General features: G+C 66.0%; 55 protein-coding genes and 1 tRNA gene (2 of these 56 cut by a window edge). 28 read left to right on the top strand and 28 right to left on the bottom strand.

Features of this window, described 5'->3' with window-relative positions; all coding sequences use genetic code 11:
- A protein-coding gene (locus tag DES45_RS10520; RefSeq protein WP_114769924.1) for a S10 family peptidase crosses the window boundary here: on the top strand, positions 1-832 show its 3' portion. It extends 710 nt beyond the left edge of the window; only the last 832 of its 1,542 coding nucleotides appear in the window; the start codon falls outside the window, past its left edge; it ends in the stop codon at positions 830-832.
- Between the two features lie 5 nt (positions 833-837).
- Positions 838-1,215 carry a hypothetical protein gene (locus tag DES45_RS10515; RefSeq protein WP_114769923.1) on the top strand — a complete coding sequence of 126 codons (378 nt, stop codon included), beginning with the start codon at positions 838-840 and terminating at the stop codon, positions 1,213-1,215.
- Between the two features lie 4 nt (positions 1,216-1,219).
- Here the strand turns inward: DES45_RS10515 and DES45_RS10510 are convergent, their stop codons facing one another.
- Positions 1,220-3,097, bottom strand: coding sequence for an ABC-F family ATP-binding cassette domain-containing protein (locus tag DES45_RS10510; protein WP_114769922.1), 1,878 nt, complete (start codon positions 3,095-3,097; stop codon positions 1,220-1,222).
- 216 nt (positions 3,098-3,313) lie between these two features.
- Here DES45_RS10510 and DES45_RS10505 point away from each other — a divergent pair, with 216 nt between their 5' ends.
- Both DES45_RS10505 and DES45_RS10500 read left to right on the top strand, forming a co-directional pair.
- Positions 3,314-4,666, top strand: a complete 1,353-nt coding sequence (locus DES45_RS10505; RefSeq protein ID WP_114770000.1) for a nucleotide sugar dehydrogenase — start codon at positions 3,314-3,316, stop codon at positions 4,664-4,666.
- A 142-nt stretch (positions 4,667-4,808) separates the two neighbouring features.
- Complete coding sequence (locus DES45_RS10500; protein WP_114769921.1) at positions 4,809-5,495, top strand: Crp/Fnr family transcriptional regulator; 687 nt, start codon at positions 4,809-4,811, stop codon at positions 5,493-5,495.
- Here DES45_RS10500 and DES45_RS10495 read toward each other — a convergent pair.
- Positions 5,492-6,160, bottom strand: coding sequence for a TetR/AcrR family transcriptional regulator (locus DES45_RS10495; RefSeq protein ID WP_114769920.1), 669 nt, complete (start codon positions 6,158-6,160; stop codon positions 5,492-5,494). The genes DES45_RS10500 and DES45_RS10495 overlap by 4 nt on opposite strands.
- 142 nt (positions 6,161-6,302) lie before the next feature.
- Between DES45_RS10495 and DES45_RS10490 the strand changes: the two genes are divergently transcribed.
- A complete protein-coding gene (locus DES45_RS10490; RefSeq protein WP_170151452.1) occupies positions 6,303-7,517 on the top strand; it encodes an HlyD family secretion protein in 1,215 nt (404 codons plus the stop codon).
- Positions 7,518-7,541: 24 nt separating this feature from the next.
- Positions 7,542-9,134 (top strand): DHA2 family efflux MFS transporter permease subunit, encoded by a 1,593-nt coding sequence (locus tag DES45_RS10485; protein ID WP_114769919.1) that lies wholly within the window; start codon positions 7,542-7,544, stop codon positions 9,132-9,134.
- A 6-nt stretch (positions 9,135-9,140) separates the two neighbouring features.
- Here DES45_RS10485 and ampC read toward each other — a convergent pair whose 3' ends face one another.
- From ampC to DES45_RS10460, 5 genes are all read right to left on the bottom strand, one after another.
- Complete coding sequence (gene ampC / locus DES45_RS10480) at positions 9,141-10,298, bottom strand: class C beta-lactamase (protein WP_114769918.1); 1,158 nt, start codon at positions 10,296-10,298, stop codon at positions 9,141-9,143.
- 81 nt (positions 10,299-10,379) lie between these two features.
- Positions 10,380-10,727, bottom strand: a complete 348-nt coding sequence (locus DES45_RS10475; protein WP_245571662.1) for an ArsR/SmtB family transcription factor — start codon at positions 10,725-10,727, stop codon at positions 10,380-10,382.
- The gene (locus tag DES45_RS10470; protein ID WP_114769916.1) at positions 10,714-11,172 is read right to left on the bottom strand and encodes an SRPBCC family protein; all 459 of its coding nucleotides are present in this window, start codon (positions 11,170-11,172) and stop codon (positions 10,714-10,716) included. The genes DES45_RS10475 and DES45_RS10470 overlap by 14 nt, the downstream gene beginning before the upstream one ends.
- Before the next feature lie 64 nt (positions 11,173-11,236).
- Positions 11,237-12,262 carry a Gfo/Idh/MocA family protein gene (locus tag DES45_RS10465; RefSeq protein ID WP_114769915.1) on the bottom strand — a complete coding sequence of 342 codons (1,026 nt, stop codon included), beginning with the start codon at positions 12,260-12,262 and terminating at the stop codon, positions 11,237-11,239.
- A gap of 1 nt (position 12,263) precedes the next feature.
- Positions 12,264-13,217, bottom strand: a complete 954-nt coding sequence (locus DES45_RS10460) for an MDR/zinc-dependent alcohol dehydrogenase-like family protein (RefSeq protein WP_114769998.1) — start codon at positions 13,215-13,217, stop codon at positions 12,264-12,266.
- A 284-nt stretch (positions 13,218-13,501) separates the two neighbouring features.
- Between DES45_RS10460 and DES45_RS10455 the strand changes: the two genes are divergently transcribed.
- From DES45_RS10455 to DES45_RS10445, 3 genes are read left to right on the top strand one after another with little or no spacing between them, the layout of a single operon-like run.
- Positions 13,502-14,668: an ABC transporter ATP-binding protein gene (locus tag DES45_RS10455; RefSeq protein WP_210272308.1), complete on the top strand. Its 1,167-nt coding sequence runs from the start codon at positions 13,502-13,504 to the stop codon at positions 14,666-14,668.
- Positions 14,669-14,670: 2 nt separating this feature from the next.
- The gene (locus tag DES45_RS10450; RefSeq protein ID WP_114769914.1) at positions 14,671-15,579 is read left to right on the top strand and encodes an ABC transporter permease; all 909 of its coding nucleotides are present in this window, start codon (positions 14,671-14,673) and stop codon (positions 15,577-15,579) included.
- Positions 15,576-16,379 carry an ABC transporter permease gene (locus DES45_RS10445; protein ID WP_114769913.1) on the top strand — a complete coding sequence of 268 codons (804 nt, stop codon included), beginning with the start codon at positions 15,576-15,578 and terminating at the stop codon, positions 16,377-16,379. The genes DES45_RS10450 and DES45_RS10445 overlap by 4 nt, the downstream gene beginning before the upstream one ends.
- Here the strand turns inward: DES45_RS10445 and DES45_RS10440 are convergent.
- Positions 16,373-18,175, bottom strand: coding sequence for an AsmA family protein (locus DES45_RS10440; protein ID WP_114769912.1), 1,803 nt, complete (start codon positions 18,173-18,175; stop codon positions 16,373-16,375). The two genes, DES45_RS10445 and DES45_RS10440, sit on opposite strands and share 7 nt — an antisense overlap.
- Positions 18,176-18,367: 192 nt before the next feature.
- On the opposite strand from DES45_RS10440, the gene DES45_RS10435 reads away from it, so the two are divergent.
- Positions 18,368-19,102 (top strand): CoA transferase subunit A, encoded by a 735-nt coding sequence (locus tag DES45_RS10435; RefSeq protein ID WP_114769911.1) that lies wholly within the window; start codon positions 18,368-18,370, stop codon positions 19,100-19,102.
- Positions 19,102-19,782, top strand: a complete 681-nt coding sequence (locus tag DES45_RS10430; protein WP_114769910.1) for a 3-oxoacid CoA-transferase subunit B — start codon at positions 19,102-19,104, stop codon at positions 19,780-19,782. The genes DES45_RS10435 and DES45_RS10430 overlap by 1 nt, the downstream gene beginning before the upstream one ends.
- Positions 19,783-19,811: 29 nt before the next feature.
- On the opposite strand, the gene DES45_RS10425 is transcribed toward DES45_RS10430, so the two are convergent.
- The 3 genes from DES45_RS10425 to DES45_RS10415 form a co-directional block, all read right to left on the bottom strand.
- Positions 19,812-21,524, bottom strand: coding sequence for an ABC transporter permease (locus DES45_RS10425; protein WP_114769909.1), 1,713 nt, complete (start codon positions 21,522-21,524; stop codon positions 19,812-19,814).
- Between the two features lie 62 nt (positions 21,525-21,586).
- The gene (locus tag DES45_RS10420; protein WP_114769908.1) at positions 21,587-22,624 is read right to left on the bottom strand and encodes a Fe(3+) ABC transporter substrate-binding protein; all 1,038 of its coding nucleotides are present in this window, start codon (positions 22,622-22,624) and stop codon (positions 21,587-21,589) included.
- A 147-nt stretch (positions 22,625-22,771) separates the two neighbouring features.
- Complete coding sequence (locus DES45_RS10415) at positions 22,772-23,431, bottom strand: Crp/Fnr family transcriptional regulator (protein ID WP_114769907.1); 660 nt, start codon at positions 23,429-23,431, stop codon at positions 22,772-22,774.
- 380 nt (positions 23,432-23,811) lie between these two features.
- On the opposite strand from DES45_RS10415, the gene DES45_RS10410 reads away from it, so the two are divergent.
- The 8 genes from DES45_RS10410 to DES45_RS10375 all read left to right on the top strand — a co-directional run bounded on the left by DES45_RS10410 (position 23,812) and on the right by DES45_RS10375 (position 30,926).
- Positions 23,812-24,723: a LysR family transcriptional regulator gene (locus DES45_RS10410; RefSeq protein WP_114769906.1), complete on the top strand. Its 912-nt coding sequence runs from the start codon at positions 23,812-23,814 to the stop codon at positions 24,721-24,723.
- Positions 24,724-24,863: 140 nt separating this feature from the next.
- On the top strand, positions 24,864-25,670 hold the full coding sequence (locus tag DES45_RS10405; protein WP_114769905.1) for a carbon-nitrogen hydrolase family protein: 807 nt from the start codon (positions 24,864-24,866) through the stop codon (positions 25,668-25,670).
- A gap of 11 nt (positions 25,671-25,681) precedes the next feature.
- Positions 25,682-26,353: an RraA family protein gene (locus DES45_RS10400; RefSeq protein ID WP_114769904.1), complete on the top strand. Its 672-nt coding sequence runs from the start codon at positions 25,682-25,684 to the stop codon at positions 26,351-26,353.
- 52 nt (positions 26,354-26,405) lie between these two features.
- Entirely contained in the window at positions 26,406-27,455 is a 1,050-nt protein-coding gene (locus tag DES45_RS10395; RefSeq protein WP_170151460.1) for an extracellular solute-binding protein, read from the top strand.
- A gap of 38 nt (positions 27,456-27,493) precedes the next feature.
- A complete protein-coding gene (locus DES45_RS10390) occupies positions 27,494-28,612 on the top strand; it encodes an ABC transporter ATP-binding protein (protein ID WP_114769902.1) in 1,119 nt (372 codons plus the stop codon).
- A gap of 29 nt (positions 28,613-28,641) precedes the next feature.
- Positions 28,642-29,490, top strand: coding sequence for an ABC transporter permease subunit (locus tag DES45_RS10385; RefSeq protein WP_170151459.1), 849 nt, complete (start codon positions 28,642-28,644; stop codon positions 29,488-29,490).
- Positions 29,491-29,499: 9 nt separating this feature from the next.
- Complete coding sequence (locus DES45_RS10380) at positions 29,500-30,294, top strand: ABC transporter permease (protein ID WP_114769900.1); 795 nt, start codon at positions 29,500-29,502, stop codon at positions 30,292-30,294.
- Positions 30,295-30,410: 116 nt separating this feature from the next.
- The gene (locus DES45_RS10375; RefSeq protein ID WP_114769899.1) at positions 30,411-30,926 is read left to right on the top strand and encodes a hypothetical protein; all 516 of its coding nucleotides are present in this window, start codon (positions 30,411-30,413) and stop codon (positions 30,924-30,926) included.
- A gap of 59 nt (positions 30,927-30,985) precedes the next feature.
- Here the strand turns inward: DES45_RS10375 and DES45_RS26045 are convergent, their stop codons facing one another.
- The gene (locus tag DES45_RS26045) at positions 30,986-31,117 is read right to left on the bottom strand and encodes a hypothetical protein (protein WP_281024080.1); all 132 of its coding nucleotides are present in this window, start codon (positions 31,115-31,117) and stop codon (positions 30,986-30,988) included.
- Positions 31,118-31,132: 15 nt separating this feature from the next.
- Positions 31,133-31,426, bottom strand: a complete 294-nt coding sequence (locus DES45_RS10370; RefSeq protein ID WP_147282383.1) for a hypothetical protein — start codon at positions 31,424-31,426, stop codon at positions 31,133-31,135.
- A gap of 228 nt (positions 31,427-31,654) precedes the next feature.
- Between DES45_RS10370 and DES45_RS10365 the strand changes: the two genes are divergently transcribed.
- Positions 31,655-32,440, top strand: a complete 786-nt coding sequence (locus DES45_RS10365) for a pentapeptide repeat-containing protein (protein ID WP_170151451.1) — start codon at positions 31,655-31,657, stop codon at positions 32,438-32,440.
- Between the two features lie 96 nt (positions 32,441-32,536).
- Here the strand turns inward: DES45_RS10365 and DES45_RS10360 are convergent, their stop codons facing one another.
- Together DES45_RS10360 and DES45_RS10355 are read right to left on the bottom strand one after the other, a co-directional pair.
- On the bottom strand, positions 32,537-33,301 hold the full coding sequence (locus DES45_RS10360) for a calcium-binding protein (protein WP_114769896.1): 765 nt from the start codon (positions 33,299-33,301) through the stop codon (positions 32,537-32,539).
- A gap of 148 nt (positions 33,302-33,449) precedes the next feature.
- Complete coding sequence (locus tag DES45_RS10355; RefSeq protein WP_114769895.1) at positions 33,450-33,764, bottom strand: hypothetical protein; 315 nt, start codon at positions 33,762-33,764, stop codon at positions 33,450-33,452.
- Positions 33,765-34,213: 449 nt separating this feature from the next.
- On the opposite strand from DES45_RS10355, the gene DES45_RS10350 reads away from it, so the two are divergent.
- Positions 34,214-35,392 carry a heparin lyase I family protein gene (locus DES45_RS10350; protein ID WP_114769894.1) on the top strand — a complete coding sequence of 393 codons (1,179 nt, stop codon included), beginning with the start codon at positions 34,214-34,216 and terminating at the stop codon, positions 35,390-35,392.
- 59 nt (positions 35,393-35,451) lie between these two features.
- On the opposite strand, the gene DES45_RS10345 is transcribed toward DES45_RS10350, so the two are convergent.
- The 7 genes from DES45_RS10345 to DES45_RS10315 form a co-directional block, all read right to left on the bottom strand.
- Positions 35,452-37,320, bottom strand: coding sequence for a PHA/PHB synthase family protein (locus tag DES45_RS10345; protein ID WP_114769893.1), 1,869 nt, complete (start codon positions 37,318-37,320; stop codon positions 35,452-35,454).
- Between the two features lie 153 nt (positions 37,321-37,473).
- Positions 37,474-38,457 carry a zinc-dependent alcohol dehydrogenase family protein gene (locus DES45_RS10340; protein ID WP_114769892.1) on the bottom strand — a complete coding sequence of 328 codons (984 nt, stop codon included), beginning with the start codon at positions 38,455-38,457 and terminating at the stop codon, positions 37,474-37,476.
- Positions 38,458-38,468: 11 nt separating this feature from the next.
- Complete coding sequence (locus tag DES45_RS10335) at positions 38,469-39,683, bottom strand: efflux RND transporter periplasmic adaptor subunit (RefSeq protein ID WP_114769891.1); 1,215 nt, start codon at positions 39,681-39,683, stop codon at positions 38,469-38,471.
- An 8-nt stretch (positions 39,684-39,691) separates the two neighbouring features.
- Positions 39,692-42,031 (bottom strand): ABC transporter permease, encoded by a 2,340-nt coding sequence (locus tag DES45_RS10330; RefSeq protein ID WP_245571660.1) that lies wholly within the window; start codon positions 42,029-42,031, stop codon positions 39,692-39,694.
- Positions 42,032-42,059: 28 nt separating this feature from the next.
- Positions 42,060-42,767: an ABC transporter ATP-binding protein gene (locus tag DES45_RS10325; RefSeq protein ID WP_114769889.1), complete on the bottom strand. Its 708-nt coding sequence runs from the start codon at positions 42,765-42,767 to the stop codon at positions 42,060-42,062.
- 4 nt (positions 42,768-42,771) lie between these two features.
- A complete protein-coding gene (locus DES45_RS10320; RefSeq protein WP_425374276.1) occupies positions 42,772-45,534 on the bottom strand; it encodes a cation-transporting P-type ATPase in 2,763 nt (920 codons plus the stop codon).
- Between the two features lie 102 nt (positions 45,535-45,636).
- The gene (locus DES45_RS10315; RefSeq protein ID WP_114769887.1) at positions 45,637-46,713 is read right to left on the bottom strand and encodes an NAD(P)-dependent alcohol dehydrogenase; all 1,077 of its coding nucleotides are present in this window, start codon (positions 46,711-46,713) and stop codon (positions 45,637-45,639) included.
- A gap of 247 nt (positions 46,714-46,960) precedes the next feature.
- Between DES45_RS10315 and DES45_RS10310 the strand changes: the two genes are divergently transcribed.
- Positions 46,961-47,767 carry an MBL fold metallo-hydrolase gene (locus DES45_RS10310; protein ID WP_114769886.1) on the top strand — a complete coding sequence of 269 codons (807 nt, stop codon included), beginning with the start codon at positions 46,961-46,963 and terminating at the stop codon, positions 47,765-47,767.
- Between the two features lie 336 nt (positions 47,768-48,103).
- Positions 48,104-49,165, top strand: coding sequence for a calcium-binding protein (locus tag DES45_RS10305; RefSeq protein WP_114769885.1), 1,062 nt, complete (start codon positions 48,104-48,106; stop codon positions 49,163-49,165).
- 91 nt (positions 49,166-49,256) lie between these two features.
- On the opposite strand, the gene DES45_RS10300 is transcribed toward DES45_RS10305, so the two are convergent.
- Positions 49,257-49,451, bottom strand: a complete 195-nt coding sequence (locus DES45_RS10300) for a hypothetical protein (RefSeq protein WP_114769884.1) — start codon at positions 49,449-49,451, stop codon at positions 49,257-49,259.
- 257 nt (positions 49,452-49,708) lie between these two features.
- Here DES45_RS10300 and DES45_RS10295 point away from each other — a divergent pair, with 257 nt between their 5' ends.
- The 5 genes from DES45_RS10295 (at position 49,709) to DES45_RS10275 (ending at position 52,387) form a co-directional block, all read left to right on the top strand.
- Positions 49,709-49,969 (top strand): PilZ domain-containing protein, encoded by a 261-nt coding sequence (locus tag DES45_RS10295; RefSeq protein ID WP_170151450.1) that lies wholly within the window; start codon positions 49,709-49,711, stop codon positions 49,967-49,969.
- A 129-nt stretch (positions 49,970-50,098) separates the two neighbouring features.
- Entirely contained in the window at positions 50,099-50,335 is a 237-nt protein-coding gene (locus DES45_RS10290) for a helix-hairpin-helix domain-containing protein (RefSeq protein WP_114769882.1), read from the top strand.
- Between the two features lie 238 nt (positions 50,336-50,573).
- Positions 50,574-50,647 (top strand) — tRNA-Gln (locus DES45_RS10285).
- A 234-nt stretch (positions 50,648-50,881) separates the two neighbouring features.
- Positions 50,882-51,814: a GGDEF domain-containing protein gene (locus tag DES45_RS10280; RefSeq protein ID WP_114769881.1), complete on the top strand. Its 933-nt coding sequence runs from the start codon at positions 50,882-50,884 to the stop codon at positions 51,812-51,814.
- A gap of 129 nt (positions 51,815-51,943) precedes the next feature.
- Positions 51,944-52,387: a hypothetical protein gene (locus DES45_RS10275; RefSeq protein WP_114769880.1), complete on the top strand. Its 444-nt coding sequence runs from the start codon at positions 51,944-51,946 to the stop codon at positions 52,385-52,387.
- Between the two features lie 3 nt (positions 52,388-52,390).
- Here DES45_RS10275 and ruvX read toward each other — a convergent pair whose 3' ends face one another.
- From ruvX to DES45_RS10250, 5 genes are all read right to left on the bottom strand, one after another.
- Positions 52,391-52,933, bottom strand: a complete 543-nt coding sequence (ruvX, locus tag DES45_RS10270) for a Holliday junction resolvase RuvX (RefSeq protein ID WP_114769879.1) — start codon at positions 52,931-52,933, stop codon at positions 52,391-52,393.
- A gap of 89 nt (positions 52,934-53,022) precedes the next feature.
- Positions 53,023-54,147, bottom strand: a complete 1,125-nt coding sequence (locus DES45_RS10265; protein ID WP_114769878.1) for an ABC transporter ATP-binding protein — start codon at positions 54,145-54,147, stop codon at positions 53,023-53,025.
- A gap of 14 nt (positions 54,148-54,161) precedes the next feature.
- Positions 54,162-54,986, bottom strand: coding sequence for a carbohydrate ABC transporter permease (locus DES45_RS10260; RefSeq protein ID WP_114769877.1), 825 nt, complete (start codon positions 54,984-54,986; stop codon positions 54,162-54,164).
- A complete protein-coding gene (locus DES45_RS10255; RefSeq protein ID WP_114769876.1) occupies positions 54,983-55,954 on the bottom strand; it encodes a carbohydrate ABC transporter permease in 972 nt (323 codons plus the stop codon). The genes DES45_RS10260 and DES45_RS10255 overlap by 4 nt, the downstream gene beginning before the upstream one ends.
- A gap of 4 nt (positions 55,955-55,958) precedes the next feature.
- Positions 55,959-55,987, bottom strand: partial view of an ABC transporter substrate-binding protein gene (locus DES45_RS10250; protein WP_114769875.1) — the end only. It continues 1,234 nt past the right edge of the window; the window shows 29 of its 1,263 coding nt (coding positions 1,235-1,263); the start codon falls outside the window, past its right edge; its stop codon occupies positions 55,959-55,961.

Here is a 55,987-nt window from a genome sequence, read left to right as displayed (position 1 = left end):
GCTCGTCTCGCCGGTCCTCGACTTCGCGTGGATCGACCAGGATGCGGACGATCCGCTGCCGAACGCCGCCCGGCTGCCGTCCCTCGCTGCGGCGGCCCAGAGTGGAAAGGGCCCGGTCACACGCCAGTCCCTCGAGTCGGTCGAGCGCTACGCCTCCGGCGAGTACCTCGTCGACCTCATCAGGGGCCAGCAGGACCGCGAGGCGGTCGAGCGGATCGGCCGCCGGGTGGCGGAGCTGACCGGTCTCGACCCGGCGCTCACCCGGCGCCTCGCGGGGCGGATCGACGTGGGCACGATCCAGAGGGAGCTGCGCCGCAGCAATGCGTCGGTCGTCAGCGCCTACGACACGAACGTGCGCAGCGCCGATCCCAATCCGTCGGCCAACTACAGCCGCTTCGAGGATCCGGTTCTCGACGCCATGACGGCGCCGCTCACGAGCGCCGTCATCGACCACCTGACCCGCACCCTGAACTACAAGGCGGACGGGCGCTACAACCTGCTCAACGGCTCCGTGAACCAGGCATGGCGCTGGGGCGGCGGGCGCAGCGCGCCGGACAACATGGACGAGATGCGCCAGGCTCTCGCGCTCGACGGGAAGCTGCGGGTTCTGGTGACCCACGGCTTCACCGACCTCGTGACGCCGTACTACGCCTCGCAGATGCTCTTGAACCAGGTGCCGGACCTCGGATCCGAGAAGCGCCTCACGCTCAAGGTTTACGAAGGCGGCCACATGTTCTATTCGCGCCAGGACTCGCGTCAGGCCTTCCGGGACGACGTGCAGCGGCTCTACGAGGAGGCGCTGCAGGCCAGGGCCGGCGACAACAGGGATTGAACGGAATGCGCGTAAGAGTCGTGTCGTGTCTCGCCCTCCTGACGCTTGGGCTCGCCGCCTGCAACAGCAGCCGGACGGAAGCGCCTGTCGTGGCGGCAGCGTCTCCCATGGCGGCACCGATGTCGGCGCCGGGCCCGTCGATCGTCGGGCCAGTGCTCGGGTCGGACGGGCGCTGCACCGGCACCGCTGCTGGTGCGGCGACATCCATTGAGCCCGGCATCACCGAATGCGACCTCGTACGCCTGAAGGGCAAGCCCGCGACCGACGTGCTCGTCGGCGAGAGCGGCAAGGGTCAGCGGGAGGTGCAGGTGCTCTATTCCGAGCCTGGCGGACGCGAGCTCTACTTCTTCGTCAACAACCGGCTCGACCGGGTGGTGAAGTAGGCGGTCACGCGCCTGCAGTCTCGATCTCCTCGCTCAGCGCCAGCCATTCCTCCTCGACGGAGGCCAGGGTCTGGGCCGCCTCGGCGCGCATCTTCGCCAGCTCGCTTGCCTTGGCTGGGTCCTTCTGGAACGCGGTGCCGTCGGCCAATGCCGCATCGACCTTGCCGATCACGTCGGTGAGCTTCGCCATCCGGGCCTCGAGCGCCTCCAGCTTCTTGCGCAAGGGGGCGAGCGCCACCCGGCGCTCGGCGGCCGCACGGCGCTCGTCGGTGCGCGATGTCGAGGGCGCCTGCGGCTTGTCGTTGCGGGTCTGCGGCGCGAGATCCCCCGACAGCACGAGCTGGCGGTAATCGTCCATGTCGCCGTCGAAGGGCTTCACGGTGCCGTTGCCGACGATCCAGAGCCGGTCGGCGCAGGCCTCGATCAGGAAGCGGTCGTGGCTCACCAGGATCACGGCGCCCGTATAGTCGTTGATCGCCTCCATCAAGGCCGTGCGGCTGTCGATGTCCAGGTGGTTCGTCGGCTCGTCGAGGATGAGCAGGTTGGGGCCGTGGAAGGCCGCGAGGCCCATGAGGAGGCGTGCCTTCTCGCCGCCCGAGAGCGACGAGACCGGCGTATCCGCTTTCGCTCCCGCGAAGCCGAAGCGGGCCGCCCGCGCCCGGATCTTCGCCACCGGCGTGTCGGGCATGAGCGCCGCCACATGGTCGTAGGCGGTGGCGCCGGGGTTCAGCTCGTCGACCTGGTGCTGGGCGAAATAGGCGACCTCCATGCGCGAGGGCCGGCGCACCTCGCCCTTCTGCGGGTCGAGCCGGCCGCCGATGAGCTTGCAGAACGTGGATTTGCCGTTGCCGTTGGCGCCGAGCAGCGCGATGCGGTCGTCGGGTTGGATCGTCAGGTTCAGGCGTTCGAGGATCGTCCGCTCGCCGTAGCCCGCGGCCGCGCCCTCGATGGCGATCAGGGGCGGGGCGATCGCGCGCTCGGGACCCGGCAGGTCGAAGGGCAGGACCTCGTCCTCCACGATCATGGCGATGGGCTCGAGCTTCGCCAGCCGCTTCACGCGGGACTGCGCCTGCCGCGCCTTCGAGGCCTTGGCCTTGAACCGGTCCACGAAGGCCTGGAGGTGCTTGCGCTCCGCCTCCTGCTTCGCCCGCATCTTCGCGGTCAGCTCGCGCTTCTCGGCGAGCTGGCGGGCAAACGACGTGTAGCCGCCGCGATAGATCGCGAGCTTGCCCTGGTCGAGGTGCAGGATGTGGTTGACGCAGGTGTCGAGCAGCTCCCGGTCGTGGCTGATGATCAGCACGGTGTGCGGGTAGCGGCTCAGGTAGTCGTAGAGCCAGAGCGTGCCTTCGAGGTCGAGGTAGTTGGTCGGCTCGTCGAGGAGCAGCAGGTCGGGCTCGGCGAAGAGCACGGCGGCGAGCGCCACGCGCATGCGCCAGCCGCCCGAGAAGGACGAGCAGGGGCGGTTCTGCGCCTCGGCGTCGAAGCCGAGGCCGTGCAGGATCGCGGCGGCCCGCGCCGGTGCCGAATGGGCGCCGATGTCGGTCAGCCGCGTCTCGATCTCGGCCCGGCGGAAGCCGTCGGCGGTCTCGGCTTCCGCCAGGAGGGCAGTGCGCTCCTTGTCGGCGGCGAGCACCACCTCGATCAGGGTCTCCGGCCCGGCCGGCGCTTCCTGCGCGACGGCGCCGATCTTCACGCCGCGCGGCAGGGAGATGTCGCCGCTCTCGGCCGAGATCTCGCCCTGGATGATGCGGAACAGGGTGGTCTTGCCGGCGCCGTTTCGTCCGACGAGTCCGACCTTGCCGCCGGTGGGCAGGGTGAAGGAGGCCCGGTCGAGGATGGTCCGGTTCGCGATGCGGTGGGTGAGGTCGGACACGTGAAGCATGGCGCCTTTTGGCCCGTGACGCCGCCGCTGGCAAGGCGGTTGCGGGCATAGCCTCCCGGCGCCTGCCGGGACCGGCCCATGCACAGGCGGGCGGGGCGGCGCGCTTGACTTGGGCGTGACGGCCGCTGACAGACGTCGATGACGGCTGCCCCTTCGTGGCTCCCCGCGTCGGGAGGGCCTATGGTCGGCGCTGCCGTGGCCCGACAGGAGCGTGAGATGAGTGCAGACCGCGCAGTGAACACCGTGGATGTCGCCGAATTGCTGGCGAAAATCCGGGCGCGCGAGATCCGCGTCGGCATCATCGGCCTGGGCTATGTGGGCGTTCCCCTCGCGCTGACCGCCGCAAGGGCCGGCTTCCGGGTGCTCGGCTTCGACATCAACGCCCCTCGGGTCGAGCGGCTCAACGGCGGCGAGAGCCTGATCAAGCACATCCCGGACAGCCTCGTCTCCGACGCAATCCGCGAGGGAAGGTTCGATGCGACGGCCGATTTCGCGCGGCTGGGAGAGCCCGACGCGATCCTGATCTGCGTACCGACGCCGCTCACGAAGCACCAGGAGCCCGATCTCTCCTATGTGGAGAACACCGCCCGCGCGATCGCGCCCCGCCTGCGGCCCGGGCAGATCGTCGTGCTGGAATCCACCACTTACCCGGGCACGACCGATGAGATCCTCAAGCCGATTTTCGAGGAGACGGGGCTGAGATCCGGCCGCGACTTCTTCCTGGCCTTCTCGCCCGAGCGCGAGGATCCGGGCAATCCGGATTTCGGCACCTCGGTCATCCCGAAGGTGGTCGGCGGAGACGGGCCCGACGCCCTCGCCCTGGCCGACGCGCTCTACAGCCAGCTCGTGGTGAGGACGGTCCCGGTCTCGTCGACCGCGACCGCGGAGGCCGTGAAACTGACCGAGAACATCTTCCGGGCCGTGAACATCGCTCTCGTGAACGAGCTGAAGGTGGTCTACGGGGCCATGGGAATCGACGTTTGGGAGGTGATCGACGCCGCGAAGACGAAGCCCTTCGGCTTCATGCCGTTCTACCCGGGGCCGGGCCTCGGCGGCCACTGCATCCCCATCGATCCGTTCTATCTGACCTGGAAGGCTCGCGAATACGACATCGCGACCCGGTTCATCGAGCTCGCCGGGCAGATCAACACCCGCATGCCCTATTACGTGGTGGACAAGCTCGCCGAGGCGGTCGACCGGTCGGGCCGGGCCTTCACCGGCTCGCGGGTCCTGGTGCTTGGGGTCGCCTATAAGAAGAACGTGGACGACATGCGCGAAAGCCCGTCTCTGAAGCTCATGGAGCTGATCGAGGCCCGCGGCGCGGAGGTGGATTATCACGATCCCTACATCCCCGAGATCCCGCGAACCCGAAAGCACGCGGACCTGATGGGGCGCCGGTCGGTGGCGCTCGATGCGGCCGCGGTCTCCCGCTATGATGCGGTGCTCATCGCCACCGACCACGACAATGTCGACTACCGGCTCGTGGTCGAGAACGCGGCGGTGGTGGTCGACACCCGCAATGCCTGCGCGAGAGCAGGGCTCTCCGACCCGCGAATCGTCAAGGCCTGACGCAAGGGTAGGGGCCTTCCACGATAAAAAAGCATAAGCTTACGTAAGGTGATGGAACTTTTTTCCGCACACGCTACACTATATTGGTAGAAAGCTTGGCTTTATGCCGCCAGGGCCGTGGCGGCGTCGATGGAGACGAGGGATGGCGCGGCTTGCCGGCGTGTTGCTCTTCAAGGGGTTGAACATCGATCTCGCGCCCTTTGAGGCGCGCGCGAACTGGCGCCGCTTCGATCCCGAGGAGACGCTGGTCGACTTCGATGACCTCTCGACGGATGTGTATTTCCTCCTGTCCGGCGAGGTTCGGGTGCTCATGCGCACCGCTTCCGGCAAGGAGGTCATCCTGGACGAGATGAAGCCGGGCGAGCTGTTCGGGGAGCTCGCGGCCCTCGACGGGATCAAGCGTTCCGCCAACGTGACGGCGCTCACCCGCGGCGAGGCCTGCGTGATGCCGTCGCCCGTGTTCCGGGAGCTGCTGTTCGCGAACAAAGAGGTGGCGGACCGGCTCTTCTGCCTCATGGCGTCAAGGATCCGCGAGCTGAACGCCCGCTTCGTCGAGCAGACCGTCCTCGACCTCCGGCACCGGCTGTATTCCGAGCTGCTGCGGCTCTCGATCCCCCGTGGCGACCGGGCCGGGGAACGAGTCATTACGCCGCCGCCCTTCCACCACATCATGGCGGCCCGCATCGGCTGCCGCCGCGAGCAGGTGACGCGGGAATTCTCCATGATGTCCCACGAGGGCCTCATCGAGCGCACCCGGGGCGCCCTGATTCTGCGCAAGCCCGACGTGCTGCAGGCGCGGGTGGCGGACGCCATGCGAGAGGACGCTTAGCCGTTGCTCGCCTTCGGCCCATAAGCCGCGAAGAACACCCGCAGGGCGTCCTCGACGTTCCGTTCGATTTCCGGTTCGGTCGGCATCTCGCCTACGGAGAAAAGCAGGCGGCGGGTGATGCCGGAGGCGCAGAGATCGAGGAAATGCTGTGCGGCGACCTCCGTGTCGTCGATGGAGAGACGCCCCGCCCGGACTTGGCTGTCGAAATAGGCCTTGAGCCGCGCGATGCCCTGGCACGGGCCGGCCTCGAAGAAGGCTTGGCCGAGGCGCGGGAACTTCTCGGCGGCGCCGATGACCATGCGGATCGAGGAGATGTGCTCCGGTCTGCCGAAATAGCGAAGGTAGGTCCGGCCGAGCTTGGTCAGGACCGCGCGCACGTCGGGCTCGTCCGCGTCCAGCTTGAACAGCACCTCGGCCAGGCCGCGCTTCTCCTCGGTGGTGAGCGCCTCGAACAGCTTCTCCTTGCTGTCGAAATAGACATAGAGGGTGCCTTTCGAGACGCCGGCGACCTTGGCGATCTCGCCCATGCTCGCCCCGTCGAAGCCCTGCGCCAGGAAAACCTGGCGGGCGCCTTCGAGGATTTGGCGACGCTTCAGGTTCTCGCCGCAATCCGCCGCAGCTGGAACCGAACCGTCGTCGAGCGCGATATCCTTCACGTCGCTCATGTGCGTTTTGTCACCTCTGGGCCATTGACCGAACCGTTCAGTCAAATCATATAGGCTACATAATCATTCTAGACGAGAGCGGCAAGGACGCGAACGGACGGAGTTGTCCGGGATCCTTGCTGCGCTGGCAGAGGTTTTCCAGATGGCTTACCGCGAAGAGTATGGTCAGGCGGACAGCAGCGGTTCCGAGGCGGTCCGGGAGAGCAGGGCGCCGGCACAGCCGGCGGGCGAGCAGTCTCCTGCGGTTCCGGCGCCGGTGGCTGCGAGCGCGCCTGTTCCGACGGCGAAGCCGAAGGGCAAGCTGGCCAAGCGTCTGATCCTGTTCACGATCCTGGCGGGCGGGCTAGCGTTCGGCGGCTATGAAGGCATGAACTGGTGGAACACCGGCCGCTTCATGGTGTCGACGGACGACGCCTATGTGCAGGCGGACATCACCATCCTGTCCGCAAAGGTGTCGGGCTACGTCTCCTCGGTCGCGGTCTCGAACAACCAGAGCGTCAAGGCCGGCGACCTGATCGCCAAGATCGACGAGGGCGACTACCGCCTGGCGCTCCAGTCCGCGAAGGACAAGCTCGCAACCCAGCAGAGCGCCATCGAGCGCATCGGCAAGCAGATCGAGGCGGCCCGCACCCAGGTCACGCAGGCGGACGCCCAGATCGCCGCCGCCGAGGCCGAATCCGAGCGCGCCGCAGCCGATTACGCGCGCCAGCAGCAGCTCTCCCGCTCCGACTACACCAGCCGGGCGACCCTCGAAACCGCCAAGGCGGCGCGCGACCGCGCCGAGGCGAACGTGAAGAGCGCGCAGGCCTCGCTCGCGGCCGCCAAGGCCAATGTGGAGGTTCTCTCCGCCCAGCAGACCGAGGGCCGGCGCGTCGCCGCCGAGCTTCAGACCGCGGTCGACAAGGCGGAGCGCGACCTCTCGTTCACGGAGATCCGCGCTCCGGTCGATGGCGTGATCGGCAACAAGGCGGTCGAGGTCGGCACTTTCGTGCAGCCGGGCGCGCGTTTGGCGGCCCTCGTGCCGCTCACCAGCGTGCACGTGGACGCGAACTTCAAGGAGACGCAGCTCGCCTCGCTGCATGTCGGCCAGAAAGTCCACATCGCGGTCGATGCCTTCCCGGATACCGACATCGTCGGCACGGTGGAGAGCGTCTCGCCCGCGTCCGGCTCCGTCTTCAGCCTTCTGCCGCCGGAGAACGCCACCGGCAACTTCACCAAGATCGTCCAGCGCGTGCCAGTGCGGGTCGCGGTCGACCAGGACGTCGCCCAGAAGGAGCTCCTGCGCCCCGGCCTGTCGGTCGTGGTGAACGTCGACACGCGCACCGGCGACGAGCCGACGAAGACGGCCCAGCGCTAAGGGCCGGGAAAGAACGCCACCGTCATGGCCGCCTCCGCCGCCATCCAGAACGGATCTGCCGCCGTGCAGAAGCCGAAGTCCGCGCCGCTCGACCGGCGCCGGACCTTCGCGTTCTTCTGCATGGTCTTCGGCATGTTCATGGCGATCCTGGACATCCAGATCGTCTCGGCGTCGCTCGCCGAGATCCAGGCCGGCCTGTCCGCATCGTCGGACGAGATTTCCTGGGTGCAGACGAGCTACCTGATCGCGGAAGTGATCATGATCCCGCTCTCCGGCACCCTCTCGCGCGTGCTGTCCACCCGCTGGATGTTCGTGATCTCGGCGGCCGGCTTCACGCTCATGAGCTTCATGTGCGCCATGTCGTCCTCCATCGAGGAGATGATCGTCTGGCGCGCGCTCCAGGGCTTCATCGGCGGCGGCATGATTCCGACCGTCTTTGCCTCGGCCTTCACGGTCTTTCCGCCGGAGAAACGGCCCGTGATTTCGCCGCTCATCGGCCTCGTGGCGACGCTCGCGCCCACCGTCGGCCCGACCATCGGCGGCTATCTGACCGACATGTTCTCCTGGCACTGGCTGTTCCTGGTCAACATCGTGCCCGGAATCTTCGTGACGATCTCGACCTATCTGCTGGTCGATTTCGACGAGCCGAACTGGGACCTGTTCAAGACGTTCGACTGGGCGGGACTCGGCTTCATGGCGGTTTTCCTCGGCAGCCTCGAATACGTGCTCGAGGAAGGGCCGATCAACGACTGGTTCCAGGACGAGGTGGTGCTCGTCCTGACGGTGATGTGCGTCGCCGCCGGCATCCTGTTCTTCTACCGCGCCTTCGCGGCCAAGCATCCGATCGTGGACCTGCGGGCGTTCACGGACCGTAACTTCATGGCGGGCTCGTCCTTCAGCTTCGTCATGGGCATCGGCCTCTACGGCCTGACCTATCTCTATCCGGTCTATCTCGCACGCGTGCGGGGCTATTCCTCGCTGCAGATCGGCGAGACCATGTTCGTCTCCGGCGCCTGCATGTTCCTGATGGCGCCGGTCGCCGGCGTGCTGTCGCGGAAGATGGACCCGCGCGTCATGATGGGGATCGGCTTCGCGTGCTTCGCGTTCGGCACGTGGCAGTTCTCCGGCCTGACGAAGGACTGGGACTTCTGGGAGCTCTTCATGCCCCAGGTCTTCCGCGGCGTCGGCCTGATGATCTGCATGGTGCCGATCAACAACATCGCGCTCGGCACGCTGCCGCCGGAGCGCATCAAGAACGCGTCGGGCCTCTACAACCTCACCCGCAACCTCGGCGGCGCGGTCGGCCTCGCGCTGATCAACACGATCCTCAACAACCGCTGGGACCTTCATCTCGAGCGCCTGCGCGAGAACGTGACCTGGAGCCGTTCGGCGGCGGTCGAAACGCTCAACACCATGACGATGGGCTTCCAGAGCCTCGGCTCCGACGCCCATCAGGCCGCGCTCAAGACTATGTCGAACATGGTCCGTCGCGAGGCGCTGGTCATGTCCTTCTCGGACGTGTTCGTCCTCCTGACGGTGCTATTCCTGGCGCTGATCTGCGCGCTGCCCTTCATCAAGAAGCCGAAGGCCGCTCCGCCGGCGGATGCGGGGCACTGAGCCCCGCTAATCCGCCAGCCGCGTCAACACCTGGTATGCGGCTCTCACCCGCGCCTCGTTCGGATACGGCTTGTTCGCCAGCATGACGATACCGAGCCGCTTTTCGGGGATATAGGCCACATAGGCCCCGAAGCCGCTCGTCGATCCGGTCTTGTTCAGGATCACGTCCTCCCGCGGCGCCATCGGCGGATCGATCGCGGTCGCGGCAGTAGGCTTCATGATCATGTCGACTCCGTTGCCGGCGACGACCTTCTCCAGCGCGACCGGGTAGGGATACTGCTCCCAGATCAGGTCCTGGATCAGCTCGCCGGAGCGGTAATATCCCGTGTGGGTCGCTTTCACGGCGCGCGCGACCTTCTCCGGCGCAATGCCGACGCCCATGTTCACCTCAACGAAGCGGATCATGTCCACGGCGTTGGACTTGACGCCGTATGCCTCGGTCGCGAGCAGGGCCGGCGTGACGCGCGTGGGCTTTCCGGCGCGATTGTACCCCCAGGCATAGGACGTCATCTCCGACGCCGGAATGGTGATATAGGTCCGCTTCAGCCCGAGATCTCCGAACAGGCGCGTCGCCACGGTCTCGAAGCTCTCTCCCATGGCCTTCGCGGCGATCATGCCGAGCAGGCCGATGCTCGGATTGGCGTAGCGGCGCGACGTGCCGGGCGGGATTTCGGGCTTCCATTCGCGGAAATAGGCGATGAGCTGCTTCTGGTTCTTCACGTGATCCGGCAGCTGAAGCGGGAAGCCGCCCGCCGTGTGCGTGCCGAGGTCCAGCACGCGCACATCGTCCATGGCGCGGCCCTTCAGCTCCGGCATGTAGGCGCTGACCTTGCCGTTCAGCGACAGCTTGCCGTCGATCGCGGCGAGGGTCGCGAGGGTCGCCGTGAAGGTCTTGCTGATCGATCCGAGCTCGAAGAGCGTATTGCGCGTGACGGGCGCCCGGGATTCCTTCGAGGCGACGCCGTACTCGACGAAATGGCGCTTGCCGTCGACCGTCACGGCGACGGCCAAGCCCGGGATGCCGTATTCGGCCATGACCGGTGTCACTGCCTCGTCGACAACCTGCCGCACCCGTGCATCCTGATCCGCATCCGCGCTGGATGCGCTCGCCGTCGCGCAGGCGAGAAGAATAGCCGCAAGGCTTGATCGGGTTCGTGATCGCAAAAGACACTTCCTTTCGGGTCGAAGTCCGCGCCGTCCTTGTGCGGACAGCCACGGACGGTGCGTTGATACTCGAAGGCGGCTCTAAGCCGAGCGGCCTCCGCCTGGATCGTCCTCGACGAAGTGCTTCAAGCGGAGGAGCGCATCGTCCCACTGCGCGGTGACCCGATCCAGATAGGACTTCGCCTCCGCGATCGGCTCGGGCCGATAGGTGAACCGGCTTTCGCGGCCAATGCGTGTGCTGCGGACGATGCCGGCCTCCTCGAGCACGTGCAGGTGCTTCGTGACGGCCTGGCGCGTCAGATTCGTGTCGACGGACAAGGCAGCGATGGAGCGCGGCTGCCCGTCGCTGAGACGGGTGAGAAGCGACAGGCGCGTCCGGTCGCCGAGCGCAGCGAAGATCCGGGCCGGCTCCGGTTCAGGAATGGGCAAGCGAGCCTTCGACATGGGCCTTGATGTTCCCCGCCTGCTCCTTCCAGCCGCCCTCGTTGCCGCGCATGGCCTCGGCGCGGCGATCTCCAGGCAGCGCCTCGAAGCCCGACTCAACGATCGTCAACAGGGTGCCGCCGGGACCGGGCGACAGCCGGAACTCCACGAGGGTGGTGGGCGCATCCGGGTCGTCCGCAAAGGGATCGGCCGGGTGGGGCCACCGAAACGCGAAGAGGCGCGGGGCCTCCATGGTCTCGACGACCGCTTGCCATTTCACCCCTTCATAGCCGGGATAGGTCATGCGGCCGGTCGTAGTGCGGCCGACCGTGAAGGGGCTGTCGAGGTCCACCCGGAACCAGCGGCCGAATTCATGATGGTCGGTGAGCGCGCGCCAGACGCGCTCCACCGGTGCGCTCAATTCTACAGTTCTCTCGATGCGATCGGACATGAAGCACCTCCCGGCGCCATAAGATGACACTGGGAGCGGATATGCAACCAATAAGTTGCCTTTTCTAGCGCCCGTAAATTCGGTCCAAGACGCCCGCCACATCGACCAGACGCTCCGCCGCCGGATCGAAGCGTTGGCCCGCCGCTAGGCGTCGCGCCCAGTCGGCCGCGGCGCGGCCGCCCCATTCGTCGGGCGGGTTCGACAGGTTCTCCCGTGCGGTACCGCGATAACGCTCGGCCACGAAATCGTAGAACGAGCCGTTCACGTTGCGTAAGGCTGCGCCGCCTTCGGTGCCGTAGAAGGCGGCCGAGATCATGGCGTCGCATCCGGCCTGGAGGCGCCAGGAGCAGGCGAGCTGCACGGCCGTCCCGGTCTCCAGCTCAACCGTCGCGAGGGCGTAGTCCTCGACCCGGTCGGGGCGTCCGCGCAAGGGCTCGCCGCCGGCGAAGAGCTTGCCCGCCACGTTCGTCACCGCCGGATAGTCGAGGGTCCAGAGGGCGAGGTCCACGAGGTGGACGCCGAGATCCATCACGCAGCCGCCTCCCGAAAGCGCGGGATCGTAGAACCACGGCTTGTCCGGCCCGTAGGCGTTGTGGAAGACGAGATCGACCGCGTAGATCTTCCCGAGTTCCCCCGAGCGCACGATCTCGCGGATGCGCTGCATTCCTTCCGTGAAGCGGTACGAGAGGTCCACGTCGAGGAGCAGGTTCGCCCGGCGGGCGGCGTCCACGACGGCCCGCGCCTCGATCGCGTCACGCCCGAGCGGCTTCTGGCAGAACACGGCGACGCCGCGCTCCAGGGCCTTGATCGACTGCTCGGCGTGCATGGCGCTGGGCGTGGCGATCACGACCCCGTCGAGGCCGAGGTCGAGCAGATCGTCGAGGGACCCGACGACCTGTGCATCCGGGGCGAGGCGGCCGGCCTCGGCGGCCATGTCCGCCGACGGATCGGCGATGGCTGCGGCCTCGATCAGGCCGGTCTTCAGCATCGCCTCCATGCGGTGGCGGCCGATCCAGCCGACGCCGAGAAAGCCGATGCGCGGGCGGGCGAGGGAGGCCACCGGGATCATTTCGAGCAGAGCCTGTGTCATCTTAAAGGGTCACCAGAGCCTTGAGGAAGCCGTCCGGACGGTCGCGGGTGGCGTCGAGCGCCTCGTTCAGCCGGTCGAGCGGATAGGTGTGGGTGTAGAGCGGGCTCGGGTCGAGCCGGCCGGACGCCACTGCGTCCACGGCCTCTCGAATGCCCTCGATGTAGACCTTCGGGTCGCGCTCATGGGCGTTGATCACGTCGAGGCCGCGCCAGTTCCACAGCCACATGTTCACCTGCCGCGGCCCGTCCTGGTGGTAGCCGGCGACGATCAGCTTGCCGCGCTCGCGGGTCAGCTCGCCCGCGAGGTCGAGGGGCCATTGCTTGCCGACCGCCTCGATCACCCGGTCGCAGAAGACGCCCCCGGTCAGCTCCTTCACCTGGCCGATGATGCCGTGATGGTCCTCCATCGGGATCGTCTCGGCCGCGCCGAAGTCCTGGGCGACGTCGATCGAGAAGGGGCGGCGGGAAATGGCGATGACCCGGGCGCCGGCGTCCGTCGCGAGACGGGTCAGGATCGCGCCCAGGAAGCCGATGCCGACGATCGCCACAGTCTGGCCCGGCCGGATGTCGCTGCGGCGCAGGATGTTCATGGCGCAGCCAAGGGGCTCGCCCGGGAAGGGCTTGCCGGTGAGCGCCTTCGGCAGCCGCACCACCGCATCGGCGTCGGCGAGGTCGTATTCGGCATAGGCCTTGTAGGAGAGCGCCGCGACCCGGTCGCCGACCGACACCCCCTCGACCTCGTCGCCCACGGCATCGACCATGCCCCAGCCCTCGTGGCCCAGCGAGCCGGCCTCCGTGGGAAACTGCATCCATTCCGGCCCGGCCCAGGGCGTCAGGTTGGAGGCGCAGACGCCGCAGCCCTCAAGGCGCACGCGCACCTGGCCCGGCCCCGGTTCAGGACGGGCGATCCGGTCGATGCGGATCTGGCCCGGCGCCGTGACGGTCGCGGCCCGCATGGAGGTTGCCGACGGCCCGCCTGCGGCCCGAGGGTTCCAGCTTTCCGCTTCGGGGGCTTCGCGTTCCGCGCTGCTCAGTTCTTCGTCGTTCCGCAAGGCTGTCTCCACTCGCTTGCAGGGGTCAACTAGAAAAGCTTGGCAGCGGTTCAAGCGGTCCCCCGTGACCTTTCGCGGCCGGCACCGTCATCGGGTGGGGAAGGGGGCATTAAGCTGTTGTTCTTCCAGTCGTAACATCCTAGTTTGCGCCGCAGGTTTTCTCCAATCTAGGTTGAAGTGCGAACATCTTGCCTCCTCCTCGCCAATCCGCCTCCGTCGGCGCCGTGCGCCGCTCCTTCGCTCCCTGGTCGGATCCCGCTGCCAAGCCGCTCATCCGCTTCGAGAATGTGACGAAACGCTTCGGCGATGCGGTGGCCGTCGACCACCTGTCCCTGAACATCTACGAGAGCGAGTTCTTCTGCCTTCTCGGTCCCTCGGGCTGCGGCAAGACCACCCTGATGCGCATGCTGGCCGGCTTCGAGCATCCCAGCGAAGGCCGCATCACCCTAGCCGACCGGGACCTCGCCGGCGTTCCGCCCTACCGGCGGCCGGTGAACATGATGTTCCAGTCCTACGCCCTCTTCCCCCACATGAGCGTCGAGCGGAACATCGCCTTCGGGCTGAAGCAGGACGGGCTGCCGAAGGCGGAGATCGCCGCGCGGGTCGATGAGATGCTTCGGCTCGTCCAGCTCGAGCGGCTCGCCAAGCGCTCCCCGAGCCAGCTCTCGGGCGGCCAGCGCCAGCGCGTGGCGCTGGCCCGGGCGCTCGCCAAGAAGCCGAAGGTTCTCCTGCTCGACGAGCCGCTCGGCGCGCTCGACAAGAAGCTGCGCGAGGAGACCCAGTTCGAGCTGATGGACATCCAGCACGATCTCGGCATGACCTTCGTGGTCGTCACCCACGACCAGGAGGAAGCCATGACCATGGCCGACCGGATCGCCGTGATGGACCACGGCCGGATCGTCCAGGTGGCGACGCCCGGCGAGATCTACGAGCAGCCGAAGACCCGCTTCATCGCCGAATTCGTCGGCGACGTGAATATCATCGAAGGCAACGTGCTCGGCCAGGAGAACGGCCACTGGCGCGTGCGCTCCCGTTCGGCCCAGCCGCCGCTCACCATCGACGACCCGGACGAGGTGCTGCATTCCGACCAGGCCGTCGCCATCGCGGTGCGGCCGGAGAAGATGGTGATCCAGCGCGATCCGCCGGGAACGGACGCCGTCAACGTGCTGACCGGGGAGGTGTGGGACATCGGCTATCTCGGCGACTGGACCGTCTACAGGGTCAAGCTCGCGTCGGGAGAGATCCTGCGCGTCACGCGCGCCAACCGGTCCCGCTACGTCGAGAGCCCCATCGACTGGGACGAGCAGGTCTACGTCACCTTCGCGCCGGACGCGGCCGTGATCCTGGCGGAATAGCCATGGAGCCGCAACGTTCCTTCCCGAAGAAGCTCGCCTCCAGCCTGGTGCCGGCAGTACCCTATCTGTGGCTCGGCCTTTTCTTCCTCGTGCCGTTCCTGATCGTCTTCAAGATCAGCCTGTCGGACCCCGCCGTCTCCCAGCCGCCCTACAAGCCGGTCTTCGAATGGGGCGACGTCGCGGGATTCTTCCAGGGGCTCGACCTCGAAAACTTCGAGGTCCTGACCAGCGACGACCTCTACCTCAGCGCCACGCTGTCGTCGGTGCGCATCGCGGCGATCTCGACGATCCTGCTGCTGCTCGTGGGCTTCCCCATCGCCTATGCCATGGCGCGGGCGCCGGAGCGCTACCGCTCGCTGCTGGTCGCCATGATCATCCTGCCGTTCTGGACCAGCTTCCTCATCCGCATCTATGCCTGGATCGCGATCCTCAAGCCCGAGGGGCTGCTCAACCAGGGCCTGCTGGCATTAGGCGTCATCGGCGAGCCGCTCAACATCCTCAACACCGAGACGGCGGTTTATATCGGCATCGTCTACGCCTACCTGCCGTTCATGGTGCTGCCGCTCTACGCGACGCTCGAGAAGATGGACGACACGCTCCTCGAGGCCGCTCAGGACCTCGGCTCGCCCCCCTGGCGCGCCTTCTGGACGATCACGGTCCCGCTCGCCATGCCGGGCATCATCGCAGGCTCGCTTCTGTGCTTCATCCCGGCCGTCGGCGAGTTCGTCATCCCGGACCTTCTGGGCGGCTCGGAGACGCTGATGATCGGGCGCCAGCTCTGGAGCGAGTTCTTCTCGAACCGCGACTGGCCGCTCGCCTCCGCGGTCGCCATCCTGCTCCTGATCATTCTCGTGGTGCCGATCGTCATCTATCGCGATGTGGAATCCCGCCGGGTGGAGACGAAGGCATGAACCGCCGCCTGAGCCTCTTCAACGTCACGTCCCTCGTGATCGGCTTCGCGTTCCTGTACCTGCCGATCCTGCTGCTCGTGGTCTATTCGTTCAACGCATCGCGGCTCGTCACAGTGTGGGGCGGCTTCTCGACCCAGTGGTACGTGGCGCTGTTCCGAAACGAAGCCTTGATGGAGGCAGCCTGGGTGACGCTGCGGATCGCGCTGCTGTCGGCCTCCCTCGCGACGGTCCTCGGCACCCTCGCGGCGCTCGCGCTCACCCGTTACGGGCGCTTTTTCGGGCGCACGCTCTTCACCGGCATGGTCTATGCCCCGATGGTCATGCCAGAGGTGATCACGGGCCTGTCGCTGCTGCTCTTCTTCGTGGCGATCGGGCTGGACCGCGGCTTCTGGACCATCACGCTGGCGCACACCACGCTCACCATGTGCTTCGTGACCGTGGTGGTGCAGTCGCGGCTGATGACGTTCGACCGCTCGCTCGAAGAGGCCGCCATGGACCTCGGGGCGCCGCCACTGCGGACGTTCTTCTCCGTGACATTGCCGCTGATCGCGCCGTCGATCGTCGCCGGTTTCCTGCTTGCCTTCACCCTGTCCCTCGACGACCTCGTCATCGCGAGCTTTAACACGGGGCCAGGCGCGACGACGCTGCCGATCCGGATCTACAGCCAGGTGCGGCTCGGATTGTCGCCGGAGGTCAACGCCGCGTCAGCCATCCTGATCGGGATCGTGACGCTCGGGGTCGTGACCGCGACGCTGTTGAGCAAACGGTCCCTGCTGCGCGAGGAGCCCAACGCTCACTGAGCGTTCGCGCTGGGAGCCGGTGCGGCTTCGAGCCGGGGGCCGAAGAGCGGCTTCGCGGCGCCGGAGCGCTCGATCAGGGCGCGCGCCTCGGGCCGCACGTCGACATTGTCCCAGTTGCCGCTCAGGTCGAAGGCGATCATCGGTGCGGACTTCGCCGGCTGATTGGTCAGCGACACCTCCGCCCGCATGGCGAGGGACCGGTCGCGGAGCGAAACGTCGCCCTGCAGGCCCATCAGCATGCCGGGTGCAGTCACCCGACCCTCGCTGAGGGTTCCGATGCCGGCATTGACGTTGAGCTGCGCATGGGCGTGGTCGAAGGGAGTCCGGCCGCCTCGCCAGTTCAGGGAGGCGAGGAGCGGTCGTTTCTCGACACGGCGCAGGGCGTCATCAAGGGCGATGCCGACGAGTTCGCCTTCACCGACCGTCACCCCGATGCGGCCATTGGTCTGCCTTACGAGATCGGCCGGGGTCTGGCCCGATCCCTCCAGGACGATCTGCCCTTGGGCGAGGCCCGTGATCCAGCGCGGCTCGCCGACCGCACTTAGGAAGGCCGCGAGGTCCACATCGTCGAAGGTCGCCTGGCTCTTCAGTTCGGTGCCGCTGTCCGCAGACGTGAGGGCGAGGCGCCCCTTCACGGTTCCCTGGTAGAGATCCGCCCGTCCGATCGACGCCTCGATCCGGCCTGCCCGGACCAGAACGCTCGCGGCCATGTTGTCGATCCGCAGCGTCCGCATGCGCGCGTTCGAGGCCGAGATCCGCAGGTCGAGGTCGCTGCCGGTCGCTGCCGTAAGGTCGATCGGTTCGTCGCTCCAACCGGGTCCGAGCCGTGCCTGGGTCAGGGGGCGGATGAAATCGGAAAGGTTCAGGCCTTCGGCGGCCAGAGTGCCGGTGATGAGCGGGCGGTCGGAATCGAGACGAACCGCCATGGTCCCTTCGAGCTTGTCCTCGCCGAGGCTCACGGCCACCGACGGCCAGGAGAGGCGGCGGCGGTTCATGGAGACGTCGCCCTGGATGGAAAGGGCCTGGATCTGCGACCCGAAGGGCAGCTTCGTGCCGCTCCAGCGGGTGAAGTTGCGCAGGGACGTGGCCTGGATCAGGCTCTCGCCCGTCAGGCGCGGGTCTTCGCCGAGCTGGACTTCGCCGGTCAGGGCGATCCGCCCCATGGGGGCCGTCACGGTCAACGAGACGGGACTGAGCTGATCCGAGGCGAGCAGGAGCGGCCGGAAGGAGGCCTTTTCCAGCGCGACCGTCTCGCCGCGCCAGGAGGCGGAGCCGACCGCATAGAGCGGCTCATCCACTCCGGACCAATTGAGCAGGAGATTGACCTTGTCGAGGTCGGCGTCCTGCATGTCGCTCCACCGCAGCTTGGAGCCGGCGAGGATGAGGCGCCGGGCATGGGCCGCGCCGAGGCGTTCCTTCAGCAGCGCCTGCCAGTCCTGGCCTGCAAGAGCGGCCTGCGACACGGTAATCCTGGTCTCGCTCAGCATGATCTCGGAAAGCTCGATCCGCCCGAGCAGCAGGGATGTCAGGCGCAGCTCGCCCCTCAGTGTGCCCCCGTCCGCGGTGATCGCCTGATCAGGAAAGGAGAGCCTCATCCCCTCGAACTTGACCCTCGGGGTCGGCAGGAGCGCGAAGGTGCTCTCTCCCGCGACCGCGAAGTCCAAGCCGTAATTGGCGCGCAGGTGCCGGGACACGGCCGAGGTCAGCCGGCTTCCGGTCAGGGTCCAGGGAACGGCCGCCGCTCCGAGGACCGCAAGCGAGATCAACGCGATGAGGAATACGACGCGGCGCGACATGGACTGCAGACTTAGACCTAAAGGTTCCGCTTCGGAAGCGATAGCGAGGGCCTGTCCGGACAAGGACAGGCTGGAGGATTCAGGGTTTCATATATTCATATGAAGGGATTGTCTAAATTGAGGCCAGGTTGCAGGGTGGCATCCTGCGCACTTCGCAGTGCAGCAACGAACACTTTTCGAAGTGAGGGGTGGATGGACAAGGTTTACAAGGATGCAAGCTCGGCCATGGCCGGGCTCATCAAGGACGGCATGACGATCATGGCCGGCGGGTTCGGCCTCTGCGGCATTCCGGAGGCGCTGATCGAGGCGATCCGTGATTCAGGAGCGAAGGACCTCACCTTCATCTCCAACAACGCCGGCGTGGACGGGGTCGGCCTGGGCCGGCTGCTCGAGACCCGCCAGATCCGCAAGATGATCTCCTCCTACGTGGGCGAGAACAAGCTGTTCGCGCAGCAGTACCTGTCGGGCGAGCTCGAGCTCGAGTTCAATCCGCAGGGAACGCTTGCCGAGCGCATCCGCGCCGGCGGCGCCGGCATCCCGGCCTTCTTCACCAAGACCGGCGTCGGCACCCTCATCGCCGAGGGCAAGGAGGTGCGCGAGTTCGACGGCGAGAAATACGTGATGGAGCGGGGCCTGTTCGCCGACATCTCGGTGGTCCATGCCTGGAAGGGCGATACGGAAGGCAACCTCGTCTACCGGAAGACCGCCCGCAACTTCAATCCGATGATGGCGACCGCCTCGCGGCTCACCATCGCCGAGGTCGAGCACCTGGTGCCGGCCGGCGAGATCGACCCGGACTGCATCCACACGCCGGGCATCTTCGTGAAGCGCATCGTGCACGTGCCGAACCCGGTGAAGCACATCGAGCAGAGGACGACCCGCAAGCGCGCCGAGATGGCGGGAGCGGGCGCAGGGGAGGAAATCTGATGGCTTGGACCCGTGAGCAAATGGCTGCCCGCGCCGCCAAGGAGCTGCGCGACGGCTACTACGTCAACCTCGGCATCGGCATCCCGACCCTCGTGTCGAACTTCATTCCCAAGGGCATGCGCGTCCAGCTTCAGTCCGAGAACGGCATGCTCGGCATGGGCCCGTTCCCCTACGAGGGGGAGGAGGACGCCGACCTCATCAATGCCGGCAAGCAGACGATCACCGAGCTGCCGACCACAAGCTATTTCTCCAGCTCCGATTCCTTCGGGATGATCCGCGGAGGCCACATCGACCTGTCGATCCTCGGCGCCATGCAGGTGGCCCAGAACGGCGACCTCGCCAACTGGATGATCCCGGGCAAGATGGTGAAGGGCATGGGCGGCGCCATGGACCTGGTGGCGGGCGTGAAGCGCGTCGTCGTGGTCATGGAGCACGTGGCCAAGGCCAAGGACGGCTCCGAGGACCCGAAGCTGCTGACGGCGTGCAACCTGCCGCTCACCGGAGCGGGCGTGGTCGACCTGGTGATCACCGATCTTGGCGTGTTCACGATCGACAAGAAGGGCGGCACGGGCATGACCCTGATCGAGCTCGCCGACGGCGTCACGGTGGACGAGATCAAGGCGAAGACACAGGCCGACTTCAAGGTCGCGTTGGACTCGAAGCAGTCGAACGCAGCCTGACGGCGCGGCCCGCACAGGCTGCGCCCTGGCTACGACGAGGGGCTGCCGGCAGCCGTCTTCGGGCGGTTCTCGGCGCTCCGCACCAGCTGGATGACGGGCAGGAGCCCGACCAGCACGATCACGAGGGCGGCCAGCGCGCCGTCCTCGAATGCTCCGCGGGAAGCATGCCCGTAGACGAGCGTCGCGAGCGTCTCCGTGTTGAGGGGACGCAGCAGCAGCGTCGCCGGCAGTTCCTTGATGCAGTCCACGAAGACCAGCAGGGCCGCGCTGGCGAGCGCCGGACGCAGCAGCGGGATCTGGATCTTCAGCACGAGCTCGCGCGGCCTTGCGCCGAGGATGCGGCCCGCATCCTCCAGGCCCGGCGAGACCCGGTCGAGGCCGGCGGAGAGCGATCCGGTCGCGATCGGCAGGAAGCGGATCACGTAGGCGACGATGATGCCGACGGCCGAGCCCATGAGGATCAGGCCGATCCGCTCCCCCGTGAGCGAGCGCCATAGGGAGCCGATGCTCGTGTCGAGGGCGACGAGCGGGTTCAGGAGGCCCAACGCCAGTACGGTGCCAGGCACCGCATAGCCGATGCCGGCCACTGCGAGGGCGGCGCGGGTCAGGTGCAGCTTGGCGAGCCGCGAGGCCGTGACCACGACGATTCCCAGCGCCAGCGCGACAACGGTCGCTGTCCCGGACAGTCCGATCGTGGTCAGCAGATGGTCCACGAAGGTGGCGTCGAACTGCGTGAGGAGCCCGCGCCGGATCACCTCCCGGACGAGGAAGCCCACCGGCAGGACGAAGCCCATGAAGACAGGCAGTGCGCACAGGAGCGTTGCCAGCCAGCCGCCCGCGGTGGAGAGCCGCACGGGCTGCGTCGTGCGCGGACGGCGGGTCGACAGGCTGTAGCGCCGGTCGCGGCGGCCGTAGCGCTCCACCATGATCAGCAGGATGACGACCGCCAGCATGACGCAGGCGATCTGCGCTGCTCCCGCGAGGCTGCCGCGGTTCAGCCAGGTGGTGAAGACCGAGACGGTGAGCGTGCGGACGCCGAGGTATTCGCTCGCGCCAATGTCGTTGAGCGCCTCGAGGAGGGCGAGCGACAGGCCGACCGCGAGGGCGGGGCGGGCGAGCGGAATGGCGATGACGCGGAAGAGCTTGAAGCGGCCCGCGCCGAGGGTGCGCGCCACCTCGATCATGCTGGCGCTCTGGGTCAGGAACATCGCCCGCGAGGCGATGTAGACGTAAGGGTAGAGAACCGCCGACATCACCAGGATGCAGCCGGGCACGGAGCGGATCTCGGGAAACCAGTAATCGGCCCGCGAGGTCCAGCCCATGAGGACGCGCAGGCCCATCTGCACCGGGCCTGCCGCGTCGAAGATCTCCACGTAGATGTACGCGGTGATGTAGGCCGGCACGGCGAGGGGGAGGGGCAGAAGCCAGGCGAGGAGGTCGCGCCCAGGAAAGCGGTGCGCGGTCACCAGCCATGCGGCGCCGATCCCGACCGAGCCGGCGAGCACCGCGACGCCGCCGAGCAGCATGCCCGTGTCGAGCAAGGCCGCTGGGAGAACATCGACCGTGACCTGCGCCCACAGGGTGCTCTCGCCCTGCGCGGCGATCCGGACCAGGCTCACGAGCGGCGCCAGGACCAGGATCGCGACACCGATCAGCACCGCAACCGACCAAAGCGGCGCGCCGTTGAGGGCGCGCCGCAGGACCGGCATGGAAAGGCGGGATGGAAGCGCGATCGTGCTCATGACGGACTGACGCCGGAACGGGAAAGCTCCCGGAGGCCTGCAGGCTTCCGGGAGCGGGGGCTTTAGCGGTCGAAACCGACCTTGTCGACGAGGGCGCTCGCCTTGGCGCGGTTCTTGGCGACTTCGGCGAGGCTCATGTTCTCCATCTTGAGCTCGCCGAAGGACTTCACGAGCGGGTTGATGGCGATGCCTGCGCGGACCGGATACTCGTAGTTCACGTCAGCGAAGACGCGCTGGGCTTCCGGCGAGGTCATGTACTCGATCAGCTTGACGGCGTTGTCCCGGTTCGGCGCGTTCTTGGCCAGCACGATGCCCGATACGTTCACGTGCGTGCCGCCGTTCTCGAAGGTCGGCAGGATCACGTTGATGGCCTCGGCCCACTTCTTCTGGTCCGGGTTCGTGCCGTTCGTCATGAGACCCACGTAGTAGGTATTGCCCAGGCCGATGTCGCAGACGCCGGCCAGGATGTCCTTCGCTACGTCGCGGTCGCCGCCGGAGGGCTTCTTGGCGAGGTTCGCCTTCACGCCCTTGAGCCACTCCTCGGTCTTGGCCTCGCCATGCTTGACGATCATCGCGGCCACGAGGGCGATGTTGTACTGATGCTGGAAGGAGCGCGTGCAGATCTTGCCCTTCCACTTGGGATCGGCAAGGCCCTCGTAGGTGATGGCCGTGTCCTTCACGCGTTCCTTCGACGCGTAGACGGCGCGGGCGCGCATCGACAGGGCGGTCCAGAGGCCTTCCGGGTGGCGCAGATGAGCCGGAACGGCGGCTGCGACGGCTTCCGAACGGACCGGCTGTGCGATCCCGAGATCGAGCGCCTCCTGGATGCGGCCGATATCGACCGTGATCAGCACGTCCGCCGGGCTGTTCTCGCCCTCGGCCTTGATGCGCTCAGCCAGGCCCTGCTCCGAGAAGATGGCGTTGACCTTGATGCCGGTCGCCTTGGTGAACTCGTCGAGGGTCGCCGAATAGAGGCCGGGCTCGCGGTTGGTGTAGACGTTCACCACGCCCTGCGCCGAGGCCGAGGCGACCGAACCGGCCAGCGCTCCCAGGGCGGCGGCGCCGAGCAGAAGCCCGCGTGCAACCTTAGTGTTCAACATGACGAAGTCCTTCAGCAGAATGGGTGCGGGCCAAACGGCGTCCCGCTCTGGCGCGCAAGAACCATGCTGGCGCGGATGCGTCAACAAAAAAGCGAATTAAATCAATGATTTAGAGATGTTCTAAACTGCGCCCCGATTATAAGTCTTCTAAGCTGAGACCTGCTCCTTGATGGGCGCCGCGGCCTGCGTGGTTCGCAGGCGGGCGATCTCCGCCTCCATCTTCTCCATGTTGTTGAACAGGCGCTCACTGGCTAAGCGCAGGAAATAGAAGCCGAATTCCGGGTTCTGGAAGTAGAGCTGGCGCACCTCGTCGTAGGTGATGCTCAGCACCTCGCCGGACTCGATGCATTCGAGGGTCTGCGTGCGGCGGTTGTTCGGCGACATGAAACCCATCTCGCCGACCACATGGCCCTGCGGCAATTCGATCCCGAGCTCCTTCAGTCGGTACCGGCCGGACAGGGTGTAGAACATGCAGCTGGCGCTGTCGCCCTTGGCGAAGAGGATCTCGCCCTTCTTAACGGCGCGCCGCGCCATAAACGGCTTGAGCCAGTCCATGTTGAGGTCGCTCTTGGAGGCGGTCTTCACCTTCTTGATCAGCCTCAGCATCTGGAACAGCCGGAAGCTGTTGAGGGGCAGCAGGACCAAGTTCACGGTCATGCTCGGATAAAGGCCCATGAAGGATGCGTAGGTGAGCGACACCACGTTCGTCGCAATCCCGAGACAGCGCAGCGGGATGATCGTCTTCATCGCGCTGGCGCTGATGGACAAGGCGGCGCCGAGCCAGCCGATCGCTTCGACCCAAGTCATGGTTCTCAACCGTGTGAATGAATACCGTTGCGGCATATACCATCGACCGCCGAAAGTCAGCGGGGATATGCTGTCGCGCACTGCGCGGAAGGTGCAGGAGCGGGGTTCTTTGGGAGGAGCCTATGAGTCTCAGCACTCCAGTAGCACGGAGTTAATGTTACTGAACAATTGGTGCGCTACTTCGAAAGGTGTTTTTCCAGTCGATATAATATTCGTAATTTCCGTGTGCGTTGTCTATGTATTTCGATAGAATGAAATGAAGCGAACGCTTAAGCTAGCGTTACAAACGAGGCCGAACAATATTTCGATACTCGCGATCGATGAGAATAGTGGCCTTTAGACTTTGAGTTGTGGCTCAATGACTGGAGGATCGGCAGACTATGAACCTGCGTTTCGTGGAGACCTTCCTCTGGGTTGCGAGGCTGGGCAGCTTCAGCGCTGCGGCCGAGAGGCTTCACACGACACAGGCGGCCATTTCCAACCGAATCGCGACCCTGGAGCGGGATCTCGGCGTCAGGCTCTTCGAGCGCGACGTCCGGTGCGTGCGCCTCACCGGCGTCGGGCAGCAGGCGGTGCCGAAGGCCGAGGAACTGGTGCGGGTCGCGAATGAGTTCCGTGAGGCCGTCAGCGATCCCGGAAGCCTTCGAGGATCGATTAAGATCGGTACCATCGATTCCATCGTGCACGCTTGGCTGCCGCAGTTCATCGAACGCATCCATGCGCGCTACCCGAGCATCGCCATCGATCTCAACACCGACACGTCCCTGAACCTCGCCCGGGAGGTGGCCGAGCGGCGCATCGACCTCGCCCTGATCATGGGGCCTGTCGTGGCGCCCGACATCATCAACCTGGACCTTTGCACCTTCGCGTGCACCTGGCTCGCGAGCCCGAAGCTCGGGCTGCCCAGCCGGCCGCTAGGCCTCGCAGAAATCGCCGACCAGCCGATCCTCGCCTATTCCAAGGACAGCGTGCCGCATCACCGGGTCCTGCGGCAGCTTGCGGATGCGGGCATCGAGGACCCGACCATCTACAACTCCAATTCCCTCGCCACCATCATCCGCTTGGCGCAGGACGGCATCGGCATCACGCCGCTGCCGAAGGTGATCGTGCGGGATCAGCTCGCGGCCGGAACCCTCGTGCAGCTCGACGTGACGCCGGCCTTTCCGCCCTTGAGCTTCCATGCGGTCTATTCCGACCATCCGGACAATCTCATCTCGGCCGTGGTGGCCCAGATGGCGCAGGAGGTTGCGCACAGCTTCTCGTTGGCCCAGACGGACGGCGCCTCCTGGTAAGGCAGGGCCCAGGACCATGCGGCGGAACGATTGTGCAGTGCCGTACAAGGAAAACTTAGGCTGCAGGGAAAGTATTTCGCGTTTGTCGCCGCTTCTGCGCCGCGCTCACATGCGGCCACAGGTTCCAAGGAGGCCGTGACGTGAAAGTCAGCTTAATTCAGATGAATTCCCAGAACAACAAGGCGGAGAACCTCAGGACCGCCACAGCCATGATCGAGAAGGCGGTGTCCGAGGAGGCACCGGACCTGATCGTTCTTCCGGAATACTACGCCTATCTCGGCGAGGGCAGGGACAATGTCCATGGCAACGGCGAGTACTTCCCCGACGGCGAAGCCTACAAGCTCATGTCGGGCTTGGCCGCCAAGCACCGGGTGACGATCCACGCCGGCAGCATGGTCGAGAAGTCGGGCAACAACCACTACAACACCACCGTCGTGTTCGGCCCGAACGGCGACGAGATCGCCCGCTACCGCAAGATCCACCTGTTCGACGTCGACATCCCGGGCGGCACGAGCTACCGCGAGTCGGACACGATCAGCCGCGGCCAGGACGTGGTAACCTACAAGGTCGGCGATGTCACGGTCGGCTGCGCCATCTGCTACGACATCCGCTTCCCCGAGCTCTTCCGCAAGCTGCGCGATGCCGGCGCCGACGTGATCGTCCTACCCGCCGCCTTCACGCTGATGACCGGCAAGGACCACTGGGAGACGCTCGCCCGCGCCCGCGCCATCGAGACCCAGACCTACTTCCTGGCGGTCGGACAGGTGCTCTCGCATGCGGATGGCAGGAAGTGGTGCTGGGGCCATTCCATGGTGATCGACCCGTGGGGGCACATGGTCGCCCAGTGCTCCGACAAGGTCGCCACCACGAGCGCGCGCCTCGACCTCGACTATATCGGCCACGTGCGTCGCAACGTGCCCGTCGCCCAGCACCACGTCCTGGCCTGAGGAGCACGCGAATGTTCATCGTCAATCCCATGCCGAAGCAGATCTCGCAGGAACTCGTCGACCTGCTGGAGAAGGTCGAGACCGCGACCGTCGGGCACTTCCTCCACTCGGGCTTCGTCGACCGCGAGCTGCGGGCGGTCCTGCCCGAGAAGCGCGTCGCCGGCACCGCCGTCACCGTGCGCCTGCCGCACGCCGACAGCACGATCCTGCACTACCTCACCAAGCTCGTCCGCCCGGGCGACATCGTGGTGGTCGACCGCTGCGGCGACACCAAGCACGCCTGCTGGGGCGGCGTCGTCACCCATTCCATGAAGATCGCGGGCGTGAAGGCCGGCATCGTCGATGGTCCCGCTACCGACTTCTCGGAGATCCGCAACGTCGAGATGCCCATGTGGTGCCGCGGCCCGTCGCCGATCACCACGAAGATCCTCGGGCTCGAAGGCGCCATCAACGTGCCGGTGACGGTCGGGGACCAGGTCATCCAGCCTGGCGACGCGATCCTCGCCGACGAGAGCGGCGTGCTCGTGCTCGATCCAGCCGAGGCAAGGGCGGTCGCCGAGCGGGCGATCGGCATGCAGGAGAACGAGATCAAGCTGCTCGAGCGGCTTCGCAACGGCGAGAAGCTGCCAGACATCTCCGGCGCGACCCGCATCGTGGAAGAAAAGGCCCGGCGCGTCGCCTGATGCGCCGGTTCGGGAAGAAGCAGTCGATAATCAGAGGGAACCAAAGACGATGATGAAACTGCGTGTTCTGCTCGGCGCCTCGGCGGTGGCTTTCGCCGCCGCGACGCCGGCCTTGGCCCAGACCAAGACCGTGACGCTCGCTGCCTACAGCGGCATCTTCCAGGACCACTACACCAAGGCGGTCATCGAGCCGTTCATGAAGGCGCATCCCGACATCAAGGTCGAGTTCTACGGCATGCCGAATTCGGCCCAGATGCTCGGGACGCTGCGCGCCCAGAAGGCCTCGCCGCAGATCGACGTCATGATCATGGACGTGTCGGTCTCGAAGGCGGCCACCGACGAGGGCCTGTTCGACAAGATCGACGAGAGCGTGTCTAAGAACGTGGCCGATCTCTATCCAACCGCCCGCATCGAAGGCGTCGGCGGCGTCGCCGTTACTTTCGACAACCTCGTCCTGCTCTACAACAAGGACCAGGTGAAGACCGCCCCGACCTCCTGGAACGCACTGTGGGACAAGCAATATGCCGGCAAGGTCACGATCCCGGCGGTTCCCGACATCCAGGGCACGACCCTGACGATCATCGCCAACAAGATGGCCGGCCAGGACGACTACAAGAAGACCGTGGAGCCGGGCATCAAGAAGCTCGGTGAGCTTGCGCCGAACGTGCAGACCTGGGACCCGAAGCCCGACGTCTACACGCCCATCGCCAACGGACAGGCGGCGCTCGGCATCGGCTGGAACGCCCGTGCGCAGGTCTATGCGAACACCTCCGGCGGCAAGCTCGGCGTGGTGCTGCCGCAGGAGGGCAGCGGCTTCCAGATCAACACGATCAACCTGGTGAAGAACGCGCCGGCGGGGGACGCCGCGAAGACCTTCATCGACTACGCGCTCAAGCCTGAGACCCAGGCGGCGTTCACGGAGGCGATGTTCTACGCGCCGACCAACCAGAAGGCGCAGGAGAAGATCTCCAAGGAGGCCCTGGCGCGCACGGCCGCCGGTTCGATGGACAAGATGATCGCCATCGACTGGATCGCCGTCGCCGGCATCCGCGATGCGATCACGGAGCAGTGGCGCCGCCGCGTCATTCCGCTGAGCCGCTAACCGCACCTGCCGCAGCCGAACGCCCGCTGGAGAAAGCCATGATGCATCAGACCATCCGTTCCGGGAGCCCGACCCTGTCCGACGACCGCGACGCGCACCTGCGCCTCGACGGACTCACGAAGCGCTATGGCGATTCCGTCGCCGTCGCGGCTCTGGACCTGGCGGTCCCGAAAGGAGAGCTGGTGGCGCTCCTCGGGCCTTCCGGCTGCGGCAAGACCACGACCCTGCGCATGGTGGCGGGGCTCATCAAGCCGACCGACGGACGGATCGTCGTCGCGTCGCAGGACATCACGCAGGTGCCGACCTACCGGCGCGACATGGGGCTCGTGTTCCAGTCCTATGCCCTGTTCCCGCACATGACGGTTGCCAAGAACGTGGCGTTCGGGCTGGAGATGCGCTCCTTGCCGAAGCCGGAGATCGAGCGGCGGGTGAAGGAGGCGCTCGCCATGGTGCGCCTCGAAGCCCTGGCCGAGCGCAAGCCGCGCGAGCTTTCGGGCGGTCAGCAGCAGCGCGTGGCGCTGGCCCGCGCCCTCGTGATCCGCCCTTCGATCCTGCTGCTCGACGAGCCGCTCTCCAACCTCGACGCGAAGCTGCGCGACGAGATGCGCAACGAGATCCGCGACATCCAGCAGAGCTTGGGCATCACGGCGGTCTTCGTCACGCACGATCAGGTCGAGGCGCTGAGCATGTGCGACAAGGTCGTGGTCATGCGCGGCGGCAAGCTCGAGCAGATGGGGACGCCGGTCGAGGTCTACGAACATCCGGCGACCCCGTTCGTCGCCTCCTTCGTCGGGCGCACCAACCGTCTCGAAGGCATCGCCCAGGGCGATGGGCGCGTCGCGATCGGCTCCATGGCCGTGCAGGTGCCCGGGCGGCCCGGCGGCAAGGTCGAGATCATGATCCGTCCGCACCGCATGAAGCTGGTCGATGTCGGGTCCGGAGAGGATGCCGCGTCCGAGGGCGTCAACCGCCTGGCCGGAAGTCTCACCCGCGTCACCTTCGTGGGCGACCTGCTCCAGTACCACGTCGACGTGGACGGAACCGAGATCGTGGTCGAAGCCGCTTCCGACCACGGCCGCGGATTCCGGAAGGTCGGGGCCCCGGTCGCGGTGCTCTGGCGCGTGGAGGACACGATGGTGTTCGGGAGGGGCGCATGACGGCGATCGCGGCTCCCTCCGTACCGGCCATGCCGCGTCTGGCCCTCGGCCGGACCGGAACGGCGACCCTGCTCCTTCTCCCGATCGCGATCATCAACGCCATCGGCTTCATCCTGCCGGTCCTCAACCTGGCCAGGATGTCGTTCAACGAGGCGCTCGCCGGCGGCGGCGTGCGCGAGGCCTTCACGCTCGCCAACTGGACGGGCCTGTTCGGCGATACCTTCTACGTCGAGCTGATCGTCAACTCGATCACGGTGAGCCTCGGCATCACCCTGGCGACCCTCGTGGTGTCCTATCCGATCGCGCTTTATCTCCACCGCAGCTCCGGGCGCTGGCGCACGTTCCTCACCGTGCTCGTGATCTCGCCGCTGCTCACCTCCGCTGTGGTGCGCACCTACGGCTGGATCGCGCTCCTTGCCGACCAGGGCCCGATCGTCAGCACCATCGCGGCCATGGGCTTCTCGCCGCCGCGCCTGATGTTCAACACCACAGGCGTGATCATCGGCCTGACCGAGATCCTGATGCCGTACATGATCCTCTCGCTGCTCGCCGGCTTCGGCCGTCTCGATCCGCGGGTGGAGGAGGCGGCCATGACCCTCGGTGCCCCGCCGGCCCGGACCTTCTGGCGGGTGATCCTGCCGCTGACGCTGCCCGGCATCGCGCTCGGTTGCCTGCTCTGCTTCGTGCTGGCGGTGTCGTCCTTCATCACCCCGAAGCTGCTCGGAGGAGGGCGGGTCTTCCTGCTCGCGACCGAGATCTACGACCAGGCTATCGTGACGCTGAACTGGCCGCTGGCCGCGACGCTGTCGATGCTGGTGCTGATCATCTTCGGAGCAGCCTTGGCGGCCTATGCCCGCGTGCTGCGCGCCATCGACTAGGAGCTTGTGATGGAAGCGAATGAAACCTCCGTCCCCATGAAGATCGTCGTGGCGGTGCTGTTCCTGTTCCTGCTGGCGCCCGTGATCCTCGTCGTGCCGATCTCCTTCAGCGGCGAGCAGATCCTGTCCTTCCCGCCGGAGAGTTGGTCCTTGCGCTGGTATGCAGCGCTCGCCGACAACCCGAAGATGATCTCGGCATTCTGGACGAGCCTCATGCTCGGCGCGATCGTCACCCTGATCTCGCTCGCGGTCGCGATCCCGGCCGCCTATGTAATCGTCAGGATGCGCACGATGGGGTCGACGTTCCTGTACAACCTGTTCACCGCGCCGTTGCTCCTGCCGACCATCGTGCTGGGCCTTGCGATCCTGATCGTGTTCGCGTCGATCGGCTTCCTCGGCACCTTCACGGGCCTCGTCATCGGCCACCTCGTGATCACGCTGCCCTATGCGCTGCGCGTTCTGGCGACGACGCTCGGCAACCTCAACCTCTCCTGCGAGGAGGCGGCCTCGACGCTGGGAGGGCGTCCGCTGACGGTCTTCCGGCGCGTCACCCTTCCCATGATGGCGCCGGGCATCGTGGCCGCGACGGCTCTGTGCTTCCTGGTCTCCTTCGACGAGGTGGTGATCACCCTCTTCCTCACGGGGCCGCGGCTCACGACGCTTCCGGTCGAACTGTTCCACCATGTGGAGAGCCGGGCCGATCCGCTCGTGGCGAGCGTCTCGGTTCTGCTGATCCTTCTGACCCTCGCGGTGGTGATGATCGTCGACCGCACGGTCGGCCTCTCGAAGACCTTCGTGAAGTGAGCCATCGCCCAGGCCGTTAAGGATAGGAGGGAAATAGTCCCACGGTCGGGTTGCGGTTCCAGCTTCCGTTGCGGCAGATAGGCTGGCAACGACAAGGCTTCAGGGGGGACTCAACCATGATGAAATCTGCCGGCGCCGCGCTCGTCGCGGTGCTCGCTCTTGCGGGCTGCGTGACCACGGAGGAGGCGGCGCAATCCGTCCGGGCCAAGTGGATCGGCGAGCCGATCGACCGCTTCTTCGTCGAGAACGGTCCGCCGGTTTCGAGCTACGCGCTGGATTCGGGCGGCACGATCTATACCTGGCGGGGCGGGGAGATGGATTACGTCCGGCCCGCCCAGTACAGCACCCAGCCGGGGTTCTCGTCGCCGATGCGGGTATCGGAGAAGACTACGACGGTGACGGCCAGACCGGCACCCGGCGTTACGGTCACCCGGTCGAGCACCACGAGTTCGTCCTTCGGCTATTCGGCGCCGGTCACGACGATGGTTCGCCCGCCGCAGAACGTCCACCTCGTCTGCGAGGCCCAGATCACGGCCGACGAGCAGGGCACCATCCAGGCGGTGCGGATCAGCCGCGACACGGAGGGCGCCGCCTTCTCGTTCTCGCGCTGCGGCGAAATCTTCGGGAACTGAAGGCCCGGGAATGCACATGAGAAGGGGCCTCTATCGGGAGGCCTTTCTCTATAGGGGGCCTATTCGCTCCACCAGAACTGATAGCCGTAGATCGCCAGAGCCAGCACCATGAGGGCGATCACTACGGCGATGACGCGCTGATGTCTCGGCCGCTCCAGCGGGGCGGAATGTCGCTTGGGATGATGGGCCATGGTCAGGGTCCCCTATCAGAAGCGGAAGCCGGCGCCGGCGCCGCTCGGGGTCATGACGGGCTCGACGGATGGGGATCGAGGCCGCGGCGTCTCGATCCGGTCGGGAACGTCGATGGCGCGGCGGCGCACGGTCGTGTTGGGCCGCTCTGCCGCGGTCGACTGGCGCGAGGCGCTCGGAGCGCTGCCGCCGAGCGACGGCGGAGGGGGCAGGGGATCGCGCGGGAGGACACCTTGAGGCGCGCCCGTGTTGCAGCCGGCCAGGGCAAGTCCTGCCAGGACCAGGACGGGGATCGACGCCTTCATACGCATTGTGTTCCTCCATGCATTCCGAAGCGGAACCTAAGCTATAAGGTGCAGAAGTCGAGTCTCTTGTCCCGCATCTTCTCCGTCTCTCGGGATGGAACCCGAAGGCATCCGTCGATGCTTGTTTCTTAGCCGCGATTTGCCACAATCGTCCGGATGGGGAAGGTGGCCCAGGCGCCTGTGGGATCCGCTCACCGTCCGGGGAGGTCGTGCAGGTGGAGTCGAGAGGGAAAGATGCAGTGTAACGCGCGCGCAGGCGAAGTGTTCGGGGCAGGGCGTGCCGGCCTTTTGGCGGGAGCGATCCTCGTCCTCGCCGTCTCCACCGGCGCGGCTGAGGCGAAGTGCCAGGACAGCCCGGGACCCGGCGTCGATTGGTCGGGCTGCTCGAAGGCCCGCCTGATGCTCGCAGGGGACGACCTGAGCGGCAGCAACTTCGCCCGCTCCCTTCTCACGCTCAGCGACTTCGCCGGCTCGAAGCTCGTCGGCGCGAAGCTGACCGAGACCGAGGTCAGCCGGACCCGATTCGAAGGAGCGGATCTGTCGCAATCGGATTTCTCGAAGTCGATCGGGTGGCGCGCCAATTTCGGACAGGCCAACCTCACCGGTGCGGGCTTCTCGTCAGCGGACATGAGCCGCTCGAACTTCGCGCAGGTGAAGGCGGCCGGCGTGAGCTTCTCCAAGGCCGAACTGAACAGGTCCGACTTCAGCGGCGCCGATCTGTCCGGCGCCGACATGTCGAAGGCGGAACTCGCGCGCGTCATCTTCCAGAACGCAAATCTGTCGGGCGTGAACTTCGGCTATTCGAACCTGTCCCGCGCTCGTCTCGCCGGAGCCAACCTGAGAGGCACGAATTTTACGCGGGCCTATCTCTATCTGACCCAGATCGGCGGGGCCGACCTGAGCGGTGCGACCGGGCTGACACAGGCACAGGTCGATATCGCCTGCGGCACGAGCGACACGAAGCTGCCTGCGGGGCTGACGCCGCCGCCCTCATGGCCTTGCGCCGAGGAGGCCGACTGAGGCGCTTTCGGGCAAAGTGGATCCCGATCGCCATCAGGAGCGCGCTGCGCCGAGGAAAGAGCTGATTCCACGCAAAATGGAATCAGCTCTGTTCCGTCAGAGGATGAAGTAGCTCTTCGACAGGGAGTGAAGGCCCTTCAGGGCAATGGAGAAGTCCGCCACCCCGTCCCCGTTCACATCCCCTTCGACGACCGTGTAGCTTTCGAGCTTTTCGTACCGGAGCTCTCCTGCCTTGGCCCCGAACTCCTTCGCGCCGATGAAGCTGAAGGCCTGGTTGCCTTTGCGCGACAGGTTCGCGTCGATCGCCGACAGATCGATCTTGTCCCTCTGTCGCGTCGAGAAATCCATGATGAAGTCGCAGTCGTCGGAGGTCGGGCCGGAATCCCGGACCGACTTGAACACGAACGTGTCGGCGCCCGTGCCGCCGTAGAGCATGTCGGCGCCGCGACCGCCGGTGATCTTGTCGTTGCCGCCGAAGCCCTCGAGCCGGTCGTCAGCCCTGCCGCCCGTGATCTGGTCGTTGCCGCGGAGGGCAGCCTTGTACAGGGCCATGTCGTCCCTGGTGCTGTAGGTGCTCGCCGCCGTCACGAGCGCCGTGGCGGAGAGACTCATGCCCGAGATCGAGCCGAGAAGCCTGCCGTTCTCATAGTTCGCATAGCTCGTGACCGTGCCGCCGGTGGGAATGCCATCGGCATCGTAGGTGAAGCCGGAGCCGTGGAATTCGTCTCGGGTCGAGCGGCTTCCGTAGTAAGCGATGAAGCTCGTGTAGGTCGTTGTGTAGCTCGATCCGTAAGTGACGTTGCTGAGGTTCAGAAAACTCAGGTCGAATCCGTAAGAACCGTTCCAGGTCAACTTTGCCATGACTGTACTCTCCCTTGGCAGCGCGGCTATAGATCGCGCCGCTCACCGGGAGCAAGGAGCATCCGAACCCTTTCGCGGATTCTCTAACGTTGCGGCAGGTCTGCAACACGACTCCAGGACCGCCGTCCGGGCGCCTGTCATGCCACAGTCAAGCCAGTTCGGGATCGGGTTGCGAGGCGAGGATCTTCTCCCAGCTGCCGCCGTCCCGGATGTACGGCCCCTTGCTGGTGAGGGCGACGAGCCGTCCGTCGTAGGTGGTGAGGGAGATGAGCTCCGCGCCCTTGGGCAGCGGGAGCGGGTGGACGATGCTGCGGAGGGTGAGCAGGATGCGGCCCTGACCGCCGGCGCCCGGCGCATGATCGAGCGGCTCTTTCGGTTCTCGCTGCTGCGGCGCGATGTCGAGCGAGCCGGCCTGGATTTCGGCCAGGGAGATGGCGCGGGGCATGCGGGGCTCAGGGTTCATGCGGATCCTCTCGTGGCGACCGGTTGAGGCTTCGGGACCGCCGCCTGCGCGTCTTTCCTCGTTCCGCAGGGCGGGTCGAGATGGGCGAAACCGGGAGGCTCCAAAGGTTAATATCGGTTTACAAATTCAAGCTTGCCTCAAGCCTGCCGCGAGCCTTTTCGGCCGTCGCACGGCCAGTGAGTCGCAAGGAATATCAGCACGAAGGAGTAATCCTTTCAGCGTGTTGTCCCTAAATTCTTTTCAAAGGATTTAAGTCATTGAAGATAAAAACCGGCATATTCTACAGTATTTTGGCCTTTTGCGTTGATGCCGATAATGTTTTGAATCTTGGCGCTTAGGGATTAGTTCCAGAGGATGCCCCATTTTGAACAAATGCACTTTCGTAGCTTGGCCGCGGCATCTGGTCCCACACCGGTTGCTGATCGACAACAAGCGACGGATTGAGCCCGATGATTATTCTGCCTTCTCAATGGACCCCGAATACGCGTGACTACGACGTCTTCGTCCTGGACAACAGGCAATGGGTCGTCGATGCCGAGAAGTCCTGGAGCTTCTCATCTCCCGACGACAACACGCTGCGGTTCGAGGTTCGGAAAGGTGACCAGTTCTCAGATTCCGCATGGACTGATCCGTGGGGCGTCGAACGCGCGGAGATCAACGATACCGCGCGATACTCCACGTCTCAGGAAATCGGCGTGGCCTACCAGTTCATGATCGAGCCCGGCTCGCACAACACCGCCCGATGGCTGGTGATGGGACAGCTCCATTCCAACACCAGCGGATCGCCGCCGATCGAGATCAAGCTCGAGGGCAACGACAAGATGGTGATCTACGGAAACTACCAGTCGTCCTCCGGCAGCGTGGTTTACCAGAAGCTGTTCCAGGACACGCAGGACCTGGTTCGCGGCAAGTGGTACACGATGAAGATGCTGGTCAAGATCGACGCCTATGGCGGCGGCTACGTCGACATCTACCGCGACGGGCAGCAGATCGTCGACTACAGCGGCAAGCTCGGTTATCTTGGGCAGACGCAGACCTACTGGCGCGAGGGCATCTACCGCGCCACGCCTTCGTCCGGCGAGACCATCGCGATCAACTACAAGAACATCGATATCGAGGTCGGCTCCGGCGCGCGCTCCGTCTCGGCGGGCTCGACCACCAGCCCGAGCCCGGCACCCACGCCGACCGGGAGCACGCTCTCCACCTGGAACGGCGAGAAGTTCGTCGGCGGCTGGGCCGACAACACCATCTACGGCACGTCGGGCAACAACATGCTCTACGGCAAGACCGGGAACGACACCCTGACCGGGGGAGCCGGCAAGGACGCCTTCGTGTTCGACACGCAACCCGGCTCCACCAACCAGGACACCATCAAGGACTTCAACGTCTATGACGACACGATCGTGCTGGAGAACGCGATCTTCACGACCCTTCAGGCAGGAAGCCTCCCGTCCGGCGCTTTCTATATCGGGGCCCGTGCCCATGACGGGGACGACCGGCTCATCTACGACAGCGGCACCGGCGCGCTGTACTACGATGCCGATGGCTGGGGGAGCTCGGGCAGCGTCAAGATCGCTACCTTGGCCGCCGGCCTGAAGATGACGGCTGCGAACTTCTACATCATCTGAAACCGGAGAGCGTTGGGGGCGCGCCGGACGTCCCGGCGTCGCCCGCTGCGTCCACGCCTTCACCGCTGGAGCACGTAAAGCCCAGGCGCATCCTCGAGCACCGGATAGCCTTCGTCCGGCGCGCCGAACGGAGGAGGCGAGGTCGGAGGGCCGGAATGCTCTCCGAGCCACGCAACCCATTCCGGCCACCAGGAGCCCGGCCGGCGAGGCGCCATCCCGCGCCATGCATCGGGATCGACATAGAGATCGTCCGCGGCCTTCGGGAGGATCTGATAGCTTCGCCCGGGGCCCTGGCCGGGCTCCGACACGATGCCCGCATTATGCCCGCCGGTCGTGAGCAGGAAGGTCACGTCGCTGTCGGACAGGAGGTGGATCTTGAACACCGAGCGCCAGGGCGCCACGTGATCGCGCTCGGTTCCGACTGCAAAGATCGGGGTGCGGATGTCGCTGACGGTGACAGGCCGCCCCTCGACCAGGAAGCGTCCTTCGGCGAGGTCGTTGTCGAGGAACAGCTTGCGCAAGTACTCGGCATGCATCCGGTAGGGCATGCGCGTCGCATCCGCGTTCCACGCCATCAGGTCGTTCATCGGGGTGCGCTCGCCCAAAAGGTAATGGCGGATCAGGCGCGACCAGATCAGGTCGTTCGAGCGCAGGAGCTGAAACGCGCCGGCCATCTGGCGGGTGTCGAGATAACCCTTGCTGCGCATCATATCCTCGAGGAAGTGGATCTGGCTGTCGTTGATGAACAGCGTGAGCTCGCCGGCCTCGCGGAAGTCGGCCTGCGCGGCCAGCAACGTGATGGTCTTCAGCCGCTCGTCGCCGTCCCGCGCCATAGCGGCGGCGGTGATCGACAGGAGCGTGCCGCCCAGGCAATAGCCGGCCGCATGCACGGGACGGCCCGGGATGATCGCTCCGATCGCATCGAGCGCCGCCATCACGCCGAGCTTGCGATACTCCTCCATTCCGAGATCGCGATCCTCCTCCGTCGGGTTCTTCCATGAGATCATGAAGACCGTGAAGCCCTGCTCGGTCAGGTACTGCACGAGGGAATTCTGCGGCGACAGGTCCAGGATGTAGTACTTCATGATCCAGGCCGGGACGATCAGGATCGGCTCCGGCCTCACCTCGTCCGTGGAGGGGGCGTACTGGATCAGCTCCATCAGCCGGTTGCGATAGACCACCTTGCCGGGCGTGATCGCCACGTTGCCGCCGACCTGGAACGCCTCCGCACCGGCGGGAGGACGGTGGGTGACGATCCGGTCCCAGTCCTCGTAGAGGTTCCGCAGGCCTTGAACGAGATTGTGCCCGCCGGTTTTCACGGTCCGCTGCTGCACGGCCGGGTTCGTCAGGAAGAAGTTCGAGGGCGAGACCATGTCGAGGAGCTGGCGCGACGCGAAATCGACCACCGCCTCGTGGCGCTTGGTGACGCCGTCCACGTCCGTCGTGGCATTGTGCCACCACTGCTGCTGCAGCAGGAATGCCTGTTGGATGAAGCTGTAGGGCCATCTCTGCCACTCGTCGTCGACGAAGCGCTTGTCCTGCGGGAGCGGCTCTATGCACGGCTCCGCATGTCCGCCGCGCATCCCGCAATGGCACGCGAAGTTCATCAGCCGCATCCATTTGCGGACACCCTTCACGGCGAGCTCGGCCTGCTTGCCCGGGGAGACCGCGAGATGGATTCCCCAGTCCATATAGGCACCGAGGAGCGCGGCCGGTGACAGGCCGCCCGTAATCTGCGCCAGGCTCGAATGAGCGAAGTGGTCGAGAGTGTCGCGGAGCTGGTGCAGGTCCGCGTCGCCCTGAAGGTCGAGGGCGGCGGGAGGCGGAGACGGGACCTCGATCGTCCGCTCGGCGGGGCGTGGAGCGGCATGCTTGCCGCGACGACGGGGCACGGGCAGATCGACAACATTGGTCGCACGCGTCGGCATGGTCAGGCTCCGCAATACGTTCCCGATCGGCAGAAAAGCACGGGCACGTCGCCTGAAGGTTACAGCTCCGCACCACGCGCGGCATTGTCCGAGATCAAATGATCAATCGGGATTTTGTCGGGATGATGATGGGCGGCTCGCGCGAAATTCCCGTCAGGGGACGAGAACGGCCGCCCCCTGGAGACGGCCCTCGCGGAGGTCCGCCAGCGCCTCGTTGGCGGCTTCGAGCGGGTAGCGCTTCGTCTCCGTCCGGACTCCGGCCTGCGGTGCGATGCGCAGGAAGTCCCCGCCGTCCCGCCGCGTCAGGTTGGCGACGGAGACGATCTGCCGTTCTTCCCATAGGAGGCGATAGGGAAAGCCCGGAATGTCGCTCATGTGGATGCCGCCGCACACGACCCGGCCGCCCTTGCGAATGACCTTGAGGGCGGCGGGCACGAGCGATCCCACCGGCGCGAAGATGATCGCGGCGTCGAGCGGCTCGGGCGGGGCCGCGTCGGATCCTCCGGCCCAGACGGCCCCGAGGGAGCGCGCGAAATCCTGCGCAGCCGCGTCGCCCGGGCGCGTGAACGCGTAGACCTCGCGGCCCTGCCAGCGGCAGACCTGCGCGATGATGTGCGCGGCCGCGCCGAAGCCGTAGATCCCGATCCTGCCGCCCGGACCCGCCGCCACGAGGGAGCGCCAGCCGATCAGGCCCGCGCAGAGCAGGGGCGCGATGGCGACCGGATCGGCATCGCGGTCGAGCGGGAAGGCATAGGCCGGATCGGCGATCGTGTGCGTGGCGAAGCCGCCGTCGCGGGTGTAGCCGGTGAACAGGGGATCGTCGCAGAGATTCTCCCGGCCCTCCTCGCAGTAGCGGCAATGGCCGCAGGTATGCCCGAGCCACGGAACGCCGACCCGGTCGCCGATCGCGAGGCCGTCCACGTCGCCTCCCATGGCGTCGACGATGCCGACGATTTCGTGACCGGGAACGAGCGGAAGCTTCGGATGGGGAAGCTCCCCGTCGACGACGTGAAGGTCCGTGCGGCACACCCCGCAGGCTTCGACCCGCAGGCGGATCTCCCCGGGACCGGGAACCGGATCGGGTCGCTCCTCCAGCACGAGAGGCGTTCCAGGTGATCTGAGGGCCATCGCGCGCATGGCATTCTCCCTCAAAAGCCTGTCTTGCGTTCGGTCACGGCGACGCCGGGCCCGATCCGGTCGCTCGGATGTAGGATCACCCGGTCGCCCGGCTTCAGGCCCGACAGGACCTGCGCCGATTCGAGGCTGCGCTCGCCGATCTCGATGTTGCGCAGCACGGCCCGGCCGTTCGCGATCACGTAGACGGCCCATTGAGCGCCTTGGCGGAAGAGTGCGCCGAGCGGGACCTGGACCACGTCCTCGCGCTTCCAGACGGAGATGCGGACGATGACCCGGAACTCGTGCCCCAGCCGCTTCCACTTCTCCGGCGGATCTGCGAAGTCCAGGATGGTCTCGACCCGCTGTTCCTCGATGCCGAGCGCCGACACCTTGGTGAAGGCGGTCGGGTTCACCCGCACCACGCGCGCCTTCAAGAGCGTGGGGCCGCCCCAGCTGTCGACCCAGCCGGTCGCTCCCGGCTCCACGCGGACGGCATCGCGCGACAGGAGGTTGACCACGATCTCCAGGTTCGTCGGATCGCCGATTTCGATCAATGGCTTGCCGGCCGGCACGACCTGCTCGCTCTCCGTATCGATCTTCAGCACCCGCCCGCTCACCGGAGCCCGGAGCTGGATGCAACAGCCCTCGGATCGCGGCTGCTCCTCGGCCCGCTGGATGAGATTGGCCTTGGCGCTCTCCAGCTCCCGGCGGCGCACCTCAAGGGTGGCCTTGGCCGAAGCGAGGGAAGCCTCGGCCGAAGCCACGTCCAGCTTCGCCTTGTCGATCGCGCGTTCCGAGATGGTCAGGCCCGCCGTCAGGGCCGTGGCGCGCCGCAGGTCGCTGCGGGCGAATTCGAGCTGCGATTGCGCATGCCGCACCTGGGACTCCGCCAAGGTGACGGCGGCGTTCGCGGCTTCCACGGCGGCCTCGTTGACCCGTTGGGTGCGGATGTCGAGCAGGTTCGGGTCGCTCGGCTCCACCACCGCCACCAGAGTCTTGTCGGCGATGACCTCGTCGCTGACCTCGCGGGGCGAGCGCAGGACCTTGCCGGCGATGGGCGACGACACGGTGTAGACGTCCCTGATCCGGGTCACGCCCTCGTCCTCGACGAAAATTTCAAGCGGGCCGCTCGCGATGGTCGCCACGTCCACCGCGACGGGCTTCGGCCAGAGCGCGATGGCGATGCCCGCCAGGACCGCGAGGGCGACGAGGCCGGCCATGATCCTACGCAAAATCGATCCGCTCATCGCATGGCCTATTCACGCGTCTTCAGAACTTCGACGAGGTCGAGCCGGTCGATGCGCCGGCGCACGATGAGGGCCGCGACGAGCGCAGCACCCATGACGATGAGGCTGGATTCGGCGAAGACCCGCGGCTCCAGCACCAGCGGCACCCGGTAGAGCTCGCTCTCGAACCCTTTCACCATCATGTAGGCGAGCCCCGATCCGATGAGCCAGCCGAGGGGCTGCGCCAGGGCGACGATGAGGAAGATCTCGGCCAGGAGAATCGACGAAGCCTCCGTCCGCGTGAAGCCGAGCACCCGGAGGCTCGCGATCTCGCGGCCCTGCTCGGAGAGCGAGATGCGGGCGAAGTTGTAGATCACGCCGAACACGATGATGACCGCGAGGCTCACATAGACCGTGATCATGACGAGGATGTTCTGCGCCAGAGTCTCGCGGAACTTCTGGAGCGAGATGCGCTGCAGGGCCACGAAGCTCGCGGCCGGGATCTGCTTGAGTTCCTGCAGGAGCGGCACGCGCTGCTCCTCGTCGAAGATCATGTGGACGCCGCTGATCACGGTGCCCTCCCGCACCAGCCTGTTCAGCGCGTCGATATCCATGAACGACATCAGGCCGAGATAGCCCTGGATGATCGCCGTGACCGGGATTTCGACCACGCGGCGGTTCTTTTCCAGAAGCTCCACCTCGATCAGGTCTCCCACCTGCGTGTCGAGGATGCGCGCCAGCATGTCGGACAGAACGATGCCGCTCTCGGGCAGGCGCACGGGCGTGAAGTGCTGGTCGAGGACGCGGCTGAGATCGGTGCCGGGCGGCTTGCCGGTGACGGCCGCGCGCCGCTCTACATGGCCATGCCGAAGCTTGACGGCGACGGATCGGTAGGGCTCGGCCCTGAGCACGCCCGGGAGCCGTGCGACCTCGTAGAGGGCTGCGTAGGGCTCCTCCTGGGTGAAGCTCACGGTCGCGTCCTGCCGGTCCGCCTGGTGGAATGTGACGTCGATCATGAAATCGACGGAATCGAAGCTCCAGAGGGAGCCTACGAGGATCGCGCCCGCGAGCGCGATGCCGAGGACGCTCGACGCGGTTCGGATCCAGCCGTGGGAGAGGTGGCGCACCACCATGGTGACGGTCTGGGAGATCCGCCCAAGGGCGCGGTAGAGCGTGACGAGGAACTGGCGGTACTGGGTCGGCGCGGGCGGGGTCATGGCGACGGCGGGCGGCAGGCGCACCACGCCTCGCACGGCCTGCCATGCGCCCAGCACGGCGGAGATCACCGTCGTTCCCACTGCCAGCAGGTAGGTGGCGGGATCGATGCGAAAGACCAGGAAGGGGAAGTGGAAGAAGTCGGAATACATGCGCGTTAACCCGCCGCCGAGCCAGATCCCGGCCGCAATGCCGATGGCGGCGCCGATCACCGCGATCGCGCTCACGAACTGAAGGTAGTGGAGACCGACCGCCATGTTGCCGTAGCCGACGGCCTTGAGCAGGCCGATCTGTTCCCGCTCCAGGGTGATGAGGCGGGTGAGCGTCATGTTGACCAGGAAGGCCGCCACCACGAGGAAAATCGGCGGCAGGATCCGGCTCATCGCCTCGAGCTGCTTCAGCTCCGCATCGAGAAAGGCGTGTGAGGTCTGGTCCTTGCGCCCGATGGCGCCGAGGCCGCCATAGCGGTTGAGCAGGGTGTCTAGCTGCTCGATCACCGCGCCCTCCGACGCATAGGGCAGGAGCTTCAGGGCGACGCTGGAGAAGGCGCCCGTCAGGTCGTAGGCGGCCGCGAGCGTCTTCTCGGACATCCAGACGATCCCGAAGCGGCGGTCGTCCGGCATGATGTCCCAAGGGCCGAGCGCGTAGATGAACTCTGGCGAGAGCGCGATGCCGACCACGTGCAGGCTGCGCTTGCGGCCGTTCAGGATCGCCTGGAAGGTCGATCCCAAATCGAAGCCGTGGGCCTTGGCGAAGGGCTCGCTGATCACCGCCTCGCGCTCGTCGCCCGCGACCGGGAGACGGCCGCTGCGGAGGTACAGGATATTCAAGCGCTGCGGCTGCACATCAGGCAGGGACACGATGGAGGCGGAGGCCGGCTCGACCATGTCTGGCAGGTCGAGCAGGGCCGTCTTCTGGATCCGCACGTCGACGGCGCTCACGCCGGGGATGCGGCCGATCTCGTCGGCGAGGATCTTCGGCGCCCGGGTGAGGGTGGCGAAGACGTCGGCGAAGCGGTTGCGCTCGTAATAGGCCGAGCGGGTATCGGAAAGCGACGCGTGTGCGCCGACGCCCAGGATCAGGGTCGCGGCGCCTGCGGCCATGACGAGGGCGATGGCGAGCGCTTGGGGCCAGAGCCTGATCAGATCCCTCATCAGCTTCCGCTGCAGCGCGCTCATCGCATCACCAGCTGATCGCCGAGGCGGGCTTGCGTTCCGCGTTTACGGACACGGACAGGATACGCCCGTCGCCGAAACTGACCACCCGGTCGGCCACCTCCCGGATGGCGGCGTTGTGGGTGATGACGAGGGTCGTCGCCCGCAATTCCCTGTTCACGAGGAGCAGGGCTTCCAGAACCTTGACGCCCGTGCGCGAGTCAAGGGCGCCGGTCGGCTCGTCGCAGAGCAGGACCTCCGGCCGCTTGGCGATGGCGCGTGCTATCGCTACGCGCTGCTGCTCGCCACCCGAAAGCTGCGCCGGGAAATGGTCCATGCGCTGCTCGAGACCAACGAGGCTCAAAGCCTCTTCGGGCTTCATCGGGTTTCGCGCGATCTCGGTCACGAGGGAGACGTTCTCCCGCGCCGTGAGGCTCGGAACGAGATTGTAGAACTGGAACACGAAGCCCACATGGTCGCGCCGGTAGAGGGTCAGGCCGCGCTCGTCCATGGTGGTCAGGTTGTGCTCCTGGAACCAGGCCTCGCCGGAGGTCGCCTGGTCGAGACCGCCCACGATGTTGAGGAAGGTGGACTTGCCGGAGCCGGAGGGGCCGAGCATGACGATGAACTCGCCCTCGCGCGCCTCGAAGTCAACGCCGCGCAGGGCCGTGACCTCCACGGCTCCTGTCCGGTAGACCTTCGCGAGGCCCTTGGTACGCAACGTTGCGGCGCTCATGACGTCACGCCGTCCTGCGGCTTCCGGAGAGGCGGGCGGCGATCTGCTTCTCCACCTCCACGATCCCGAGAAGGGTGATCCCGAGCCCCAGGATCACAAGGCCGTCGACGGCAGAGATCGGGCGGCTGTCGAAGATCCACTGCATGACCGGAAGATACGTGAAGGCCAGCTGAGCGGCCACTACCGTGGCGACCCCGATCAGGACCGCGCGCGTGCCGAGGACGCCCTGCAAGGTCAGCGATGAGCCGTGGATGTAGCGCACGCTGAAGAGGTAGAAGATCTCCATCACGACGATCGAGTTCACCACCATCGTCCTCGCGGTCTCGACCGGCAGGCCGCGGCCGATGGCCCAAGCATAGATCGAGAAGGTGCCGACCACCATCAGGGTCGACACGAAGGCGATCCGCCACAGAAGCCGCCCCGAGAGCAGCCTCTGACCGGAGGACCGGGGCGGGCGCCGCATGGCGTCGGGCTCGGTCGGCTCGAACGCGAGGGTGATCCCGAGCGTCACCGCCATGACCATGTTGATCCAGAGCACCTGGACCGGCGTGACCGGCAGGGTCAGCCCGAACAGGATCGCCAGGGCGACCGTCAGCGCCTCGCCGTTGGTGGGCAGCGTCCAGGCAATCACCTTGGTGAGGTTGTCGTAGACAGTGCGGCCCTCCCGCACCGCAGCGACGATCGAGGCGAAGTTGTCGTCCGCCAGCACAACCTGGCTCGCCTCCTTGGCGGCTTCCGTGCCCTTCCGGCCCATGGCGACGCCTACGTCCGCACGCTTGAGGGCGGGTGCATCGTTCACGCCGTCGCCCGTCATGGCGACCGTCGAGCCGTCCGCCTGGAGTGCCTCGACCAGCCGCAGTTTGTGCTCGGGGCTGGTGCGGGCGAACACGGTCGCGTCCCGCGCCTGCCGCCGGAGCTCCGCATCGTCGAGTTCGTCGAGATCATGCCCGGTGACCGCCTTCGGATCGTCAGCGAGGCCGAGGTCCTCGGCGATCGCGTACGCGGTCGCCACATGGTCGCCGGTGATCATCTTGACGCTGATGCCTGCCGCCCGGCACTCGGCCACGGCCGCCACGGCTTCCGGCCGCGGCGGATCGATCATCCCGACGAGACCGAGGAGCGTCAGCCCGTGCTCGACATCGGACGGTGCGAGGTCGGCCGCCCCTTCGGGCAGGCTGCGGCAGGCGAACGCCAGGACGCGCTGACCTCTCGCGGCGAGCCTCTGGACACGTTCGTGCCACTCCTCCACGACGATCGGCCAGGTTCCGTGCGGCGCCGCCACCCGGTCGCACATGGCCAGGATGCGCTCCGGAGCTCCCTTAACGTAAGCAACGGTCTCGCCGCCGTGACGCGCATGGAGTGTCGCCATATACCGGTGCCGGGAATCGAACGGGATCGCGTCGAGGCGCCGGTGATGGCTGCGCGACGCTTCCGCATTGTGTCCTGCCTTGATGGCGAGCGACACCAGGGCGGCTTCCATGGGATCGCCGATCACGATCCAGTCGCCGTCCGCGGGCCGCAGGTCGGAGTCGTTGCACAAGAGCGCCGCGAGACTGATCTGTTCCAGGATCCGGTCGTTGAACGGGTTGATCGTCCGCCCTTCCGACTGGAAACCTCCCACCGGCCGGTAGCCGACGCCCTCGACCGCGATCGGGCCGCCGGTCGTCACCACCTCGCTCACCATCATCTCGTTGCGGGTGAGAGTGCCGGTCTTGTCCGAACAGATCACCGACACCGAGCCGAGGGTTTCCACCGCCGGCAGACGGCGCACGATCGCGTTGCGCTGCGCCATGCGCTGCACGCCGACCGCGAGCGTGATGGTCATGACGGCCGGAAGTCCCTCCGGAATGGCCGATGCCGCAATGGCGACCACCGCCATGAACGCATCGCCGAGCGTGTAGGACTGCACCATCACCGCATAGGCGAACACCAGCGCCGATACGACGAGCACCGCCAGCGTGATCTGCCGGGCGAAACGGTCCATCTGCCTGACGAGGGGCGTGGCGAGGCGCTCCACCTGACCGATCATCGTGCTGATGCGGCCGAGTTCGGTCCCTGCGCCGGTGGCTACTGCGACGCCGGTGCCCTGGCCTGCCGCCACGAAGGTGCCCGAGAAGGCCATGGAGAAACGATCCCCGAGCGCCGACTTCTCGGGGACGGGCGTGACGGCCTTGTCGACCGGGACGGACTCGCCGGTGAGCGCAGCCTCGTCGATCCTGAGGCTGCGCGCTTTGAGAAGCCTCAAATCCGCGGGCACGCGGTCGCCGGCCTCGAGCATCACCAAGTCGCCCGGTACCACCTCGTCCGCCGGCAAGGTGAGCCGCTGCCCGTCCCGAATGACGGAGGCATGCGGATCGATCATGCTGCGGATCGCGTCGAGGGCCCGTTCGGCACGGCCTTCCTGCATGAAGCCGATAATGGCGTTGATCACCACCACCGCGAGGATGACGAGCGCATCGGTGCCATGGCCGATCAGCGCCGAGAGGGCGCCCGCACCGAGGAGGACGTAGATCAGGAGATTGTGAAACTGGAGCAGAAACCGCCGCAGCGCGCTGTGCGGGGCGTGTTCTGGCAGGCGGTTGGGACCGTGGGCGCGAAGGCGCCGGGCCGCCTCGTCCGGCGACAGTCCCTTCGGGCTCGCCCCGAGGGCGGCGAGGACGTCGGCCGCGTCCAGAGCATGCCAGAGGCGCCCGCCCTCGGCGACAGGGCGGCGGACCTCGGCCTCGGCGTGAGGCCAGGCCGTCGTTCTGGCGTCGAGCCTGTTCACGCTCCTCTGCCTCCGTCTGCCCGTACTCACCATACCTCAATTCGTCGAAGGGCCACGAGACCAACTCCCGTGGCCCTTGTTACCGCTTTCGATGAAGCGCGATTACGGCGTGATGGCGACCTTCAGCACTCCATCCCGCTGATGTCCGAACAGGTCGTAGGCTTCCTCGATCTGGTCCAGGGTGAAGCGATGGGTGACGAGGGGCCGGGTATCGAGGCGGCCGGAGGCGATCACGTCCATGAGGCGCCGCATGCGCTCCTTTCCGCCGGGGCAGAGGGTCGTTACGATCGTGTGATCTCCGAGACCTGCCAGAAACGCGTCGAGCGGGATCGTCAGGTCCTTCGAATAGACGCCCAGCGACGAGAGGGTGCCGCCCGGGCGGAGCACGCGGAGCGCAGCCTCGAAGGTCTCCTGGCGGCCGAGCGCCTCGATTGCGACATCGACGCCGCGTCCGTCAGTCAGGCGCATGATCTCGTCGACCACGTCCGCCTTTGAGAAATCGATCACGTGATCCGCGCCCATCCGGCGGGAGATCTCCATGCGGGACGGAACGGAATCGACCGTGATGATTTTCGTGGCTCCCATGAGCTTCGCGCCGGCGGTCGCGCAGAGCCCGATCGGGCCTTGGGCGAACACCGCCACCGTGTCGCCGATGCGGATCCTCCCGCTCTCCGCGCCTGAGAAGCCCGTCGACATGATGTCGGGGCACATGAGCACCTGCTCGTCGCTGAGCCCGTCCGGGATCGGCGACAGGTTCGCCATGGCGTCCGGGACCAGCAGGTATTCGGCCTGCGCGCCGTCGATGGTGTTGCCGAAGCGCCAGCCGCCCATGGGCTTGAAGCCGTATTTCATGCGTGGCCCGTCCTGGGAGAGGCAGCCGCACAGGCAGGCATTGCTGTGCCCGCTCGGCGTGATGGCGCCAGCAATGACGCGCTGGCCCTCGCGGTATCCTTCCACGGCCGAGCCGAGCTTCTCGATGATTCCGACCGGCTCGTGCCCGATCGTGAGTCCTCTGGCGACCGGATATTCGCCCTTGAGGATGTGGATATCGGTGCCGCAGATCGTGGTGGTGGTGATGCGGACGAGCGCGTCCAGCGGCCCCACGTCGGGGATGGGCTTCTCGTCCAGGACGATCCTGTTCGGCTCGACGAAGATAGCGGCTTTCATCTTTGCGGTCATGGTGTCCTCTCGCAGGGCGCCGGCGAGCGTGGGAGTTCCGGCCCCTCGGATGTGATCGGGTGCCCGACCCTGGACACGATGCGGGCCTTTGTCCTTGAGGGATGTCAATTCCTAGAGGAGGTGCCTCGGCCCTCCTATAAGCCAAGCTTATGGGAGGGGGCGCATTTTCGTTTGGTGCCGGGAGATGCGCGGCCTTATGGATTGTCCGTCAGCCACCTGGCCCTCCTCGAGGGCGGAGACGATCCCGATGCCCCGTTTCATCTGTCGCGCGTGCGGAACCCAGTATCCCGAAAGCGAAGCACCCTCGGCGCATTGCCCCATCTGCGAGGACGAGCGCCAGTTCGTGAACTGGGAGGGGCAGAGCTGGACCACACTTGAGGACCTTCGCCGGTCGCACCGGGCCAGGATGCAGCAGGAGGGGCCGGGCCTGACCGGCATCGGCAGCGAACCGAGCTTCGCCATCGGCGAACGCGCGCTCCTGGTCGAGACACCGCACGGCAACGTGCTGTGGGACTGCATTGCTCTCATCGACGACGAGATCGTCGAGGCCGTGAAGGCCCGCGGTGGTCTGAAGGCGATCGCGATCTCACATCCGCACTACTACACCACGATGGTCGAGTGGAGCCACGCCTTCGGCGGAGTCCCGATCTACATCCACGCGGACGATATGAAATGGGTGCAGCGCCCCCATCCGGCGATCCTGCCCTGGACCGGCGAGACGCACGCCCTGTCGCCCGACCTGACCCTGATCCGCTGCGGCGGACATTTCGACGGCGGCGCCGTGCTGCACTGGGCTGGCGGAGACGAGGGGCGGGGAGCGCTGCTGTCGGGCGACATCCTCCAGGTCGTGCAGGACCGCCGCCATGTGAGCTTCATGTACAGCTACCCCAATCTCATCCCGCTCAACGCAAGGGCCATCGAGCGCATTCGCGCGGCGTTGGCGCCCTACGCGTTCGACAGCATCTACGGCGCGTGGTGGGGCCGCAACATCATCGGCGGCGGGCGCGAGGCGTTCGACGTTTCGGTCGAGCGCTATCTGCGGGCGATCGCCTGAATGGCAAGAAGGGGCTCTTCAGGAATCTTCCGGGCATAGCCCTGGCTGGTCCTACGCAGCCCGTTCGCATCGTTCAGCAGGTCAATCCCGCCTTCCTGCGGCCAAGCTTGCGTCTCGAAAGGCGCATATAGGTATTCCTGAGCAGAGGGTTACTATTCTTTCGGAAGGGGATCCAATATTTCCGAGTAGAGTGAGAATCCTATCTCCGATGAGGTGCGAAATAATCCCATTTGGACATTGGAGTGCCCATCCTGATCATGCGTCTAATGAGGCAGATCTTCCTGTTTCGCATCAAGGCGAAGAGTGGAAGCGCACAACGCACATCACGAGGGACGCATGGCTACTTTCGTCTTCACCGTCGCCGAGTTCACGGCCTTCCCGACCAAGCCGTTCGCACCTGGGGACGATGTCACAATCGCGGATGTGGGGCAGGCCATCGACGGACTGACGCCCGCAGACATCGCAGCATTTGCGGCGGCCAATGTGGATGTCATCGACGCAACGAACGACTCGATGTTTCTGTCGACGTCGCAACTCGAAGCCTTGGGGAGCGTGAGGCTCACAGCAGGCGACACGGTCGTCCTCGCCGATTCGGGGGCAGAACTTGCCTCGGGGACCCTTGCGCAGATCTCGTCGCTGGCTGCTCGTAACGTCGATCGGATCGACGTCACCGACAATGTCGTGCCGTTCTCGCTCGCGCAACTCAACGCTCTGCCGGTTTCGTTGACCCCCGGCGACACCGTGTTCCTGACCGACAGTGGCGCGACGCTCAGCAGTCTCGGACCTTCCGACCTCGCCTCGCTTTCGACGCGGGGAGTCGTCGGCTTCAATGCATCGGACAACGTCTTCACTGTCTCCGTGCCCCAGTACCAGGCGTTCGGCGCGTTCCAGCTTGCCCCCGAAGACAGCTTCAAGGTGAACGGCACGAACGCCTCGGAGCAGATCGACGGACGCTCGTCCAACGACCGGCTCTATGGCCTCAACGGCAACGACCGTCTGAACGGCAACGACGGCAACGATTGGCTGATCGGCGGGCTCGGCAAAGACGTGCTGACCGGTGGCGGCGGTGCGGACGTGTTCGTGTTCGACAAGAAGCCGAACAAGAAGACGAACTACGACACAGTGCGGGACTTCAACGTCCGGGACGACAGCGTCTATCTCGACAACGCAATCTTCAAGAAGCTTGGAAAAGGCAGCGAGGCCAATCCCGGCAAGCTGAACAAGGCGTTCTTCAAGATCTCTGACAAGGCCCAGGATTTCAACGACTACCTGATCTACAACAAGAAGACGGGAATTCTCTACTACGACTCCGACGGATCAGGCGGCGCGCAACAGGTCGAGATCGCCAAGCTCTCGAAGAACCTGAAGCTGACCTACAAGGATTTCTTCGTCATCTGAGTGGCCCGGCGCACATAGGTGCGCGTGATGTCGATCTCCGACCGCCGGCGTTTGCCCCCGAACGCCGGCGGTCGATGGCCTGACGAGCGCGTCAGGCTGCTTTCGACAGTTCCGGCGCCATGTCGGCGAAGGGAGCTCCGGCTTCGTGCTGCGCAAGAAGACGGATCGCCTCGCGGGCGAAGGACCGGAATTCTTCCTTGATGATTTCGGGCTCGCAGTCCCAAAGCTGCGCGTCCTCATGCGCATCGTAGAACGCACGTGCGATGTATTCGATCTCGATGTTCATTGTATGCCCCAGGTCTATTGCTTCTTGCTTGAGGTGCTTCCGAGGCCTTCAGCTTCATGGCTGATGTCGTTGTGCTTCGGAGCCCTTGCTGGAACTAAGCTTTAGAGTCTCATCGCCAAGATTCGCAATGCAACGGAGAGGGTAGCTCGAAGGGGGTATAGAAAGTTCCGTAGCCAGTGACCTGCGATGCTCGGGCCGCAAGCCCCGCGTCAGCCTTTGCTGGTGAGATGAGCCGTCCCTCACAATGGATTGCACAGATGGCAGACGGAATGTCGTGGCGCCGCGGAAGCGAGCGCTTTCCCACTTCTCTCGAGGGGCGGATCTCGTTCGATGGCGATGCGTCGCCCATCGATTGCGTCATGTCGGATCTCTCCACGACCGGAGCCCGGCTCGGGTTCAGTGAAGTGGCCGAGATCCCGCTCGAGTTCGAGCTGCAGATTCCGGAGGCGGGGGCTTGCGCCAGGGTCAGGCTGGTCTGGACCAGGGGGCAGGAAGCCGGTGTGATGTTCACCGATTAGCGCCGCTTCCATGGCCCGGTCTAGGACCTAGGTCCTGGACGAAAGCCCGATCACGGTGGGGCAGCGCCGACTTACAGTGTGCGAAGCCTCTTCCGAGCGTGCGGAGAGGATAAAACCGGGAGACGGGGCGTGCCGACGAGTTCAAGCAATGTATGCGAAGGAGGCATTCCGGGCCTCCTGCTTCCCCAGCAGGCATGGTTCGTGCTGGAGCGGGAGAACATCAGGACAATCCAGCGGCTGAAGGCGATCGCCGACAAGATCGAGCACGTCCTTCCGGGGATCGGCCCGAAGACCGCCGATGCGATCAGGGCCGAGCTCGCCCGGGTCGACGGGCTGGCGTCCGCTGCGGGCGAAGCGGTGCCTTGAGCGAGACGCATCGCCGCCCATCCAGCCCGGACCGACCGCATATTCGATGACGATGCGCCGGGGCTGGCGGACATCCACGAGCGGCTTTCCGCAGCGTCGGATTCCGGTGCCGAATATGCTCGAATGGGGTTGACGCACCCCCAAAAGCATCCTATCTGACCGCCACTCGCGAACGTTCACCGCCGGCCGCCGGGGCGACCATCTCTCCGGAAAAGGCGTGCGGCTTCAAGAACTTCGTTGGGGGATAGTTTAATGGTAGAACAGCGGACTCTGACTCCGTTAGTCTTGGTTCGAATCCAGGTCCCCCAGCCAATCATTTTCGCCCGCTAAGCGACTTGCTTAGCGGGTTTTTTGTTGCCGGGAGAGGCATGGTGCGAACGATTTCCGCCGGGCGTCGAAGGCACCCGGGACCAGGGTGCGGCCACAAGGCCCGCAATCCGAAGACTTGGCTGGAACAAAATCTGATAAGTAGGATTGCGGAGTCGACTGGCGGCTTGAGGATTGGCAAAGGCGAAGCTTCCTCCGGGTTTCCCTCAAACATATCTTATGACGGCATTTCCCTCAGATCCCGATGACGAGACCCTCCGAAACCTGGTGGAGGCACTCGGCAAGAGCGGCCAGGCGGTGTCCATCTACGACGCCGAGGATAACCTTCGCTATGCCAACGAAACCTACCGCGGCATCTTCCTGAAGGGGTACGAGGGGCCTTTTACCTTTACCGAGATCCTTCGGCACGGAGCCCGGAACGGGATCGGGGTGAGAATCGACGGCGGCGATGTCGAGGCGCTGATCGCAAGAACGTTGCCGCGACGAAGAACCGTGCCCCGCAAGTCCTTCGAATCGGATTTCCTGGATGGGCGCTGGTTCTGGATGGACCATACGATCCTGCCGAACGGTTGGGTGCTCACGGTCGGAGCGGACATCACGGCCTTGAAGCACAACGAGAAGAGCCTGCGCCAGGCGCATGAGGCGGCCCTTCTGGCGTCCCGCACCGATCAGCTTACCGGCCTGCCGAACCGCCGCCACATCCTGGAACTGCTCGACGAGGCGCTCGACTGCGCCCGCGCCTCCAGCGCCGACCTGTGCGTGGCCGTGATCGATCTCGACGGATTCAAGGGCGTCAACGACACCCACGGACATGACGCCGGCGATGCCGTCCTCAACCACTTTGGCGCCACCTGCCGCGCGAGGATGCGGCCCCAGGACCGCCTTGGCCGGACCGGCGGGGAGGAGTTTCTGCTCCTGCTGCCCGGGGTTCGGCTCAACGACGCGCTCCGCCTCATAGAGGAGATCCGCTCAGGCTTTCCTGCCGCGCGCCTGAGGAAAGGAACGCTGGAGCTGCCGTGCGCCTTCAGCGCGGGCATTGCGGAGGTTCTGCCGCAGGACGACCGCAGTTCCATCCTGTTCCGGGCCGACCGCGCCCTTTATGCGGCCAAGCGAGAAGGGCGGAACTGCACCAGGATCGCCTTCGAGCGGTAAAGACCGGCGCGCTCTGCGACGACATTTTTCCCCCTGGCGCGGAACCTCGACGGTTCATAACTTGTTCAACTTGGCCGTTGCAATATGACATCGAGCCTGGCGATATAAGCCCGGCAGGAGACCAAAAGAATGACGTTCGGTAGGTGGGTTCTCGGTGTGGTTGCGGGCGGTGTCGCCCTCGGCGCCGTCGGCGCGCAGGCTGCGCCCATGCCCGTCGTGACGACGGAGGCCCGCTCCTCCGTTCAGACGGTTCAGTTCTATTACGACGATCCGCCGCCGGTGATCTACGAATCGCCGCGCCGCTACTACTATGACGATCCCCCGCCGCGCCGGTACTACGACCCGCCGCCGCGCGCCTATTACGATGCGCCGCGCCGGGATTGGGATCAACCGCGCCGGTATGCGCGCCCGCCGGGCTACGTGGTTCCGACGCCGGACGGCAGGGGCCGCTCGGGCGGAGCCGTGATCTACGACAAGGAAGCCGCCAAGGACTACATGAAGGACTACCGGCGCGCCCAGAAGGAAATCTACAAGGAGAAGTCGCGCGCCTGGAACCGGGCGAACGGCTACTGAGCCTCACAGATCGTCGTCGAGTGCGCCGCCTTCGGGCGGCGTATTAATGTCGAGGTCCTGGCGCATCTCGGCCTCGTCCTCCGCGGCCTCCGCGTCGGCCGAGATCCGGTCGTGGCGGTCGAGGGCGCCCTGGAGGATGTAGGCCGCCGCCATCTTGTCGACCGCATCGGCCCGCTTCGCCCGCGAGGCGTCCGCATCGAGCAGGGTGCGGGTCACCACCATGGTGGACATGCGCTCGTCCCAGAACAGGACGGGAAGCGGAACCAGCGGCTTGAGGTTGCGCACGAAGGCGCGGGTCGCCTGCGAGCGCGGGCCCTCCGTGCCGTCCATGTTGAGGGGCAGGCCGAAGACGAGGCCGCCGACGTCATGGCGCTCGATCAGGGCCTTGATGCGCTCCACGTCGGGCGTGAACTTCACCCGCTTGATGGTTTCCAGCGGCGTCGCGATCCGCCGCTCCACGTCCGAGAGGGCGAGCCCGATCGTCTTCGTGCCGAGATCGACGCCCAGCAGGCGCGCCCGTGGCCCGAGCCCCTCGAAGAGAGCCATCAGCTCCTGGTCCCTGCCTGTCACGCCCGCCTCCTCATCCTGTCGGGCCACCTTACAGGAAGTGCGGCGGCAAGTCGTCCCGGGAGAGGTCAGGCGGTGCGGCTCTGCGGAGGGGTCGTGCGGTCTCCTCGCGGAACCGTGAGGGGGAGCGCCTCTCCGGAGCCGCGGAACAGGTGGCAGGACTCGCCTGTGGCCGCAAGGGAGACCACGTCGCCGGCCCGATGGCGCGAATCCCCTGTTTCCCGGGCGGTGAGACGTAGGCCGTCCGCCGCGACATAGAGGAGGTGGTTCTCGCCGAGCTGCTCCACCAGCTCGATCCGGCCCCGGAACGGACCGTCCTCCCGCACCTGCAGGTGGTCGGGACGGATGCCGAGCGTGAGGGCTTCGCCCGTGCGAGTGCCCTCAGGATGCACCGGAACCGGGAGGGTCTGCCCGCCCGGCAGGCGCACCTCGATGTGGTCGGAGCCCGCTGACACGGCCTCGACGGGAACGAAGTTCATCTGCGGCGAGCCGATGAAGCCGGCGACGAAGAGGTTGGCCGGGCGGTGGTAGAGCTCGAGGGGCGTGCCGACCTGCTCGATCCGTCCCTTGTTCAGCACCACGATCCGGTCGGCCAGGGTCATGGCCTCGACCTGGTCGTGGGTCACGTAGATCATCGTCGCGCGGGTATCCGCATGGAGCTTGGCGATCTCGATACGGGTCTGGACCCGCAGGGCGGCGTCGAGGTTCGAGAGCGGCTCGTCGAAGAGGAAGACCTTCGGGTCTCGCACGATAGCGCGGCCGATGGCGACGCGCTGGCGCTGGCCGCCGGAGAGCTGCCGCGGCTTGCGGTCGAGAAGATCGTCGATCTGGAGGAGCCGCGCGGCCTCGCGCACGCGGGCGTCGATCTCCGACCGCGAGGCCTTCGCCAGTTCCAGCCCGAAGGCCATGTTGTCGTAGACGCTCATATGCGGATAGAGCGCGTAGGATTGGAAAACCATCGCGATGCGGCGCTTCGCCGGCGCCCAGTCGTTCACGCGCTCGCCGTCGATGAAGAGATCGCCTTCGGTGATGTCCTCCAGGCCGGCGATGAGCCGCAGGAGCGTCGACTTCCCACAGCCGGAAGGGCCGACGAAGACCACGAACTCGCCGTCGCGGATTTCGAGGTCGACGCCGTGGATGACCTTCGCGCCTCCGAAGGACTTCTGGATGTTCCTGAGTGCGACCTCTGCCATCGACGGTTCCTTTGTCAGCCTTTGACCGCGCCCGCGGTGAGCCCGGCCACGATCTTGCGCTGGAAGACCAGCACCAGCGCGATGATCGGCAGGGTGACGATGACGGAGGCCGCCATGATCGTGCCCCAGGGCAGCTCGTAGGCGGTGCTGCCGGTCATCAGCGCGATGGCGGGCGGCACGGTGCGACGCTCGTTGGTGAGCGTGAAGGTGAGGGCGAACAGGAACTCGTTCCACGACACGATGAAGGCGAGGAGCCCCGTGGTGACGGCCGCCGGAGCCATGAGCGGCAGGAACACGCGGCGCACCACGATCCATGGCGTCGCGCCGTCCACGAAGGCGGCCTCCTCGATCTCCTTCGGCATCTCGCGCATGAAGGTGGTGAGCACCCAGGTCGTGAAGGGCAGGGTGAGCATGAGGTTGGCGAGGATCAAGCCGGGCAGGGTGTTGTAAAGGCCGAGGCTTCGGATGAGCTCGAACATGCCCGACAGCACCGCGACCTGCGGAAACATGGAGACGCCGAGGATCGTCATGAGCAGCAGCGAGCGGCCGCGAAACGCGATGCGCCCGAAGGCGTAAGCGGCCGTGATGCCGAGCGCCAGCGAGACCGCGACGACCGCGCCCGCCACGATGATGGAGTTGAGGATGTTCCGCCCGAAGGGCTGGCGCTGGAAGACCGCAAAGTAGTTCGAGAGATCGAAGCTCTCGGGGACATATGCCACGGTGAAGAGGTCTGCCCCCGACCGGAAGGACGAGATCACCGCGTAGTAGAACGGAAACAGCGAGAACAGCGCGATCGCCGCGACGAGGAGCCAGAAGCCGATCCGCGTGAGGACCTTCATCGCGTCTCCTCCCCAAGGCGGACGCGGCCCGCCACCAGCGTTGCGGCGACGAGCAGCGCGATGATGAGGAAGATGAGGGTCGAGGCGGCTGAGCCCAAGCCTACCTCCTGGAACTCCACCAGCTGCTGGCGCGCGAAGACCGACATGGACATGGTGTCCTTGGAATTGGCCGTGAGCACATAGATCAGGTCGAACACCCGCAGGGCGTCGAGCGCACGGAAAATGACCGCCACGAGGAGCGCCGGCTTGATCAGCGGCAGCGTCACCCGGAAGAACACGCGCATGGGGTGGACGCCGTCCACCTTCGCGGCCTCGTAGATGTCCTGCGGCAGCATCTGCAGCGCTGCCAGGATGAGGAGCGCCATGAATGGGGTCGTCTTCCACACGTCCACCATCACGACGGTCCAGAGGGCCGTGTCGGGATTGGCCGTCCAGGTGATGGGCGCCGCGATAATGCCGAGGCGCAGCAGCATGTCGTTGATGACGCCGAACTGGTCGTGCAGCATCCAGTTCCACATTTTCGCGGAGACGACGGTCGGGATCGCCCACGGGATCAGGATGACGGCGCGCATGATGCCGCGCCCGGGGAAATGCGCGTTGAGGATCAGCGCCACGACGATGCCGAGCACCGTCTCGATCGAAACCGACACGAGCGTGAACCACAGGGTGTTCCAGACCGAGCGCCACCAGTCCGGATCGGTGAGCAGTCCGAGCCATTCGCCGTCGTAGTTGGCGAGGTAGTTCTCGAAGCCGATGAAGGTGTAGTCGCTTAAGTTGTTCAGGTCCGCATCGGTGAAGCTGAACCAGATCGTGCGCGCCAGCGGCCAGCCCGCCACCAGCACGAGGACGACCAGAGCCGGCGCGATGAAGGCCCAGGCGGAGCGCACCCGTGTCCGGGTCAGGGACGAGGCGCGGCCGCGTGGCCGCGTCGCCGCGCCGGCAAGGCCTGGAGCCGTGACGTCGGTCATCGGCCTACCAGCCGCTGCGCTTGATCCGCTTCA

Origin of the sequence: Microvirga subterranea, from assembly GCF_003350535.1 — a bacterium.
Lineage (GTDB): Bacteria > Pseudomonadota > Alphaproteobacteria > Rhizobiales > Beijerinckiaceae > Microvirga > Microvirga subterranea.
Note: the sequence above shows the minus strand (reverse complement) of the source record. Positions and strands in the feature narration are given on the sequence as shown.

Coding starts and splice junctions, on each gene's coding strand:
- DES45_RS10385 (WP_170151459.1), top strand. CDS start 28,642: ATGCCGCGTCTGGCCCTCGGCCGGACCGGAACGGCGACCCTGCTCCTT.
- DES45_RS10380 (WP_114769900.1), top strand. CDS start 29,500: ATGGAAGCGAATGAAACCTCCGTCCCCATGAAGATCGTCGTGGCGGTG.
- DES45_RS10280 (WP_114769881.1), top strand. CDS start 50,882: ATGACGGCATTTCCCTCAGATCCCGATGACGAGACCCTCCGAAACCTG.
- DES45_RS10425 (WP_114769909.1), bottom strand. CDS start 21,524: ATGAGCACGATCGCGCTTCCATCCCGCCTTTCCATGCCGGTCCTGCGG.
- DES45_RS10420 (WP_114769908.1), bottom strand. CDS start 22,624: ATGTTGAACACTAAGGTTGCACGCGGGCTTCTGCTCGGCGCCGCCGCC.
- DES45_RS10515 (WP_114769923.1), top strand. CDS start 838: ATGCGCGTAAGAGTCGTGTCGTGTCTCGCCCTCCTGACGCTTGGGCTC.
- DES45_RS10460 (WP_114769998.1), bottom strand. CDS start 13,217: ATGCGGGCCGCGACCGTCACGGCGCCGGGCCAGATCCGCATCGACCGG.
- DES45_RS10345 (WP_114769893.1), bottom strand. CDS start 37,320: ATGCCGACGCGTGCGACCAATGTTGTCGATCTGCCCGTGCCCCGTCGT.
- DES45_RS10315 (WP_114769887.1), bottom strand. CDS start 46,713: ATGACCGCAAAGATGAAAGCCGCTATCTTCGTCGAGCCGAACAGGATC.
- DES45_RS10435 (WP_114769911.1), top strand. CDS start 18,368: ATGGACAAGGTTTACAAGGATGCAAGCTCGGCCATGGCCGGGCTCATC.
- DES45_RS10415 (WP_114769907.1), bottom strand. CDS start 23,431: ATGACTTGGGTCGAAGCGATCGGCTGGCTCGGCGCCGCCTTGTCCATC.
- DES45_RS10330 (WP_245571660.1), bottom strand. CDS start 42,031: ATGAGGGATCTGATCAGGCTCTGGCCCCAAGCGCTCGCCATCGCCCTC.
- DES45_RS10265 (WP_114769878.1), bottom strand. CDS start 54,147: ATGGCAGAGGTCGCACTCAGGAACATCCAGAAGTCCTTCGGAGGCGCG.
- DES45_RS10410 (WP_114769906.1), top strand. CDS start 23,812: ATGAACCTGCGTTTCGTGGAGACCTTCCTCTGGGTTGCGAGGCTGGGC.
- DES45_RS10370 (WP_147282383.1), bottom strand. CDS start 31,426: ATGCGTATGAAGGCGTCGATCCCCGTCCTGGTCCTGGCAGGACTTGCC.
- DES45_RS10400 (WP_114769904.1), top strand. CDS start 25,682: ATGTTCATCGTCAATCCCATGCCGAAGCAGATCTCGCAGGAACTCGTC.
- DES45_RS10355 (WP_114769895.1), bottom strand. CDS start 33,764: ATGAACCCTGAGCCCCGCATGCCCCGCGCCATCTCCCTGGCCGAAATC.
- ruvX (WP_114769879.1), bottom strand. CDS start 52,933: ATGGCTCTCTTCGAGGGGCTCGGGCCACGGGCGCGCCTGCTGGGCGTC.
- DES45_RS10305 (WP_114769885.1), top strand. CDS start 48,104: ATGGCTACTTTCGTCTTCACCGTCGCCGAGTTCACGGCCTTCCCGACC.
- DES45_RS10325 (WP_114769889.1), bottom strand. CDS start 42,767: ATGAGCGCCGCAACGTTGCGTACCAAGGGCCTCGCGAAGGTCTACCGG.
- DES45_RS10365 (WP_170151451.1), top strand. CDS start 31,655: ATGCAGTGTAACGCGCGCGCAGGCGAAGTGTTCGGGGCAGGGCGTGCC.
- DES45_RS26045 (WP_281024080.1), bottom strand. CDS start 31,117: ATGGCCCATCATCCCAAGCGACATTCCGCCCCGCTGGAGCGGCCGAGA.
- DES45_RS10500 (WP_114769921.1), top strand. CDS start 4,809: ATGGCGCGGCTTGCCGGCGTGTTGCTCTTCAAGGGGTTGAACATCGAT.
- DES45_RS10340 (WP_114769892.1), bottom strand. CDS start 38,457: ATGCGCGCGATGGCCCTCAGATCACCTGGAACGCCTCTCGTGCTGGAG.
- DES45_RS10495 (WP_114769920.1), bottom strand. CDS start 6,160: ATGAGCGACGTGAAGGATATCGCGCTCGACGACGGTTCGGTTCCAGCT.
- DES45_RS10295 (WP_170151450.1), top strand. CDS start 49,709: ATGGCAGACGGAATGTCGTGGCGCCGCGGAAGCGAGCGCTTTCCCACT.
- DES45_RS10440 (WP_114769912.1), bottom strand. CDS start 18,175: ATGTCGCGCCGCGTCGTATTCCTCATCGCGTTGATCTCGCTTGCGGTC.
- DES45_RS10375 (WP_114769899.1), top strand. CDS start 30,411: ATGATGAAATCTGCCGGCGCCGCGCTCGTCGCGGTGCTCGCTCTTGCG.
- DES45_RS10485 (WP_114769919.1), top strand. CDS start 7,542: ATGGCCGCCTCCGCCGCCATCCAGAACGGATCTGCCGCCGTGCAGAAG.
- DES45_RS10310 (WP_114769886.1), top strand. CDS start 46,961: ATGCCCCGTTTCATCTGTCGCGCGTGCGGAACCCAGTATCCCGAAAGC.
- DES45_RS10255 (WP_114769876.1), bottom strand. CDS start 55,954: ATGACCGACGTCACGGCTCCAGGCCTTGCCGGCGCGGCGACGCGGCCA.
- DES45_RS10260 (WP_114769877.1), bottom strand. CDS start 54,986: ATGAAGGTCCTCACGCGGATCGGCTTCTGGCTCCTCGTCGCGGCGATC.
- DES45_RS10505 (WP_114770000.1), top strand. CDS start 3,314: ATGAGTGCAGACCGCGCAGTGAACACCGTGGATGTCGCCGAATTGCTG.
- DES45_RS10275 (WP_114769880.1), top strand. CDS start 51,944: ATGACGTTCGGTAGGTGGGTTCTCGGTGTGGTTGCGGGCGGTGTCGCC.
- DES45_RS10430 (WP_114769910.1), top strand. CDS start 19,102: ATGGCTTGGACCCGTGAGCAAATGGCTGCCCGCGCCGCCAAGGAGCTG.
- DES45_RS10335 (WP_114769891.1), bottom strand. CDS start 39,683: ATGAGCGGATCGATTTTGCGTAGGATCATGGCCGGCCTCGTCGCCCTC.
- DES45_RS10300 (WP_114769884.1), bottom strand. CDS start 49,451: ATGAACATCGAGATCGAATACATCGCACGTGCGTTCTACGATGCGCAT.
- DES45_RS10350 (WP_114769894.1), top strand. CDS start 34,214: ATGATTATTCTGCCTTCTCAATGGACCCCGAATACGCGTGACTACGAC.
- DES45_RS10395 (WP_170151460.1), top strand. CDS start 26,406: ATGAAACTGCGTGTTCTGCTCGGCGCCTCGGCGGTGGCTTTCGCCGCC.
- DES45_RS10470 (WP_114769916.1), bottom strand. CDS start 11,172: ATGTCCGATCGCATCGAGAGAACTGTAGAATTGAGCGCACCGGTGGAG.
- DES45_RS10450 (WP_114769914.1), top strand. CDS start 14,671: ATGGAGCCGCAACGTTCCTTCCCGAAGAAGCTCGCCTCCAGCCTGGTG.
- DES45_RS10390 (WP_114769902.1), top strand. CDS start 27,494: ATGATGCATCAGACCATCCGTTCCGGGAGCCCGACCCTGTCCGACGAC.
- DES45_RS10445 (WP_114769913.1), top strand. CDS start 15,576: ATGAACCGCCGCCTGAGCCTCTTCAACGTCACGTCCCTCGTGATCGGC.
- DES45_RS10360 (WP_114769896.1), bottom strand. CDS start 33,301: ATGGCAAAGTTGACCTGGAACGGTTCTTACGGATTCGACCTGAGTTTT.
- DES45_RS10490 (WP_170151452.1), top strand. CDS start 6,303: ATGGCTTACCGCGAAGAGTATGGTCAGGCGGACAGCAGCGGTTCCGAG.
- DES45_RS10510 (WP_114769922.1), bottom strand. CDS start 3,097: ATGCTTCACGTGTCCGACCTCACCCACCGCATCGCGAACCGGACCATC.
- DES45_RS10465 (WP_114769915.1), bottom strand. CDS start 12,262: ATGACACAGGCTCTGCTCGAAATGATCCCGGTGGCCTCCCTCGCCCGC.